Origin of the sequence: Methylococcus sp. S1M, assembly GCF_051295855.1 — a bacterium.
GTDB lineage: Bacteria > Pseudomonadota > Gammaproteobacteria > Methylococcales > Methylococcaceae > Methylococcus > Methylococcus capsulatus.
This window is the reverse complement of sequence record NZ_JBPDXO010000005.1, coordinates 113,881-170,633: the sequence shown is the minus strand read 5'-3', so window position 1 is coordinate 170,633 and position 56,753 is coordinate 113,881. Positions and strand designations below refer to the sequence as shown.

Sequence of the window (56,753 nt, the reverse complement as noted above, 5' to 3'; positions counted from 1 at the left end):
GGATTCAAGCCGATCGCCGCGGTCCTGATGCTGGTGTCCTTCATCTTCGTGGTCGCCGGGCTCACCACCCCGAATCCCACGGCGGTGTCCGGCGAAAGCGTGCTGAACGATGCCGAAGCCGCCAGGGGCATTCTCCGGATCACCCGCCATCCGTTCCTGTGGGGACTCTCCCTGTGGGCGCTGGTCCACGTGATCGCCAACGGCGACGTGGCCGCCCTGCTGCTGTTCGGTTCGCTGCTGGCGCTGTGCCTGTTCGGCACGCGCTCGATCGATGCCAAGCGCCGGCGGGCCTATGGCGACCGCTGGGAGCGCTTTGCCGCCGCCACTTCCAACGTTCCTTTCATGGCCATCAAGGAAGGGCGCAATCGGCTCGAACTCGGCGAGATCGGGTGGCAGCGGCTGGGCATCGCCATGGCCCTGTATCTCGCCATGCTCCACTTCCACACGAAGATTTTCGGCGTCTCACCGTTATTCTGAGCCGGCGGGCGAACACACGACGGGCCAGCCTGGCCTTGCCTGTGCGGTCCGGATCCACGTAATCTTGGTGCTCCGGCGGCCCCCGCCGGTCTGCTCGAACCCCTACCACAGCACGAGGTGTCATCATGGATGCCTGCTCTCTCACAGCGAAACAATGCACCCCCTGCCAGGGCGGCATTCCCCCGTTGACCGCGGAGGAAGCCGAAAAACTCCTCGTCCATGTGCCCCGGTGGGAGCTCAAGGACGCCGCGACCAAGCTGAAAAGGACGTTCCGATTCGAGAATTTCATGGAAGCGCTGGACTTCGCCCGGAAGGTCGGCGAGTTGTGCGAGGCGGAGGGGCATCACCCGGACATCGGGATCGGGTGGGGCTATTGCAGAGTGGAGTTCCAGACCCACAAGATCAATGGACTCCACGAGAACGACTTCATCATGGCCGCCAAGGTCGACGAGCTGGCGGCAGAAGCCTAGAGGGCCCGCTCCGGGCCGTGGCCGTCCCCGATTCACCCGAAATCAGGGGGGATCCGCCATGCATCTCCTCGTCACCGGGGGTACGGGCTTCATCGGCAGAAGCCTGTGCCGTCGCCTGTTGGAGCGCGGCCACCGGCTGACCGTTCTCAGCCGGCAGGCGCCCGACACGGTGCGACGCCTGTGCGGCGAGACGGTAATGCCGGTTGCCGCCATCGACTCGCTTTCCCCGCAGGCCGGCTTCGACGCCGTGGTCAACCTAGCCGGCGAACCCATCGCCGACAAACGCTGGACCGAAGCGCGCAAACGCCTGTTGTGGGAAAGCCGAGTCGGACTGACCACGGCACTGGTCGATTACATCGCACGGGCCGAGAGCAAGCCCCCGGTGCTGATCAGCGGCTCGGCGGTCGGTTATTACGGCAACCGGGGCGATACCCTGCTCGACGAGGAATCCGCGCACGGTGACGGCTTCGGCCACCGCCTGTGTGCGGCCTGGGAGGAGGCTGCCTCCCGGGCCGCCGGACATGGAGTCCGGGTCTGCATGCTGCGGACCGGGCTGGTCGTCGGCCGGAATGGCGGCTTTCTCCAGCGGATGCTGCCCCTGTTCAGGCTGGGCCTCGGCGGCCGCATCGGGGACGGCCGCCAGTGGATGAGCTGGATCCACCTCGACGATCACATCGCCATCACCGAATACCTGATCGAGGGCGCACACCTGGAGGGCGCGTTCAACGCGACCGCACCCAATCCAGTCACCAACCGCGAGTTCACCGAATGCCTGGCGCGCCTCCTCAACCGGCCTGCGCCATTGCCGGTGCCGGCGTTCACGCTCCGGCTGGCCTTGGGCGAGACGGCGGAGCTGCTGCTCGGCGGACAGCGGGTAATACCGAAACGCCTGCAGCAGGAGCCGTTCCGTTTCCGCTACGAGCACCTCGAAAACGCGCTGCGCGACGCCCTCGGGCGTTAGGCCCCCATGCCGGCAGACCACTTCCGTCCCCGTCACCGAACATCGGGATGGACACCGCGGCACAGATGGCCCGCCCCTGGTCCGCCAATTCCCCGCAGGACAGAAGACCGGTGTGGGGCAGGGCGAGCCGGTCGGCCGAAACGGCGAACCCGCTCATGAAACCCTTCTCGAAGCCCGCCTGCTCGACCAGTCGGGCCGACATGGCGTCGTGGCAGCCGGGCATGACGCGGATGCCGGGACGGGGGCGAGTATCTGGCATGATTTGGCGGCGGGGAGGTCATCGTGCATCGGGCCTATGAGGAAAACTGAAGATAGCGCCGGGGGCCGAGCAGGGCGAGAGCGGTCCGTCATTATCCATAACCCTCTCCATGAACGGTGCTGAAAAAGGGCGCGAAGAAGGCGAACTGCTTTTCACCACCAGTGTTAAAGTGCAGAGGGAGATTCCCTTTTGGTGTCCACGGCGCTGCCACTCGCCTTCGACACGTCAGCGTTGCCATTAAGAATTTGGCCGAAAACAATTTCCCGAATCGCGTCTGCGGATCAAAGTCGACATTACCGGCGCTGTTGCACAAGGACGCCATGCCGCGCCAGCTGGGTCTCGTAGAGACGGACCAGTTCCGTGGGAATGGCCAGCATGCCATGCAATCCAGATCAGTCTATCTCGGTGTGAAGGGATAATAGACAGAAGGATAGACCAAGCAATTCAAGGCGTGTGTTGTCACACGGCAGGCAGCATGATAAAAATTTCAGGAAGCTATACGGAAACGATTCAATCAATTGTTATGTACTCGAACGGAGGTTAGCTTGAACACCAGCAGACTAAGTGAACTGCGCCAACTCGTCGATGAGGTTATGTACGCATCTACGAAAAATGAAGCGCAGCACCCGTTAAGGCGCTTGGAGTTCATCGCATCTGAATTGACGGGAATAATTGACCCTTATTTATCTGGGAAGCTTAAGGAAATAATCGCGTATGCGAAGGAAGCTTCTGGGCGTGACAGCAACAAACATCATTGGATTTCCTGCGTGAAAAATTGCTGGTATACGTTTGAAAATGGTGTAAAGCGTGGCCAGTGAGGAAGAAATGGCAATGAACACCAAGAATGCACATAACCAGTCGCTCCAGTCGACGTCAAAAAGGCTAGCGCCTTTTTGACGCTCCTGAGCTTCGCGTTAACCATCACGACAGCACTTCCCCGAACGTGACCAAGACAACCATGCGCCTGTTGAATTTTGAGCGTTTACAGGCCCGTGGCGCCAGCGCAATGACGGTCATCAAACTGAACTTTTGGCGTCGGGAATCTCCGTGGGCTAACTCAAGAAATCGAGCCATTGGAAGAAACCGAAGTCGGCGTCGCCCAGCCAGAAGAAACGCCCGACCCGCCCGATGCCGTACGGAAGGTGATCCAGAAACTGCCGGAACACCGCGCAGGACTCGCACTGGCTGTTTGTTGTAGCCGTAGACCAGAAGGATCACGCGATGCGCACCGCGCAGCCAGCCCGCCGGCCGTTCGGCGACCCTGACCACCGGTCCGCCGACGGACCGAAAGCTCGCCGTCCGCCGCGATCATCGCGGCCGGTTCCGCAGGCTTTCCATGGCCGCGACCAGATCGCGCGCCACCGGTGCGATGAAACCGCCTAGCACCGCTACGGTCAGGGCATAGGCGAAGTGCGCGCCGGTCCAGAACTCCCTGCCGCCGTAGACCGTCAACGCAGCCATGATGATGACCGTGGTCACTAATTGCCGACAGCCATTGCAGGATGGCGCGCCAGCGCCCGGCCCGTTCTTGAACCGCGACGTGATATGTTCAGGCCGCCGGCTTGAATGGATTACGCCCGCCTTCACGGGGCGTGAAGCAGGGAATCAGAATGACACGATGACATCGGCCGACAGCAGGATCTGGGAAGTCGCGTTGCCATCGTCGAAGGGACGGGTGCCGTCGGACCAGTCGTAGCGCAGGTTGGGCCGCGCGGTCAGCCAGGGAAGCGGCGACCATTTCACGCCGGCGGTCACGGCATAGTAGCTGCCGGGACCCAGTCCCATCGTCGGTGCCCGTGCCGGCGACAGCACGCGGACGCCGTCGTCGTCGCGGAACCATTCGCCGCGCAGACCGAGTGACAGATCGTCCGCCAGATCGTAGGAGAGGTACTGGACCAGGCCATACCAACTCGAAGTTTGGCCGTCCCCGCTGATCCAGCCGTGATCGTGCTGGAGGATGGCGTGCAGCCGCAGGGTGAGGTCGTGCTGCGCAACCAGGCTATAGAAGCCCAGCTCGCCGCGGGGCACGGTGGTCACGGTGCCGTTCGAGCCGTTGATCGACAGGGAGGTCTCGCCGGAATCGCTGGTCCAGGTACCGCCGCCGACGAAGGCCCAGTTCTCCAGACTGTGGTCGAATACGCCGTCCCAACCGGCGAACTGGCTGCCGGTCACTGTAGCCGCATCCAGCAGCAGGTTGTCGGTGGGCTGGTAGCTGAAACGGATACCGGTGTGGGTGAAGGGCTCCCCGTACTGCATGGCGTAGGAATGGGAATAGAAGAAGTTTTCCGGCGCCATGACGGATTCCACGCCGACCACGGTGTAGAAATGACCCAGCTTGACCGCGAGGCCGCGCCCCACCGGCACCAGCGCCTCCAGATAGGCCTGGGGCACCGCCAGGCTGTAGCGGTTGTTGTCGCTGATCTGCCGGTCCCAGCTTCCCTGAGGATCGCCGAAGGCCTGGCTGAACCAGGCGTCGGTGCCGTACAGCAGGTCCAGCCTGCCACCCAGGTCGAAGCTTTCTCCCTGGCGGTCGACCGCGCGTTCGAGGTAAAGATAGACCTGATTCGGCTGAAACTCGTCCGACCGATCGGAGAAGGTCACCGGACCGTTGTAACCGGAGCCGGGTTCATCGAAATTGTGGGTGAGGCCGGCATCGATCCAGCCCCCCAAGGTGAGCCGCAGGCTTTGCATCCAATCGGCGCCGTTCGGATTCATGCCATCCGGCAGCATTTCGAACACCCCGCGCGCTTGTTCCAGGCCAGCTCCGGACACCGGTGCCATACCGCTGGCGACCCATAACAGGGCGGCTCCGGCGAGGATCGGTCCCCGCATCCGTAAGGAAAAGAGATTCACCATGGTGCATCGAGCTCGATGGCCGTCCGGTTGCTTCACGGTTCAACAATCCGAAACGCCCAAGCATGACGCGTACCATGATTCAACTAATTGAAAAACTGTCAGTTCCGTGAATTCCGACGCGGCGTTGATGCAGATCGCGCAATCATGGTGCATAGTTACCGCACGAACGCACGCTTATGGTGCTCAATCTTGCACCGCAGCGGAGCCGGTGCCTCAATAACGTGATCGAAAGCCGGACGGCCGGGCCGGTGAAGGGGGAGAAGATGAAATTTCCAGTCGCCATGATGAGAGTCTTGGCCCTGTCAGGCCTGACTTGGCCCGTGCTGGCCGCACCCGAAGGTCCGAACGCCGCGGACACCGCCTGGATACTCACCTCGACGGGACTGGTGCTGTTCATGACGATGCCGGGTCTCGCCCTGCTCTATGCGGGACTGGTACGGACCAAGAACGTGTTGTCCGTCATGGTGCAGATTTTCACCGCGACTTCACTGGTCTCGGTGCTCTGGGTGATCGCCGGCTATACCCTGGCACTGACCGACGGCGGCGAACTGCAGGCCTGGATCGGCGGCGGCAAACGCCTGTTCCTGCTGGGACTGAAAGCCGACTCGCTGAACGGCAACCTGCCGGAGGTGGTGTACTGCATGTACCACCTGACCTTCGCGATCTTTGCCCCTGCCCTGATGATCGGCGCCATCGTGGAACGCATGAAGTTTTCGGTCACGCTCTGGTTCACCGGGATCTGGACCCTGCTGGTCTATGTGCCGGTCTGCCATTGGGTGTGGGGGGAAGGCTGGCTGGCGCGGATCGGCGCCATCGATTTCGCCGGCGGCGTGGTCGTGCATACCACCGCCGGCGTGTCCGCCCTGGTAGGCGCCTGGATGCTGGGGCCGCGCCGGGGCTATCCGCGCACCCTCCTGCCACCCCACAACCTGACCCTGACCGCGATCGGCGCCGGAATCCTGGCGGTGGGCTGGCATGGTTTCAGCGCCGGCAGCGCTCTGATGGCGACCGGCGCAGCGGGCATGGCCATGCTGACCACCCACATCGGCGCCTCGGTTGGCGCGCTGGTGTGGATGGCGGTGGAGTGGCGGAGTTTCGGCAAACCGACCCTGCTCGGCGCCCTGACCGGCATGATCGCCGGCCTGGGCGTGATCTCGCCGGCGGCCGGGTTCGTCGGACCGCTTGGCGCCATCGCCATGGGCACGGCGGCCGGCGTGATCTGCTTCGGCGCCATTCACTGGATCAAGCGCTCGCTGCAAATCGACGACACCTTGGACGTCTTTCCGGTGCACGGCGTCGGCGGCATGATCGGCACCGTGCTGACCGCGCCCTTCGCCGCCGAGGCGCTGGGCGGCGCCGGCATCACCACGGGTCTGACGATCGGCCAGCAAACCCTGACCCAGATTCTCGCGGTAGGCTCGGTTGCCGCCTGGAGCGGGCTCATCAGCTGGCTGTTGCTGAAGATTCTGGACCGCACCATCGGCCTGCGGGTGACCCCCGACCAGGAAACCGAAGGACTGGACGTCGCCCTGCACAACAGCAAGGCTTATCACTTCTGACGGCCCGACCGGAAAGCCCATGAGCAGGATTCTGATCGTCCTTTTCTGGCTGGCACTGATGCCCTTGCCTGCGGCCGTCGGGGACGAAGCCGCAGACATCGCCAAGGTCGAAGCCGCCACCTGCGCGGGAGCCACCGTCGGCCAACGCCTCCAGGAGGAAATCCAGAGCCACAGCCGACGCGACCTGGGCTGGCGGGTGTTCGTCGAGGACGACCATCGTGACCTGGAGCGCAGTCTGCGGATCTCCAAGGCGATGGAGGCACGCTACCGGTGGCGGATCGACGCGGCCGGGAAGATCGAGCCGGTCTCCGACGCCGCCCGGCAGCTCTGCGCTCCACGCTGAGCCCGGCGCGGTGGAGCCGTTCAGTTACCGTCGGAGACGGCTAGGGGATGTAGCCGGGTCCATCCCCGCGGCACGGGGTTGCGCTGGAAGAATCCGGCGTCCGTCGTGAGTACCCGGCGCGGACGCTCGCTGAAGACGCCGCTGACGTCGCACAGAGGAACGATCCGGTCTTCTCCGCCGACCAGGCCGCGCGCCACGACGACCCCCGCCGACACGCCGCCCCTGGCGATGATGTCATGTGGGCGGAATCCCCGGATCATGCTGCCGTCCTTCAGCATTACTTGAGCCGAAAATCCCTGGTTGATCAAGCGGATCAATGTATCGATATGGTTCATGCCTTGCCGTCCTGAAATCCCGTGTTTGCCTTCCGACTTCCGTCGCTCCCTGGAGCTCCCGATTTTACCGGGCTTCGGGGCGGCGTTTTTTCGAGGGGTTTTCCGTATGGGCTTGTGCGCCTTCTGCAGGAGCGACTGCCAGCAACCCAGGTACCCACCGTTCAGCGCGCGGCCTCGGCGAGGGATGTGGCGACCCTTGGAAAATTTTTGGGCACCTTGGAGGTCTCCGTCTAAAGGCACCAGTATGACACCAGTAGGGTGGCTTTCGCGGCTGAAGGCGCCAAATCGTCTGCATTCCATCCCTGCGGAAAACCCGCCGGCGCCAATATTGCGCTCCGCCCGGTCAGTTCACTGTTTCCGGCATCGCTCACCACAGCGAGCCCGTCGCGGCCCCAAAAGCATTGCCCCGTATAACCCAGCTCCATAGTATGATTAACCCCATCCCCCAACAGCGTTCGCATAGCGGTGAACGAATTCATGGAGCCCCTGGATCGGATTTCCGCCGAAACCCTCGGACATTACGAACGCAACGCCGAGGCGTTCTTCGAGGGCACGCGCGATCACGACGTCAGCCAGAACATCGCCGCCCTGCTCTCCCACATCCGGACCGAGCCACCGTTCACCGTGCTGGATTTCGGCTGCGGACCGGGGCGCGACCTGAAGGCATTCACCGAACTGGGGCACCGGGCCGTCGGGCTGGACGGCGCCTTCCGTTTCGTCGAGATGGCGAGGGATTACAGCGGTTGTGAAGTCTGGCACCAGGATTTCCTCAAACTCGACCTGCCGGAGGAGCATTTCGACGGCATTTTCGCCAACGCGACCCTTTTCCACGTGCCGAGCCGCGAACTGCCGAGGGTTCTCGGCGAGCTGCGCGCCGCGCTCAAACCCGAAGGCGTGCTGTTCGCCTCGAATCCAAGGGGCCGGAACGAGGAAGGCTGGAATCGCGGACGCTACGGCGTCTATCACGATCTCGACACCTGGCGCCGGTTCCTGACATCGGCCGGGTTCCTGGAGCTGGAACACTACTACCGGCCCGCCGGCCTGCCGCGCGACCAGCAGCCTTGGCTGGCCAGCGTGTGGCGCCGCACCGGAGGTTGATCCGATGCAAAAAGATGGCTTTCTGGTGTCCGCTTACGGCGTCCGTATGCCCGGCATCGTCTACGGCACGGCCTGGAAAAAGGACCGTACCGCGGCCCTGGTGGAACAGGCCGTCTCGCTCGGATTCCGCGGCATCGACACCGCCTGCCAGCCCAAGCATTACGACGAACCGGGTGTCGGCGCCGGCCTCGCAGCGTGCATGAATGCCGGCCTGGAACGGGCCGACCTCTACCTCCAGAGCAAGTTCACCCCGGTCGACGGCCAGGACCCCGAACGGATGCCCTACGATCCGAAGGCGAGCCTGGCCGAGCAAGTCGCCCGGTCCTTCGAAAGCTCGCTGAAGAATCTCCGCACCTCCTATCTCGATTGTCTGATCCTGCATTCGCCGTTGTCGAAGGAAAAGGACACGCTGGACGTCTGGCGGGCGATGGAAACGGTCTTCGACGGCGGCGGCGCCCGGCAACTGGGGATCAGCAACTGCTACCGGCCCGAACTGCTGGAACGCCTGTACCGCTGGAGCCGGGTCAAGCCGGCCGTGGTGCAGAACCGCTTCTATGCGGAGACCCGCTACGACCGCGAGATCCGGGAGTTCTGCCGGCAGAACCGGATCGTCTATCAGAGCTTCTGGACCCTGACCGCCAACCCTTCGATCCTGGCCCATGCCACGCTGCGGGCTCTGGCGGCGACTCACGGCCGCACGCCAGCGCAGGTGTTCTTCCGCTATCTCACCCAGATTGGCGTCGTCCCCTTGACCGGAACGGCATCGGAAGCCCACATGCGGGAAGACCTGGCGATCTTCGAATTCGAGCTGACGCCGGATCAGTGCGCCGCGGTCTCCGGCCTGCTGAGGACCTGACGCCCCCAAGGGCTGCCATTTCAGGCACTCGATGAAAGCCACCGTTGGATGATCGAGGAAATCCGACCGGAAAGCCTCGCCCGCCGAAGACAGCCTGGGAGCATGCCAGCGGATTTCCCGGAATCCGGCGGCACGGAACGCGGCCTCATGGGCCAGCACGTCGAGATAGTAGTTCTCTATCTCAAGCGGACCGTCTTCCAGGAAAAAAGTCCAGGTCAGCGGCATGCCCTGGCAGATTTCTCCCGCCACTCGGGTGTCCAAGCCGTAGCGGCGGCAGGAGGGAAGCGCCGAAAAGTCCATGGCCGGATTCGAATTGACCGTCACGAAGCACCCCCCCGGCCTGAGGCAGGCCGATATGCCGGCGCACATGGCTTCCAGCTCGTGCTGGTCCGCCGCGTAGTTCAAGAAGTAAGCCGCCACCGCCAGATCGAATTCGGAAGGCAGGGACAGGTTCTTGCCGTCTCCCACGCGGTAGTCGATGCCCAAAGGCTGCTCCGCCTCCTGCTCACGGGCGAGTTCGACCATGCGCTCCGACAGGTCGAGGCCCAGCACTCGAGCTGCGCCTTGGGCCCGCAGCCTCCGGGTGTAGAAAGCCTCCCCGCAGGCGACGTCCACGACCGCTTGGCCGGAAAGGTTTCCGATCAGGTCCAGCAGCGTGAAGGTTTCGATGCAATTCCGCCAAGGCTGCAGCTTGGCCCGCTTGTATCGTTCGGCGATGGAATCGTAGTCGGTACGCATGATGGGGTTTTCTCCATGCCGATTGTCTTGGTCCGCGAGAATCAGAATTCCGTCGCGGTTATTCATGCCAGCCGAGATTTCAGGACAGGGGGCCGCTACCCCCCGCTTCCGGGACTGTGCGTTCGAGCTGTGCGAACTTTGGGAGGCCAGCTCGTCGTGGTTGACCCGCCCACTTCCATCCACGGGTACCACGCCAGCGTCGGGCTGCCGGCCGACATTGTCCTGATCTGGAGCACGCCGTTCGCCGACGGGTTGGTGGCCGAGGAGGATCGCCCGGTTACTCGCCTGGTCTCAGGTCTAGAGTGCTGCGCGCGGAATCTCTAGATTCCGATGCTCCAGGCGGTTGAGGATAGCGGCGCGACGCTGCTGATCCGGGACTCGAAGAAGTCGGACGCGCACATCTCCGCGCCGACCTGGCCTGGGATGACATCGAGCGCCGGAACGAAGAACTGATGCCAGCGCTGCTCACTGGCGGTCACATACGGATTGGGATAGTGCTTTGCTTTGTACGTAACTGGGCTGTACGGCCGAACCCGGCAAGAGGAACATGGACATCGTTGTAACATCTTTCGTCTTGAAGCTGGTTTCTTGCCGGTTGACTTTCCCCGCCGACGTAGCAGTTACGCTGTAGACTTTGCACGCGGTTCCTGTTGCTTGACAGCCTTCCTCTGTGATGCGTATCAAGTCGTCGAAACTCGGCCGAAACACCAGCTTGCGACCGGAAAGTTCATACTTCCCGTGAGCGACTGCGTCAGGCATCGTTGGGATACTTGATGAATAGGTGCCGTCTCCGTTGATATGTATATTTGATACTGATTGGTCACGGTTCGTTGTTTTCACTACCGAGCCATTATGACTGATTTTCGACGTTATTTTCATATTTACAGTGCAAAGCCAATTGCCTTCGACACCCGCGTAAACAGGCACATTGGCGATGGTCAATAACGCGGCACATATGAGGCGGGAATTCATATAACGCTCCGTGGTCATTGTTATGCAAGAACAGCTCCGCGGTGGTACACGCCGAGTTTCCTAAGGTACGTGGGCCTAACATACCCACAGCGATTACTCGTGCTAAGTCGGGAGTCCACGATTTTGGGCGCCAAATGCAACCGGAACTGCGACTCCTCGGGCGGTCAATTCCTCCGCGATAAGATAGTTACTCATGCCCGTATCGCGAATTCGCAACATCTCCGTCCGCACTTCCGCAGCTTCTTGGAGCCTCTCCGCTCTATCGTGTTCATGGGTTTATCGCAGTTCCTTCTCAGCACGTTCCTGAGCGGCTGCGTAGTCAGCGCGGGTTTTATCTCCCAGCACTGAGTAAAAATCAGCCTCTGTACGTTTATCCCATACCGAACACCGGTGGAGAAGTCACGGCCGGCGGGAACATCAAGGGAGTCTGGGGTCGGTTCGTGATCCGGGATGAACCCCCGTATTCCTAGTTCGGCAAGTCGGTCTTGCAGGGCCATAAGTTAAATCAAGAGTGAAACAGAGGTTTGAACACTTGGCGGTCGTGTCACTTACATAGCCCGCACCATATCAACACTCCGAGAATGCGTCAACGGTATACGCCTGGTATGCATCGTGTAGGAAGCAGAGCATTGAAGCGACTCTTTGGGCAATAAGGATCAACAACCTGTCAATCAGATTCTAATATTCTCCTCTTCTCCGCTTCAAATTCTTGCTGGGTTAATGTTCCGTCGTCGAGAAGTTTTCTTAGCTTGGCCAGCCGTGTGTATTTATCCTCTGGCGACTGATCATTGCTTAGCCCTATTTGGCTTTCACCGGTTTGAGTTATTGCCTTGGCAATGCCACCCGAATACATCTCCTCCATTTTCTTCTTGAATGCCGCTGGTGCACCGTCCTGCGCAACGCCTTGTGGATACCAAAAGGCCGATCCCAGCTGATCGATACCTTCTATCCTTTTTTCGGCCAGAAGCTTTCCGCTCCTTCCGAACGCTTGCATATCAACATTATATTGGATCTCCGATCCAACATAGGTATCAGATTTCCACTCATACAGCGTGACAAGCAACGACTTATCTGGTTTTTCTGCCAATAGCGTGCTTAGTACTTGATCTCTGCTCAAAGAAGGTGGCAATCTCACAGGAGTCACATTTGCTCCGGAATGCTTTAGCGCATCAGCAAGAAGATTTGTCATTTCCTCTGCCAAGGCGCGCTTTGACTGAGTTCGCACATCAAATGGATTTCCAAACCCGCCTCGCTGCAAGCCTACAAAATCTTCGTCCTTATTTCCGTTTACAACGTAAGGACGCTGATCTTGAACCCCTACGGCAATCTTTTGAACTCCCGAAAATGCTAAAGACGGCTGGGCTTGCCGGTAATCCTGTTTGTTACCGAAGGCACAGCCAGCCAAAAATGTGCACGCGAGCATGCTTGTTTGATATAAACGCATAGACATGGCCAGATAACATGGTTCAACAATCAAGCAGCGAGCACTGCCACTTCTACACCCCCCAAACCGAATCCCCTTCCATTTCTTGCCGTCGATCAAACTCTGTTCATCTAGTAGAGAATCATGGGGTACGGAAGACGTTCTAAAGGGCGCCTCGAAAAACCGGGGTCATGTGACAATAGTACCCCTGAACAACCAGCCTGAGCCACCATGATCAAAGAGAGCCTATTCGCCGCCGAGGAACGTGAAGCCAGGCTGGACCGGCTGGGCGATGTGTTGCGAGAGATGGAGAGGCACATCGACTTCAAGGCGCAGGCCGGGGGACGCGCCGTTCGAGGCGGTGAACCGGCCAGTGGGCCGGCACGGCTACATCGCCCGTGGCGGGCAGATCGTGGACGCCGGCCTGGTCCCGGTTCCCCCCACGCGGGAAGCGCGGGAACTGATCAAGGAACAAGCCACGCCCGCCGAGCGGCGGCAGCGGGATGTGGACGCCAGCTGGACGCAGAAGCATGGCAAGTCCTACTGTCGGCTACAAGGCATCGGTCAGCGTGGACCGGCGCTACGAGGTGATCCGCAAGCTCAAGGTCAGCACCGCCGGCGAGAACGACACACTCCCCCTGGAGGACGTGCTGGACACCGCCAACACCGGGCGCGGCCTCTGCGGCGACAAGGGCGATGTCGATGGCGGGCGCGAGGCCCGGCTCAAGGCCCAGGGCTGGGGGTCCACATCCGGCACAAGGCGGCGAAGGACAGGCCCCTGTCCGCCTGCCAGGAGCGCCGTAACACCCGCATCGCCAGGGTCCGGGCCAGGGTCGGACACGTGTTCGCCGCCATCGACCAGATGGGCGGCAAACTGCTGCGCTGCGTCGGCCTGGACCGGGCCCGGTTCCTGCTCACGGGGAAAGCGGCGACCTACAACCTACGTCGCCTGTGCAGCCTCAAGGCGTGCGGAGTGGTGGCCTTCTGACGGACGGCGACCGTCCGGCAACGCCGGAAGGAGCGGTTCCGGGCGGGAAAAAGCCCTCCAGGCAGGGGCGACACTGGAAAAATCGCGGGACGACCGACTGATCACGTCGGATTGCTCGTTTGACCCGATTCATTCCCGGTTTTTCGAGGTGCCCGGAAGCGGCTGATCTGTTGCAGCGGCTCGAGTCGCTGTTTCCCGCAGATGCACGCCAATGCCCAACCCCACGCGCCAAATCACGCCAAAACACGCGGACGGGAAGAGTCTGGCGAGGACTTGCGGGCGCGCTTGGCTGCCAGGCACAGCGCGTCGTACTTGCGCATCTTGCGCTTTTCGATGAAGCCCAGGCGATGCAGGTCACGCGCCGTCTCATGGACGGCTTCGCGGATCCGGTCGTTGCGCTTCTTCATGGCCATCAAAGACGCCTACTTGGCCTGTGTCAGCCACCGAACTGGGCGCCGATTTCCTCGATGTCGCTTGCTGCGAGCGGGGTGATGACGAGCCGGGTCATTTGGTCCGGCGCTTCGCCTGATCCCGATACTTCGCCTCCAGTCGGTCAAAGACCTCTTCGGCCGGCTGCCCCGGACCACTGGATCGACCGGCCGTGATGGCCGCGCGCAGTTCTTCCAACTGCAAGGCGTGACGCTGGGCTTGCTCTTCCAGCAAGCGCAGGCCTGCGCGAACCACCTCGCTGGCGTTGTTGTAGCGACCGCAGGCGACCTGCTCCTTGATGAACGCCTCGAAATGGGGGCTGAGGGCGACACTCGTCGGCATGGGTTTGCATCCTAACGGTTAATAACTGTTATTGGATTCCTGCAGTCCCGTCTTGTCAAGCGAACGGCTGGACAGGCGGTCCGCTTCTCGCTTGCCGTTGAGCGTGTCGGCCACGGTCAGCAACGCCCGCTGCCAGCGTCGCCAGGCCGTGGTGCGGTCGCAGCCGAAGCGCGCGCAGATGTCGCGCCAGCGGCGGCGCTCGGCGCGCATCCACACCAGATGCCGTTCCTCTTCCTCCAGTCACTGCACCCAGCGCATGGCTTCGAGCATGCGCTCGACGGCCTCTGGCGCGGGCGGAAAGCGCCGGATCGGGGCCTCCGCCCCGAGCGTCTCCCACGGCATACGCCGGATCGCGGGCCAGGTGTTGAAGTAACCCTATACCCGCACGGGCGGCAGGCGATGGGCGGTGATGGCCGCTTCGTGGAAGAGCTCGGCCACCTGCTCGATGGTCCACTCAGCCATGGCGCACCTCCCGGGCTCCATCCAGTGATCCGTACAGCCGCTCGCCGATGCGGCGGATCAGCTCACGCTCCGTCTGATCACGTCGGATCGCTCGTTTGACCTGATTCATTCCCGATTTTTCAAGGTGCACTAGAGGGGGTGGACCGGAGCGGTGACTGGAACAATTCGCGGGGAAGTCACACAAGAGGCATCCCCTTGTATCCAGCCCCCACGAGGGGGGCTGGATTCTGAAGTCAGGATCCTAAACGAAACGGACGACGGATGTGGCACAAGACCATGGCTCGCCATCGCTACCTCAGCGTAGACCCGCCGTTTTACATTTCAAATGCACTAGTGCGCTTCTTCACTGAATTGAAATGAAAAATCCTGGTTAGTCAAGACTATATATCCCCTAACCTTGGCGCTATCAATAGTGAATCGACAGAAAAAATACCCGTTTCCACCATAATTGGTGGCGAGACGATATGTTCCCTGCCCCGGCTGTACGGCGGCAGTGCTGGTCTGAACGACCGTTCCGTCGTTAGATACCAATTCCGCAGTAACATTCTAGATTTTCTTGCTTAGATTCAGTACATCGCAGGAAACGCGCACCCCCGTAGGGCTCGTAGCAGCAGGTTGAGTCCTAACAGGCCCAGTGAAGATTTGTGTCGCCGCGGAAGCGTTACCCGTAACAGCGAACACCAAAGCGAGTAATATGATTGCTTTGCGCATGGGAATATCTCCTGTTCTTGGGCACTGGGAAAGGCATCCACGGGAAACCCGCATTGCCATCCCAAGAATGCGACCAACCCGTAGCTGACAGCCAATGAGCTTTGCCTTTCAATTGCCAAGCTAGTCAAAATCGACACCATTGACAAGAGCCGCCCCGAGAATTTGCAGGATCGCTCCGATTCGCCCACATCATGCCGGTGCCTCCGCCTCGCAATCAAAGTAGACTTCCGACCCGCTTTTCCTTCCGTCATCCCGACCAAAATCACCATGAGCGAATGCCGATACTATGAATCCGTGGCTGTCGACCGGCCGATGACGCCCCGACATCCGGGGAATCGCGACGGATGGCTCGAAACGATCGATGGCAGACCGCGCTTCGATTTTTCCTTGCCGGGTTTCAACGAAGACGATCCCGAGCGGACGCGGCTGGCTTCACACCCGCGGCGAGAAGGCCGTGGGACACATCTTCGTCCATCTGGCGATGATTCGGGGCCGACAGCCAAAAACCGAGCATGAGCGCCAGCCCGCCCCGCCTTTCACCCCTCGGCGACAGCGCCCTGCTGATCGTTTTCGGCGACCGGATCGATCCGGCGCTGAACCGGCGCGCCGTCGCCCTGTCCAACGCGCTGGCGGACCTGCCCGGCGTCACCGACCGGGTCCCGGCTTATGCCAGCCTGACACTGCATTACGATCCTGGCGTCTGGAGCCATGACGGACTGGTCGAAACCGTGATGCCGTACCTCGCGGACGAAGGCGGCACCGCCCTTGAAGACCGCCATCTCCTCATCCCGGTCTGCTACGGCGGTGAGCACGGGCCGGATCTGGACGAAGTGGCCCGCCATTGCGGGCTCGCCCCGGACGAGGTGATCGCCCGTCACAGCGGCGGCGAATACCTCGTGTATTTTCTCGGCTTCACGCCGGGATTCGCCTATCTTGGCGGCCTCGATCCGGACTTGGCGACGCCCCGCCGCGCCGCGCCGCGTTCCAGCGTGCCGGCGGGAGCGGTAGGGATCGCGGGGGAGCAGACCGGCATCTATCCGCAGACCAGTCCTGGCGGCTGGCGGCTCATCGGCCGCACCCCCCTGCGCCTGTTCGATCCGCTGCGCGAGCCGCCTTGCCTCTTGGCGCCGGGCGACCGGCTACGCTTCGTGCCGATCGGTCCGGACGAATTCGAGTCGCGCCTCAGAGGGGAGGCGTTGTGATCCGGGTCGAACATCCCGGCCTCCTGAGCACACTGCAGGACCTGGGCCGGCCGGGCTGCCAGCATCTGGGCGTGACGCCGGGTGGAGCCATGGACGGCTACTCCGCCGCGATCGCCAACGCGCTGGTGGGCAATCCGCCGGCAGCCGCGGTGCTGGAAATGACGCTCCAGGGCCCCCGGCTGAGCTTCGAGCGCGGCGCATGGGTATCCCTCACCGGCGCCGATCTCTCGGCGGAACTGGATGGCAGGCCGCTCGCCTGCTGGCGGCCCGTGTGGCTGCCCGCCGGCTCGCGGCTCGGCTTCGGCCGGCCTCGCCTGGGCTGCCGCGCCTACCTGGCGGTGGCCGGCGGTTTCGAAGTCACGGCCGTGCTGGGCAGCCGTAGCACCGACCTGCGGGCGGGGTTCGGCGGGCTGGGGGGACGGCCGCTGGGCAAGGGCGATATCATCGAGGCGGGCGAAAGCACCCTCGCCCTGCCGGACAACCCCTCACGCCCTTGCGTACCGGCTTGGTCCGCGGCGTGGAACAGGGCGCTGCCACTGGAATGCCCGGCGCGGCTGCGCCTGATTCCAGGGCCGGACTGGCAGGACCTGCCCGACGAAGACCGGCGCGCGCTCGAAACGGACGCCTTCCGGGTCGGCCAGGCATCCGACCGGATGGGCTTGCGCCTGGAAGGGCCGCCGCTGCATCCGGCCTCCGCAGCCGAACGGCTCTCGGCCGGCGTCACCTTCGGCACGCTGCAACTGCCGCCGGACGGCCAGCCCATCCTGCTGGGGGTGGACCGCCAGACCACCGGCGGCTATCCGGTGCTGGGCACGGTGGCGAGCGTCGACCATCCGCGGCTCGCGCAGTTGAGACCGGGAGAGACCGTCCGTTTCGAACCGATTCCGGTGGAACGCGCGCAGACGCTGTATCGAATCCGCGCACTCCAGCTCCGCCGGCTGCGCACCGGCCTAGGCCTGCGCTGGCCATTGAACAGCCCCTCCTCGTGAGAATTCGCATGGCACGAACCATCGACCTCAACGCCGATCTCGGCGAAAGCTTCGGCCCCTGGCGCATGGGCCAGGACGAAACCCTGCTGGAACTGGTCACCTCGGCCAACATCGCCTGTGGCTTCCATGCCGGCGATCCGGACGTCATGGCGGAAACGGTGCGCCTCGCGGTGAACCGCGGTGTCGCCCTGGGCGCCCACCCGTCGCTGCCGGACCGCCAGGGCTTCGGACGCCGTCCCATGACATTGCGGCCGGACGAAATCCGCAACCTGGTGCTCTACCAGATCGGCGCGCTGGCCGGTTTCGCCAGGGCCGCCGGCGGGCGGCTGGTCCACGTCAAGCCGCACGGCGCGCTGTACGGCCAGGCCGCGTCCGATGCAGCCATGGCCGAAGCGATCGCCGCCGCGGTCCGGGCTTTCGACGCGAACCTCATCCTGGTGGGGCCCGCCGGATCGCAGCTGGTCCGGGCCGGACAGGCGGCGGGCCTGGCGGTCGCGCGCGAGGGCTTCGCCGACCGCCGCTACGAGCCGGACGGCACGCTGACGCCGCGCGGCCGGCCGGAGGCGCTGATCGAGGAGCCGGCCGAAGCCGTCGCCCAGGCCCTGGGCATGGTGGAGCGCGGCGAAGTGACCGCCCGCGACGGGACGGTCATTCCGATGCCCGTGGACACCCTCTGCCTGCATGGCGACGGTCCGGACGCCGCAGCCTTCGCCCGGCGCCTGCGCATGGAACTGGCGGCAAGGGGCATCGCAGTGGCGGCCTTGGGCGGCTGGCTCTCCGGTGCGGCATAAGGGGACCCAAAACTCCATTACTAAAGGCTGGCCAGGGCGTTACACTAGCGATCCTCCTCAACTCAGCCCGCAATCCACCGACGCTCACGCAAAGTGTAATGCGTCAGAATCGTAAGCTTCGCTGAAGGAAACCTATGGAGCCGTCCGGGAGACGCCAAAGGTTTGCCCCAAACTGCCTGTCCATCGACCTCGAAGTCGGCATTCGCGACGGTCGCATCCACCATTTCGCTGCGGTACGCGGCGATACAGACGCGGCATTCGTCTCCAGGCAAGGCTATGCGGAGAAGGACTTAGGAAAGCTCGACGACTTCGCCGCCGGTACCGCATTCCTGCTGGGGCATAACCTGATCGCCTTCGATCTGCCGCATCTTGTTGCGGCCAAACCCGACCTGTACATACTCAAACTGCCGGCGGTCGATACGCTGCGGCTGAATCCCCTCGCCTTCCCCCGCAACCCCTACCACCATCTCGTCAAGCACTACCAGGACGGCCAACTGAAACGGGGACGGCTCAACGACCCGGAGTTGGACGCTCGCCTCGCGCTGGACCTGTTCCGCGACCAATACGCGGAACTGCGCGCACTGAACGACTCGGCTCCGGATCTGATCCTGGCCTGGCATTGGCTGACCACCGTGGAAAGTACCATGTCCGGCCTCGATTCGTTTTTCACCAGCCTCCGCGCCAGACTGCGGCCATCCGACACCGAAGCTCGCTCCGCTATCCAACGGCTGCTGCACAATCAATCCTGCTTGCACCAGGCCGACGACATTCTGGCCAGCGCGGCGGAACACGGCTGGGCACTGGCCTACGCACTGGCCTGGCTTTCGGTAGCCGGCGGTAATTCCGTGATGCCACCCTGGGTGCGTCACCAATTCCCCGAAGCGAGCGTCCTGATACGGAGACTGAGGGACACCCCTTGCAGCGATCCGGCCTGTCCCTGGTGCAGCGAACGGCACAACGCCCGGAAAGAACTCCAGCGGTGGTTCGGCCTGCCCGACTTCCGCCCCGAACCCCGCGGCGAAGACGGCCGTTCGTTGCAACAGTCCATAGTCGAAGCCGCCATGCGCGGGGAGCACGTGCTGGGCATTTTGCCGACCGGGACCGGAAAATCCCTCTGTTACCAGATTCCAGCCTTGTCCCGCTACGAGAAGACGGGGGCGCTCACCGTAGTGATCTCGCCTCTGGTCGCCTTGATGGCCGATCAGATCAACGGCTTGGCCAACCGCGGCATCCACTGCTGCGCCGCGATCAACGGCCTGCTGTCGATGCCGGAACGCTCGGATGCGCTGGACCGGGTCCGGCTGGGCGATATCGGCATTCTCGTCATTTCGCCTGAACAGTTACGCAACCGCGCCGTGCGCAAGGTGCTGGCACAACGGGAGATCGGCGCCTGGGTGCTGGACGAAGCGCACTGCCTGTCCAAATGGGGACATGACTTCCGGCCAGATTACCGCTACGTCGGACGTTTCATCCGGGACAGTGCCGGCGACGCGACGATACCGCCGGTGCTATGCCTCACCGCGACGGCCAAGCCCGATGTGGTGGCCGACATCGTTGGACACTTCAGCGCCAGATTGGGCATCGGCCTTCGGGTATTCGACGGCGGCTCGCAGCGGAGCAACCTGGATTTTGTCGTAGTGCAGACCACGCCGGCGGAAAAATTCGCCGACATCCACCGGATATTGATGTCCGATCTGCCGCCGGATGTCCCCGGAGGCGCCATCGTCTATTGCGCCACCCGCCGCAAGACGGAGGAAGTGGCCGCGTTTCTCCGCGCCACAGGGATCGCCGCGGCGCATTTCCACGCCCATCTGCCACCGGAAACGAAGAAAAACGTGCAGGAAAATTTCATCCGGGGCGAATTGCGGGTGATCGCCGCCACCAATGCCTTCGGCATGGGCATCGACAAACCGGATGTACGCGTCGTGATCCATGCCGACATTCCCGGCTCGCTGGAAAACTATCTGCAGGAGGCCGGCCGCGCTGGCCGCGACCGGGAGGCGGCGCGCTGTGTATTGCTCTATACCCAGGAGGACGTCGAACGCCAATTCGGCATGTCCGCCCATTCGCGGCTCAGCCTGAAGGAGATACGAGCTGTCCTGAAAGCACTCAGGCGCCTGGACCGCAGAAAGCGGCTGGACGGTGAGGTAGTCGCCACGCCTGGGGAAATTCTAGCCGAGGAGTCCGAAGGCGATTTCGGACGGGACTCGGCCACCGACGACACACGGGTACGCACCGCCGTCGCCTGGCTGGAAGAAGCCGTGCTGCTGAGCCGGGAAGAAAATCGCTGTCAGGTGTTTCCCTCTTCGCTTCGCGTCGGCTCGGTGGACGAGGCGCGCCAAAAGCTCGCCAAGCAGCCGATGCACGAAGAATACCGCCGCCAACTATTGAATCTGATCGCCGCCCTCATCGGCGCGGATCCCGACGAAGGGGTCTCCACCGACGAACTGATGGGCCTGTTGGGCCTCAACCCGGAACGGATCCGCAACGCGCTTTACGACCTCGAACGCCTAGGTCTTGCCAGTAACGACACGGTGCTCACCGCGTTCGTCCACAGCGGCGTGGAGCGCGCGTCGATGAAGCGCTTCGAAGAAGCCGTAGCGCTGGAAACCGCGTTGATCGCGGAACTCAGACTGGCCGCGCCCGATCTCGACAAAGACGAGTCCTCGATGCTCCATCTGCGCATCGCCGCACAGCGCTTGAAAGACGCCGGCCATCCTGGCGCTCTGCCGGAAAAGCTCCAGCGGCTGTTGTCCGGCCTGGCCGCCGACGGACGCGCAGAAGACAGCGGAACCGGCAGCCTTCGGCTGCGCCGCATCGACAGCGAGTCGGTGAACGTCACGCTGCAACGGCGATGGTCCGCACTGGAAAAGACCGCCCGGCTAAGGCGCATTGCAGCCCAGCGTCTCCTGGAACACCTGCTGGCCTGTCTTCCACCCGGCACCCGAGGCACCGACCTGCTGGCGGAAACCACACTGGGCAAGCTCACCGCGGCCATGGAAGGCGACCTGATGCTGAAAGCGGAAATGAAGAACCCCCCCAAGCTGCTGCAAACGGCCCTGCTCTGGCTTCATGACCAGGACGTGATCCGGCTCAACAAAGGCTTCACGGTATTCCGGGCTGCCATGACGATTCGCCTGGCGCCGGACAAGCGCGGTTTCGCAAAAGCGGATTTCGAGCCGCTCAAGCTCCATTACGACGAGCAGGTGCTGCAAATCCACGTGATGGCGGAATACGCCCAACGCGGCCTGAAAGCCGTCGCCGAGGCTCTGCGGATGGCGATGGACTATTTCCGGCTGGACCGCGATGCTTTCCTGCGCCAGTGGCTGCCGGGCCGAGAGAAAGAGCTGTCGCGCCAGACTACGCCGGAATCCTGGCGAAACATCGTCGAGTCGCTGCAAAACCCGGCACAGCAAAGGATCGTCGCCGACGACCGCGAACAGACCAATGTCCTGGTGCTTGCCGGCCCCGGCTCGGGCAAGACCCGAGTGCTGGTGCACCGCATCGCCTACCTGATCCGGGTACGGCGGGAGAACCCCCGCGGCATTCTGGCCCTGGCGTACAACCGCCATGCCGCCGCAGAAATCCGCAAGCGCCTGGCCGGCTTGATCGGCGACGATGCACGCGGAATCACGGTGCTGACCTGCCACGCGCTCGCCATGCGCTTGGCAGGCGTGAGCTTCGCCGAACGCTGGGAAAAAACCGGGGACGAGGTCTTCCAGGAAGTCCTGCGTCAAGCCATCGCCCTGCTGAAAGGCGAAGGACTGCCGCCGGAAGAAGCCGACGAGCAGCGCGACCGCCTGCTCGCAGGCTACCGCTGGATTCTGGTGGACGAATACCAGGACATCGGACCGGACCAGTACGAACTGATCTCCGCTCTGGCCGGGCGCACCCTGCAGGACGAAGACAGCCGGCTCAACCTGCTCGCGGTCGGGGACGACGACCAGAACATCTACGCCTTCAACGGCGCCTCGGTCGAATTCATCCGCCGCTTCGAAGCGGATTACGCCGCCAAACCGGCCTATCTGACCGAAAACTACCGATCCACGTCCCGCATCATCGAAGCCGCCAACCGGCTCATCGGCGATGCTCCCGACCGAATGAAACAGGCGCACCCCATCACCATCGACCGGGCGCGCAAAAAAGCGGCGCCCGGCGGCGATTGGGAAGCCATCGACCCCGTCGGCCAGGGCCGCGTCCAGATCCTTCCAGCCGGCGTCGACGAGCGGACCCAGGCGGTCACCGTCATGCGCGAATTCGAGCGCCTGGCGAGCCTCGTTCCGAACTGGGACTGGACGCGATGCGCGGTAATCGCCCGCAAATGGGACCTGCTCGAACCGGTGCGGAGCTATTGCGAGCTGGCAAAGATTCCGGTCCAGATGGCCGGCGAGGAAACCGTGCCGTTCCGATATCTGCGTGAGACTCGAACCCTGTTGGCGTGGCTGAAAGACACCAAACTTGTCGACGCTGCCAAGATCCTGTCGTGGCTCGACGAGCGCCCCGCCGGACCATGGTGGAATGCCTTGCGCCAGGCCGCCGAGGAGTATGCGGTCGAAACCGGCGGCGCCGAACTGCCGAGCGCACATTTCGAAGAGTGGCTCGCTGAGTGGGGCCGGGAGATACGCCGCCGCCCTTCAGGATTGATGCTGCTCACCGCTCATCGCGCCAAGGGGCTGGAATTCGACCATGTCGCCGTACTCGACGGCGGCTGGAAAGCCGGCGCCAAGGAAGACCGGCACAGTCCCCGCCGCCTCTATTACGTGGCGATGACCCGGGCACGGAAGACCTTGACGCTGACGCGTATCGAGCCCAACTCTCCGCTGCTCGATTCGCTGGCCGGAATCCCAGACGTTCTGCATCGTCCACCGACAGAACATATGCAGCTCCCGCCAGAGCTTTCCCGCCGCTACCGGAAACTCACGCTGAAAGACGTGCACCTCGGCTTCGCCGGACGGTACCCCGAAACCGATCCGATACACCAGGCGATCGCCGCGCTCGAAGCCGGCGATCCGCTCTGGCTGAAAAGGAAAAACGATGTCTGGGAGTTAAACGATGCCGGCGGAAATACCGTCGGACGCTTGGCACGGGCCTTTGATCCCCCCAAAGGCATGATCTGCATCCAAGCCCGAGCCGCCGCGATCATCATCCGGCGGCGAGACGAAACCGAGGCCGACTATCTGTCTAGAGTCTGTTGCGATGCCTGGGAAGTGGTGATTCCCGAACTGGTGTTCGAACCGGCGGGAAAGGGGCGGACATGAGACCTGTTAACAGTGCCAGTATCCACACCGTTATCCATCGGAGACCGTCAGGGCACACCGCATTTTGACCGAGGTCACCGCCAGCATCTCGGAACTGAAAGAAGAGCCCGATGAAGACGGTAGCCGCTGGCGAAGGCTTTCCTGTCGCCATTCTCAACCGCAACGAACCAGCGTTCTACTGCGTTCCGGCAAAAGCCTACGAAGCCCTGACAAGCAGGCTGGAAGACTTGGAACCGAACACACTCGCCGACACCCGCCTGGCCGACGGACAGGCTCAACCAAGGTTTCGCTGGACGAGCCATGAGCTGGCTTTCCATCCCGATGCGCTGACCGAATGGAACAAACTGGATCAAGCCGTCCGCTCCCAGTTCAAAAAAGCTGGTTGAACGCTTGGCCAATCCACACGTCCCGGCGACACAACTGTCCGGACGGAACGACCGGTACGAGATCGAGCCGCGGCCGGCGGGCTACCGCGTGGCGCGCGAAGTTCGGGATTCCGAGCCGCGCTTTCTGGTCGTGGCCGCGGACAAAGGAGAGCGCAACGCCGTCGGCCTGACCGCATCAAGCCGCGAATGCAGCCGGGTGCGCTTCCATCCCGGCCTTCCACTCCAGCCATTCGCTGACGACGATCAAGGTCCACAGCGCCCGGGCGTGATCGGCGCCGCGGCGCTCGTGCTCGCGCAGCAGCTCCAGGGCGGCGGCGCGGTTTATGCCGAGTTCTTCCAGACGCGGGCTGGAAATCCTGGCTTCGGCCCAGTCGTGCAGGGGGCCGCGCAGCCAGGCGCTGAGCGGCACGGACAGGCCGCGCTTCTTGCGGTAGACGATGTCCTTCGGCAGATAGCGCAGCGCCACACGCTTCAGGAACACCTTGGTTTCCAGTCCTTGCACCCGTTCGCGCTCGGGCAGGGTGGCGGCGAATTCGATCACGTCCTTGTCCAGGAACGGCGCCCGCAGCTCCAGCGCGGAGCGCATGCTGGCGCGGTCGGCCTTGGTCAGCAGGCCCTCGGCCAGGGAGGTTTCCAGATCGTGCTGCTGCAGCCGGTCGAGCATGGTTTCCTGGGGGCCGGCGACGCGCGGTGTCTCGGGCGGCGTCACGCCCAGCCGCCGCAGCAAGGCGGGCGGAATGCTGGACGTCCACAGGACATGGCGCGCCAGGAAATCCAGTTCGTCCCCCTGGACGAAGCGCTTGAGCAGGAACGAGACCGTCACCTTCTTGTCGCTCACCGGCCAGGCTTCCACCGCCTTGCGGATCAACGCCCGCATCCCTGCGGGCAGGCGGCTGTAGCGCTCGGCCAGGCGGGCGCCGAAATAGGTGGGATAGCCGCCGAACAGCTCGTCGGCGCCCTCCCCCACCAGGGCCACCCGCACCTCGTCGGAGGCTCGCCGGGCCAGGAGAGCGGTGGGCACCCAGGCGGGATCGGCCAGCGGCTCGCCGGACTGGCGCACCAGATCGGCGAGGGTCTCGGGAAAATCTTCGGGCCGTACCCAGATCGGGGTGTAGTCGACCCCCAAGGACTCCGCCACCCGCTCGGCGAAGACGCCTTCGTCGTAGGAGCTTTCGCTGAAGCGCAGGCCGAAGGCCTTGAGTTTGCGGTCCGGATGGACGCTGCGCATCACCGCCGTGACCAGGGAGGAATCGACCCCGCCGCTCAAGAACGCGCCGAAATCGACCTCGACCTCGCTTTGGCGGCGCACCGCCTCGCGGAACAAGGCATCGAATTCGTCCGCCGGATTCTTGCGCGCCGGACCGCGGGTGAAATTCAGGCGCCAGTAGCGGCTGCGTTCGACACCCTTGACGTCGATGGCGATCCGCTCGCCCGGTAGCACTTTCCGCATGCCGGCGAAGGGACTGGCGGGCGCTTCGAAATAGCCGGCCTTGAGAAAGGCCTGTACAGCCGCCTCGTCGGCCGGATACGGCTCGGGGCTTCCGGCTACCAGCGCGGCCGCCTGGGAAGCGAAGCTGATTCGGCCGTCGCGGCAAGCGTAGAACAGCGGACGCTCGCCGGCCCGGTCGCGGGCGAGCAGCAGGCGCCCCCGGCGCGGATCCCAGACGGCGAGGGCGAAGGCGCCGACCAGCCGCTCGACGAAGCCATCGCCCAGCTCCAGGTAGAGTCCAGGGATCACGGCCACGTCGGTGGCGTGCTCGACGGCCCTGCCGCGCTCCGCCAGCCAGCCGCGCAGTTCGGCATGGTTGTCGATCTCGCCGTTGCAGACCATCATCACACCGGTCTCGGCATCCACCATCGGCTGCCTGCCGTCGTGGCAGCCGCGGATCGCCAGCCGGGCCATGCCGAACACCGCCGAACCGTCGCCGGCCACACCGGAGTCGTCGGGGCCGCGGTGGGCCAGCGCCTTGACCATGGTTTCCACACTGCGCCGCAGCGCGCTCGTGTCGGCCGCGCCCTCCAATTGCACCAGTCCGCTGATCCCGCACATGTCAAAGCCCTTCCTTCTGGGGAGGCGCCAGCAACGCCCCCCAATAGCCGAACCCCAGTTCGATCTGGCTGGCACCGTACTTTTCCGCGATCGTATCGAGCTGCTCCACGTCGTCCCCCCGCGCCATCAGAAAGACCGGGTGATCACGACCGGCCAGCCAGGCGTCCCGCTGCGCCAGCGGCACCACCCGCTCCGGCCAGGGCCCGCCGCGCTGGAGGCTGAACAGCACGTAGTTGCTGGTGAACTCCCGCCCTTCGTCGCTGATGACGGTGATCAGACGCTTGAGATAAAACGGCAGCCCGTTGGGCAGGCAATCCAGGCAGGCGATTTCCACCCCGGCGGGCAGCTCCGGCATGTGTTCCGCCAGCCGTCGCCCCGAGCGGCTGTCGGCGTAGTCCGCGAGCAGATCGAAGTTCAGCGTGATCAAGAGCGCCGGAAAGCTGAGAAAGGCGGCGAATGCCACCTTGACGTTGCACCGCCGCCAGGCGAAGGCGGTCAGTGCGGTCACCACACCCAGCGACACGACCATCGCCAGCAAACCCGGCTGCAGAAATTCCGCCGTCTTACGCTTCAGCCCCAGCACCCGCTCCAGCCACAGGGCGTCGGATGCAGCGGTGGCGAGGACGACGGCCACCGGCGCGGCGAGAGCGAACAGCGCGACGGTACCGCGCCGCACGATGGCGGCGGCCCGCCCCGCCCCGTTGGACCAGGCGAGGGCGAAAACACGGGCGGCGAGCACGCCGAGGGCGATGACGGCGGTCAGGATGTAGCCGGGCAGCTTGGATTGCGACACGGAGAAGAATGCGACCACCACGACGGCCCAGACGATGAACAGCCGGTCCGGCCGCGACCAGCGCCGCCGGGCCCGCCAGGCCGCCACGATCGATTCTGGCAGCAGCAGGCTCCAGGCGAAGAAGCAGCTCGCGATGATGACGGCGTAGAAATAGAACGGCTGGGTGCGGCGGAATTCGGTGGTGGTGAAGCGCGACACCGACTCCTTCATGATTCCGTAATAGGGGAAATCCGGGCATTGCAGCGTCACCCCGACGAACCAGGGCAGCACCACCGCCAGGAAGATCAGCCAGTTCTGCCAGGCGAAGCAGCGCCGCAAGGCGCCTTCGCGCCCGTCGAGCTTGCCGAATGCCGCGACGACGAGGCTGGGCACGATGAAGCCGACCGGCCCTTTCACCAGGGTCGCGAATCCCGCCGCCAGGGCGCCGAGCCGGTACCAGCGCTCCCGCTGCCTGCCCTCGTGTTCTTCGGCCAGATAGCAGGCGAAGATGGCGGAGCAGACGAAAAATGCCAGGGTCATGTCGAAGATGACGATGCGGGCGAAAGCCCAGTACAAGGGCGTCGCCACCACCACCAGCACCGCCAGACTGGCCGTGCGCATGTCGTAGACCCTGCGGCAGAACAGGAACAGCACCGTCAGCAGCGACAGCGCGAACAGCGCCGAAGACAGGCGGGCCACCGCCTCGGATTCGCCGAACAGCGCGAACGACAGGGCCACCGTCTTGAAATAGAAGGCAGGCTTGTCCAGGTAGGTCAGGCCATCATAGGTCGGCACCAGCCAGGCGCCGCTCTCGCGCATCTCCCGCGCGACCTCGGCATTGCGCCCCTCGTCCGGGCTCAGCAGCGGCGCATCGCCCAGATGCACGAACAACAGGAATGCGGCGAAAAGAAAGGCGAACGCCGGCAGCCAGCGCTCCAGGCTCCATGCCGGGGCGCCGGCAGTCGTGACAGGGATGGACATACGTTGGAAGGGTTACTCGATCGCTGATGGGAAATGAAGAGCGCGCGGCTCGGACCCCGAAGACGGACCGGCCGGGGCATCGGAACAGTGAGGACGCACCCCGACGAGGGGAGGTCCTTCAGGATTTGGGCGCGGAGATCGCGGCATCGTCCTTTTCCGGGCAAGGCCATTGGTCGGCGCCGAACCGGAACAGCACCTCGATGGCCGCATCCCTCCCGTATCCCGGATGCGCCTCCAGCCAGGCGAGGAACAGCCGGACGACCGCCTCACGGGATGGCTCCGGTTTGGGCAGACAGACGAAGTGTCCGGCATCCGGCCCTCGACGCTCGGCCAAGTAATAGTCGTAGGCGCCCTGCAGGTAGCCGTAGCAGAACTGGAGAGCGGCGACATGAGCCGGATCGGCGGGCTGCGTCGCGCACAGATCCGCCAGGTCCTTCGCGTCACGGATTATAAAATCGTCCGCCGTCACCGCCCCCGCCGGCGTTCCGCCGATGTTCCCCGCCACGATGACCGCTGCCGCAATCGCCTTGATGTTCATATCGTTCCGCCCCTTCGAACGCAAGGATGCACCCGCCCCGGACCTTGCGAGACACGCACTTTCGCCGTGACATTCTAGCCGCAACGGCCGCAGAAAAAAGCGCCGGGCTCGGGAACGCGAATCATCACCCTGCCGTTCAAAGCTATTATGATAACCTCGAGATTGTCCCCCGCCCGCCGGGGAGATGCCACCCTTCAGGAGAATACATGAACATTCGAGGAACACTGCTGGGCGCCGTCCTGGCGATGACTGCCGCCTGCGCCGACCTGGACATCAAGGTGCATACCGACTACGACCCGGCCGCGGATTTTTCGAAATACAAGACCTATTCCTGGATCAAGACGCCGCAGACCGGCAATCCCCTGATGGAGGAAAGGATGGTCCAAACGGTGGACGCCCAGCTTTCCGCCAAAGGCTGGCGCAAGATAGCCGCCGGCCCCAGCGACGTGGCGCTGGGCGTGCAGGTAACGGCCCAGGAACAGGAACGGGTGGATACGTTCTACAGCGGCTGGGGTGGCTACGGCCACATGGGGATGGCGCAGTCCGAGGTGATCAAATACACCGTCGGCACGATCATCGTGGACATGTTCGACACCCGGACCAAACAGCCGATCTGGCGGGGCACCGCGACGGACACCGTCTCCGACGATCCGCAGAAGAACACCGCGCTGATGCAGGAAGCGATGGAAAAACTGTTCAGGGGTTTCCCGCCGAAACCGGCAGGATCCTGACGGCTTCCCGCTGTCAACCCGAAGGAAAAAGTCGTCCGTTCCGGACGAACCCCAAGAACCGGTTCCGCCCTAGGTCTCCTTCGAATCCCACGGCGCGGATACCGACAGGTGATCCGCCACTCCTTCCGCACGCCCCATGGACCCCGTTTTCTCCCGTCTGCTCGAAACCGCCAATTCCGTCATCCTCGGCAAGGAACAGCCCATCCGCCTGTGCATCTGCTGTCTGCTGGCACGCGGTCATCTGCTCATCGAGGACGTACCGGGAGTCGGCAAGACCACCCTGGCCCGCACCTTGGCGGCGCTGCTCGGACTGAAATACCAGCGCATCCAGTTCACCAGCGACCTGCTGCCGGCCGACGTGCTGGGCTCTTCGATCTACGACGCCACCACCCACGGCTTCCGTTTCCATCCCGGCCCGGTGTTCAACCCGATGGTGCTGGCGGACGAGATCAACCGCTCCACGCCCAGGGCGCAGAGCGCACTGCTGGAGGCCATGGAGGAACGGCAGGTGACGGTGGAAGGCGAGACCCGGCCGCTGCCCGAGCCGTTCTTCGTGATCGCCACCCAGAACCCGAACACCCAGATCGGGACCTTCCCTTTGCCGGAGTCCCAGCTGGACCGCTTCCTGATGCGGATCGAACTGGGCTATCCCGACCCCCGTGCCGAACGCGAGCTGCTGATGGGGGAGGAGCGCTATGCCCTGCTGCCGCAGCTGCCGGTCTGCCTGCCGGCAGAACGACTCCTGGCGCTGCAGAGTCGAGTCCGCGACGTTCATGCCTCGTCTGCCCTGCTGGACTACGTGCAGGCCTTGCTCCATTTCAGCCGGGAGTCGCCGCTTTACCAGAACGGACTGTCGCCCAGGGCGGGGCTGGCCCTGCTCCACGCCGCCAAGGCCTGGGCGCTGATGGACGGACGTGCGGCGGTGCTGCCCGAGGACATCCAGGCCGTCCTGCCACCCGTAGCCGGCCACCGGCTGAAACTCGCGTCGGGCGGAGGCGGCATGGCCGAGACCGTCGCCCCGCTGCTGCGGGACGTCGCCATTCCCTGAGGATGAGCGCGCGATGATTTCCGTGCCGATGGAGTGGAAGGAGCGCTTCGACCCCCGCCGCTTCTTCCGGGGCGAGAAAGCGGTGGACGGCCCGGTCCTCCTCACCCATCGCCGGGTGTTCATCGTCCCCAACCGGCGTGGATTCGGACTGGCCGTGCTGCTTGCGATACAGTTCCTGGCCGCCATCAATTACGGCAACAACCTGGCCTTCATCCTGACCTTCCTGCTGGCCGGCATCGCCATGCAGTCCACGCTTCATGCGTTCCGCAACCTGGCGGGGCTGAGCGTGCGCCGCGGCAAGGCGCCGCCGGTGTTCGCCGGGGAGCCGGCGCGTTTCGAGCTGCATCTGGACAATCCTTCCCGCATCCACCGCTTGGGTCTCACCGCCCGGCTGGCCGGCTCTGCAACGCCGGTCCGCTTCGACGTCGCGCCTGAAACCACGGCCACACTGATTCTCCATGCGGAAACCGAACAGCGCGGCTGGCTGTCCATGCCCACCGTGACCTTCGACACCTCCTTCCCGCTCGGCCTGTTCCGCGCTTGGTCGCCGATCAACCTGCGCCAAAGGGTACTGGTATACCCCCGTCCGGCGCCCCCCGGCATCAGACCGACCCCGATTCCCGAACCGGGTCTGGGTGTGCGACCCGACACCCGTGAGGAGGAGGATTTTCATGGCTTCTCGGCCTACCGGCCGGGCGACCCGCTGAAGCGCATCCACTGGAAGGGGGTGGCGAAGGGCCAGGGCGTGCACGTCAAACAGTACGCCGGCGGCGACACGGCGGAACTGTTGCTGGACTGGCAGTACACGCCCGGCGCCGACGTCGAGGCCCGGCTGTCCCGGCTGTGCCGCTGGGTACTGGACGCCGAGGCGGCGGGCACGCCCTACGGCCTGCGACTCCCCGGCGTCGCGATCCAGAAGGGCCGGGGTGAAGCCCATCGGGCCCGCTGCCTGGAAGCGCTGGCGTTGTTCGGCACATGACCCCTCCCTCCCTCCCACCCGAACTCCTCCGGCGCAATCTGCCGCTGCTGTGCGCAGCCCTGGCGCTGGTGGTGACGCCGCATTGGGCCGACCTGCCGCCCGCCTTCCCCGGTTTCGTCTGGCTGGCCTGTGGCTGGCGGCTGGCGGCGCTTTACCGCAAGGCGCCCCCGCCTTCGCGAATCGGCCTGTTCCTGCTGACCCTGGCGGGGGCGGGGCTGGTTTATCTGCACTTCCACAAGTTCTATGGACGGGAGGGCGGCACCGCCCTGTTCCTGGTAGGGCTGGGCCTCAAGCTGCTCGAAATGCGCAGCCTGCGTGACCTGTACCTGGTGGTCTACCTGGCGCTGTTCGTCGCCGTCACCGAATACCTGTTCTCCCAGAGCATCCCCATCGCCGCTCATACCTTGGGGGTCGTCACGCTGTTGATGAGCTGCCTGATCGGCTTGAACGGCGGGGAGAACCTCGGCCTGGCCGGCCGGCTGCGCCTCGGCGCAAAGATGGTGCTGCAGGCCGTTCCGGTGATGGTGGTGCTGTTCCTGTTCCTGCCCCGCATCGCCGGCCCTTTGTGGAAGCTGCCGGAGGACGAACCCGGCGGCACGACCGGACTGAGCGACTCGATGGAACCCGGTGCGATCAGCCGGCTCGGACTGTCGCGGGAAACCGCCTTCCGCGTCGACTTCGAGGGCGCCCCGCCGCCACCGCAGGAACGCTACTGGCGCGGCCCGGTGTTCTGGAAGTACGACGGCCGCCGCTGGACCGCCGGCTACGACCAACCGCTCCCGGCCCGGCGGCCGCCGCAAACGGCCGGGGCAAGCTACCGCTATGTCCTCACCCTGGAGCCGCAACGGCGACGCTGGGTGTTTGCGCTGGAGACGGCGGAGACCTTCCCGGCCGGACTGACGCGCGCCGAGGACGGCTTCCTCCTCGCCGCGGAACCGATCCGCGAACGCCGGCGCTACCTCCTGTCTTCGCGTCCGGCAGCGGCTTTCGACGCCTTGAGCGAGAGTGAACGCCGGCGCGCCTTGCAGCTTCCGGGCATGCCCGACGAACGGGTGCGGGCGCTGGTCGACGGCTGGCTGCTGGAGGATCCGTCCGCCGACGCCGTCGCGCAACGGGCCCTGCGCCATTTCCGCGAGCAACCGTTCATCTACTCCCTGCGTCCGCCGGCCATCGACGGGGACCCGATCGCCGGCTTTCTGTTCGAGACCCGCCGCGGCTTCTGCGAACACTATGCCGGCGCCTTCGTCTACCTGATGCGGGTCGCCGGAATTCCAGCCCGGGTCGTCACCGGCTACCAGGGCGGACACTGGAACCCCGTGGGACATTTCCTGGAAGTTTCTCAGGCCGACGCCCACGCTTGGGCGGAGATCTGGATCGACGGCAACGGCTGGACACGCATCGATCCCACTGCCGCGGTGGCACCGGAGCGTATCGAACGGGAGCTGGCATTCGAGGCCGACGCCGACGGTGCGGTGGTGTTCGCCAGCCCGGTGGCGGAAGCGCTGGGACAGCGGCTGTCCAGCCTGCGCGGCCTGATCCGTGATGCGGGCCTGCTGTGGGACGCGGTCGACCACGCCTGGGTGCAGTGGGTGCTGGCCTATGGTCCGGAGAACCAGGGCCGGTTTCTGGAGCGCTTGGGGGTCGTCGACTGGAACCGGCTGGTCTATTGGCTGACCGGTCTGCTCGGACTCCTCGCGCTGATCTCCTTCATCCTGCTGTGGCCGCGCTGCCGGCCCGTCGCCGATCCGGCCCTGCGGATCTATCTGCGGGTCGCCGGAAAGCTCGAACGCCAGGGACTCGTCCGCGCGCCCGCCGAAGGCATGCGCGATTTCGCGGCCCGGGTCGCCCGCAGCCGGCCCGATCTGGCCGAATCCTTCGGCCGGTTCACGGCGCTGTTCCTGGCCATCCGCTACGGCGGCACAATTCAACCAGCCGCGCTCGAACGCCTGAAGGCGCTGGCGCGGGAAATCCCGTCACGTCAGCGCGGCGGCCACCAGCACCGCGGCCTCGGCAATCTCGATGGCGGCCCCGAGGGTGTCGCCGGTGCAGCCACCGAGGCGCCGCAGCATCATGGCCCGCAGCAGCCAGGCGGCCGTCGCGGCCCCGACTAGCGGCCAGGGCCCGAGTGCCACCAGCGTCGTCGCCGCCGCGAACAGCACGGCGACGACGGCCGGCCACCGCGGCAGATGCTCCGCCAGAGGGCTGCCCAGCCCGCCTTTGCGCACATAGGGGGTGGTGATGAGCAGCGCCGGAACCAGCCCGCGCGCAGCCAGCGGGGCGATGAGCAACGGCAGCCCGCCGGAAAGCTCGGCGACGGCACCGAATTTCACTAAAAGCAGCAGTACGACGGTGGCGACGGCGATCGGTCCGGAGCGGGGATCCTTCATGATCGTCAGGCTACGCTCCGCATCGCCGTGGCCGCCCACCCAGGCGTCGGCGCTGTCGGCGAGGCCGTCGATGTGCAGCCCGCCGGTGACGAGTACCCAGACCAGCAACACCAAGGCCGAGGCCAGGGCAGGACCAGCATCCTGCAACAGTAGCCGGGCGGCCAGCAGGACCGCGCCGATCAAAAGGCCCACGGCGGGATAGCACACGACCGAAAGGCCCAGGGCGCGCGGGGAGAATTCCACGGCGCGCGGCACCGGCAGACGGGTCAGGAACTGCACCGCCAGCCAGAAAGGCGAGAGCTTCAAAACCGGCCTCCGTGGAACACCAGCCGCGGCGGAGCCTCGCCGTCGCGGACGATGCGGCTCAGACAGGCGGGGGGGACGTCGATCCCGAACAGCCGACTCGCCGGGAACTCCAGCACGCGGCGCAGGATGGCGCGGAGAGTGCCGGCGTGGGTCACCACCAGCCAGTGCCGCTCGCCGGGCAGGCCCAGCAATTCCTCCCAGGCTGCGGCCACGCGACGTTCGAAGTCCGGATAATGCTCGCCGCCCGGCGCGGGATTGCGGTCAGGCCGGCGCTGAAAATCCAGCAACTGCTGGCCGTGACGGTCGTACAATTCCGACCACGGCCGCCCTTCCCATTCACCGAAGCCCAGTTCGCTGAAGCGTTCGTCGACCCAGGGCTCCAGGCCGAGGCGTCCGGCCAGTTCGCCGGCGAATTCGGCGCAGCGCCGGAGTGGCGATGTGGCGATGCCGGTCCAGGGCAGCCGCTCCGGCAGCATCACCCGCAACTGCGACCAGCCCCGGGCATTGAGGGGGACGTCGCATCCCCGGCCCAAGCACAGGCCGCCATCGACCTCCCCGTGCCGCAGCAGATCGACGATGACACGGCTCATCCGCCCGACACCCCCGCCTCGGCGAAAGTCGCCATCTCGTTATGCAAGGCACAGGCCGCCCGCAACAGGGGCACGACCACCGCCGCCCCACTACCTTCGCCCAGCCGCATGCCCAGATCGATCAACGGTTCCGCGCCCAGCGCCTCCAGCACCAAGCGATGGCCCGGCTCGGCCGAGCGGTGGGCATAGAGGAACCACTCCGCGCAGACCGGGTGCATGCGGACCGCCAGCAAGGCTGCGACCGTGGTGATGAAACCGTCCACCAGCACCGGAAGGGAGGCTGCGGCAGCGGCGAGATAGGCGCCGGTCAGCGCGGCGATCTCGAATCCCCCCAGGTGGCGGAGGATTTCCGCAGGATCGCGCAGTGCTTCCCCGTGCACCCGCAGGGCCGTTTCGATCACCTCGCATTTGTGGCGGATGCCGGCGCCGTCGAGCCCGGTGCCGGGGCCGGCCAGCCGTTCCGGGCCGACGCCGAGCAGAGCGCAGGCCAAAGCCGCGGCGGAGGTGGTGTTGGCGATTCCCATTTCGCCGCCAATGAAAAGCAGCGCGCCGTAGCGCTTTGCGCGCGAAACCGCTTCCGCGCCGGCCGCCAGCGCCCGGTCGCGCTGAGCTTCCGACATCGCAGGCTGGCGGGTGAAATTGGCTGTGCCATTGCCGGCGCGGGCGTCGACGAGGCCGGGGCTTGCGAGCGGCCCGGCCACGCCGGCGTCGACGACCTCCAGCACCGCGCCGATCTGCCGCGCCAGGACGCTGATGGCGGCGCCTCCTGCCGTGAACACACGGCACATCTCCCGCGTGACCGATTGAGGAAACGCGGAAACGCCTTCCTCGGCGACCCCATGGTCGCCGGCGAACACGCTGATCCAGATCCGCTCCAGCGACGGCCGCCCGTTCCCCTGCATGGCGGCCAGGCGCGCGGCCAGATTTTCCAGCCGGCCCAGCGATCCCGGCGGTTTGGTGAGTTCGGTCTGGCGCCGCAATGCCTGGCGAAAAATGTCGCCGCTGGGCGAAAGGATGTCCGGGAGTTTCCAGCTCATGGCGCCCCCTTCAACACCTGGGGCAGACCGGCCGCGACCCATACCACCCGGTCACAGAGCGAGGCGAGATCCTGATGCAGCCAGCCGGCCTCGTCGACGAAACGGCGCGCCAGCGGATTGACGGGCACGATGCCCTGGCCGACTTCATTGCTCACGAGGCAGACCGGACCCGACAGAGCCGGCAGCACCCGCAGCAGCGCCTGCCTTTCCCGCCGGAACACCTCCTCGCCTTCGGCCAGCAGATTGCTCAGCCAGAGGGTCAGGCAGTCCACCAGCACGAACCGGCCGGGGCCGGCGTTCTCCTCCAAGCTGGCGGCCAACGCCAGCGGCTCTTCCACGGTCAGCCAGGACTTAGGGCGCCTCGCCCGGTGGCCGCCGATGCGCGCCGCCATTTCGGCATCGCCCGCCGCGGCGGTCGCGACATACACGACCTCCAGCCCCGACAGCCCGGCGCGCTGCTCGGCGTGGCGGCTCTTCCCCGAGCGCGCGCCTCCTAGGATCAATTCCTTCATGCGTTCGTTCTTTCCCGATCACGGCGGCCACACCCGCCGCATGACCCATTGTAAGCGCTCCGCACACTGGCGGACGATGCTCAGATGGACCGGGAATTTTCGAACCAGCGCGCGAAATCGTCCGCAGCAAGCGGCTCCGACAGCTGGTAGCCCTGGTATTCACCGCAACCGCAGCGTTTGATGCACTCCAATTCCTCCGGGGTTTCCACGCCTTCGGCGATCACTTCCAGCCCCAGGCTCGTGCCCAGCGCGACGATCGCCTTGACGATGAGTTCATTGGCAGGGATCCGGTCAATTCCGCTGACGAAGGAACGGTCGATCTTGAGACGGTCGAGCGGAAAGGTCCTGAGATAGCTCAGGCTCGAATAGCCGGTGCCGAAATCGTCGATGGCGAGGCGGATGCCGGAATCGCGCAGCTCCCGCAGGATACCGACCGAGTTTTCCGCATCCGCCATCACCGTGCTCTCGGTCAGCTCCAGTTCCAAGTGGTCTGGGCGGATGCCGGTCTTTTGCACGATGGCCCGGACCTGGTCGCAAAAACTCCGGTTCCTGAACTGCAAGGGCGAGATGTTGACGGCCATGCGCAAGGGCGGTAACCCCTGGGAAAGCCAGCGGACCTGCTGGGCACAGGCCGTCTCGAGTGACCACAGGCCAAGGGGCAGAATCAGGCCGGTTTCCTCCGCCACCGGGATGAATTTCAACGGCGGTACGACACCCAGCGTCGGGTTGATCCAGCGCAGCAACGTCTCGGCCCCGACGAGACGGTCGTCCGCCGTCGCCATCTGGGGCTGGAAATAACAGTGGAACTCACCCTTTTCCAGCGCCGCATTCAGATAGGATTCGAGCGTGACGCGCTCGACCACCGTCGAGTTCATTTCCTCCGTGAACAGTGCGAGCTGGTTACGCCCTTCGCGCTTGGCATGGTACATGGCCGCGTCGGCCTTGCGCATCAGTCCTTCGACCGTCGTATCGTGTTCAGGGAACAGGACGACGCCGATGCTGGCCGACGCCGTGATCTCATGATCCTGGATCAAGAACGGCCGTTCCAGGCTCTGCACCAGCTTGGCTGCCACTGCCAGCGCTTCGTCCGGCCCCTGCACCGGTTCCAGCAGCACCGTGAATTCATCGCCGCCGAGGCGCGCCACGGTATCCACTTTGCGCACGCAGGCGGCGAAACGGCCGGCTACCCCTTGCAGCAACTGGTCTCCCGCTGCATGCCCGAGGGTGTCGTTGATCAGCTTGAAACGGTCGAGGTCGATGAACAGCAGGGCGATCCGGTAACCGCCGCGCTGCCCACGCAAACAGGCGCGCTTGAGCCGGTCGTTCAGCAGCAGGCGGTTGGGCAGGCCGGTGAGCGGGTCGTAATGCGCCAGATGATAAAGATGGTTCTGCTTACGGTTGGCAACCTCCTCGAACAGGTCGTGCCCGCTGCCGATGCCCAGATACAGACCGCCCTCGGTCACGATGAAACCGCTGACCATGTGCCGCATTCCGGCGTCGATGATGATCCGGGAGAGATCGTCGATGCTGGAATCGGCATCGACGATGATCGGCCTGGGGTCCATGAACGCAGCTATGGAGTGCTTGTGGTAGAGGTCCCGGCTGTACGGGTGGAGGAACTGTTCCACCAGGGAATAACGGTCGATCAGACCCACCGGCCGCATCGCGTCGTCGACCACCGCGGCGGCGGTCAGGGTGGGATCGTGCAGAAACCGGTCGAGGATGGCGATGCAGGGGGAATCACGATGATAAGGCGGGAAGCGCCGGGCGAGCACCCGCACTCGCGCATCGGCGGGGAAACGGGCGGCATCGAAATCGGGATGGGCGTGACGTTTTTCTGCCTCGTTGGTGCGGACGTCCGACATCGCGGGGCGCTCCCAGCTTCGATTCACTCGGGAAGCCCAACATAACGGCCGACCGTTACCGAAATGTGAAAGACCAGACCGAACCCGGTCAGGCGCGCTCGCTAGGGCCGGCGTTCAGTTCGACGTATTTCCGGTAGAGCGTATCGTGGTCCTCCCGGTAATCGGGATCGGGGTGGATACACTCCACCGGACACACTTCGACGCACTGCGGCCGTTCGAAGTGGCCCACACACTCAGTACAGCGGGCGGGGTCGATCACATAGATGTCTTCCCCCTGGGAGATGGCCCCGTTGGGGCACTCCGGCTCGCAAACGTCACAGTTGATGCATTCGTCGGTGATGATCAGCGCCATTTCGCTTCCAAGGTCGATGACCGCCAGGCTCAGCCCTTCCGGTAGAGCGTGCGGATTTCGGGCTTGCCGCATTCCGCGGCATGCCGGTTGAGATGTTCCGTGACCTGTATCAGGTGGGCGTTCAGGGCGATGATGTCTTCCAGCAGCATGCGCGCGGCCTTGTGATCGAACAGTGTCAGCACATCGTGGTTCCGTTCCATGCTGTGGCTGAGCATCCGGCACAACTCGCCGGACAGGCGATGGCGCTTGGACGAGAGTTCGTTGAACGTCTCCAGGCTGGCGTAATAGCGGCCAAGCGCTTCATAATCCGGTTCCATCAACACACCCTCCACGCTTCGGGTGTCGTGATTGTAGGGCCACAGGCACGGCGGCTGTCAACGTACACCACTCTTGCCGTGGCGGGAAACCCGGTGCATAGTGTGGTTTCCTGGCGTTGCATCCGTCACGGTACGACGGGAGACGGTCACATCCGGACCCGACATCGCCGCGATGTCACGCCCGCCAGGCACCTTGCAAGTGACCCCGATCAGGAACCCGCCTAAGGAGCAGGAATACATGCGCACGATCGCTAGCGATACCGGCATCGGCAGGCTGAAACACGTCGCTCTGTCCACCTTTCTCGCGATTGCCGGGACCGGCCCCGCAAATGCGGCGCCACACCCTCTGCCCTGCTCGGATGAAATCGCCAGATACTGCAAGAACCTCGGCCTCGGCGGCGGCCGCGTGCAGAACTGTCTCAGGGAGCATGACGCGCAGCTCTCGCCGGCCTGCCGCGCCGGCTTGGAATCCGCTCTCGCCAGACACCGGGAAATACAGGCCGCCTGCGGGGCCGACGTCGAGCGCCTGTGCAAGGATGTCCGGCCGGGTAAGGGCCGGCTGGCAGCCTGCCTGAAAGAACATCACCGGGAGGTGTCCTCCCTCTGCAAAGACACCCTGGCTGCCGCCCGCAAGGCCGGGAGCCGGACTGGACCCACCCGCCGAACCCAAGGAATCCACCCATGACCATGGAGTTCTCGACACAATCGCGCCGTGCCGGCGTCCGGGGTTTTCTGCATTGCATGGGCCTGGCCTCCCTGCTCGCGCTGGGCGCCGCCTCCAACGCTCAGGCCTGGGAAGAATGGGAAGACGAAGCGGACAACCCCATCCAGGCGCAGTGCTACCGGGTGGAACGCTGGGGCGACGGCTACAATCTGGAGCAGGTCGGGAGCGTCACCGTGCACAGCAACCAGCAGGCCGCGCTCATCTGCAACAACGTGGAATACGCCTGCAGGGGACGCTGCATCGCCTGCGCCCACGATTACGACTACTACGAAGACATCTGCGTCGACATGTCCGGACGACAGTTCGTCAAACCGTGATCCCGTCGGGCACCGGATCGAAACCCGCAGTGGCCGCTTCCGCCGGGCCGAGCAAAGCCGGCGCTTCCCGCGACGCTCCCGTCCGCCAGCGCGGGGATTGAAACCGTGCCGGCCGACTGGCTCGCCCGTCCTCGGTTCGTATCCGCATTCTCCATCGTCGTCTTCCTCCTGCTCGCGGCATTCGGCGAGTATGTCGTCCGAATCGAGGCGGAGCGGCTGCGGGTGATCGCCCAAAACCAGGTGCTCGCCGAGGCTTCGACGATACGGGCAAGGCTGGAAGGGGAACTGTACTCCACGCTCTATCTCGCCAACGGCCTGAGCAGCTACGTATCGGCCCACAAGGCCCTCGATCCGGCAGCGGTCAAGATCATCCTGAGCACCGTCTTCGGTTACGGGCGGCATTTGCGCAACATCGTGCTGGCGCCGGACAACGAAGTCCGTTTCACCTATCCGCTCAAGGGCAATGAAAAAGTGATCGGCTTCCGCTACCAGGACAACGCCGAGCAATGGCGGGCGGTCAAACGGGCCATGGAAACCCGCACCACCGTGCTCAGCGGCCCGGTGGACCTGGCACAGGGCGGGCGCGGCCTCATCAGCCGAACCCCGGTGTTTCTGCCTGACGGCGAGTACTGGGGAATCGTCGCCCTGGTGATCAATATCGACTCGTTGTTCGCCACGATCAACAAGGACCGCCGTCCCGCCAGGATCACCTGGGCCTTGCGCAGCAACGACGAGACCGGGGAGAAAGGCCGGATCCTCCTCGGCGACGCCTGGCTGTTCGACCATGACCATGTGAATCTGTCGATCGCCATCCCCGGCGGTTCCTGGGAACTCGCGGCAACTCCCGCCGAAGGCTGGCGGCCCCCGGGGAAACGCCTGCTCGTCCTGCGCATCGCCACTCTGGCTCTGTCGGGTCTGATCGCCGCCCTGGTCTTCCTGGTGCTATTCGAGCGCATCCGCATCCAGCATCTGGCCTTGCACGATTCCCTCACCGACCTGCCCAACCGGCGCCTCCTCGACGACCGGCTCGAACGGGCCATCGCCCAGGCCCGGCGCAACCGTGACGGTTTTGCGCTACTCTACGTCGATCTCGACGACTTCAAACCCATCAACGACCGTTTCGGTCATCGGGCCGGCGAACACGTGCTCGTGGAAATCGCCCGGCGGCTCCGCGGTGCGCTGCGCCGCGCCGATACCGTCGCCCGTGTCGGAGGCGATGAATTCATGCTGATCCTTCCCGGCGCCCGGGGCCGCCATGGGGCGATGACCGTCGTGCAAAAGCTCGCCGGCATCATCTGCCAACCGATCGGCTATAAAGGTCAGTACCTCAACGTCAGTGCCTCGATCGGCGTCTCGACCTATCCCGAGAACGGCGTGACCGCCGACGCCTTGATCAGCCACGCCGACGGCTCCATGTACAGATTCAAGCAGCATCGGAAATCGCCCACCGACATCAACGGCAATCAGCGATCAGGGGCGGTCTCGTCCGAAGTTAGCTGAAATCCGGCTCAGCCGGCCATTCGACTTCCGCCATCCTTTTACAGCGCTGAAATCTCCCGGTCATTTGTCAGAATGACAATCCTATAGCGACGCCCCCGGGTTACCGTTCTCTATGGCAAGACTCGACGCTCACACATCCCGCCGGCTCCCCGCACCCGGCGGGAATGAATCTCGGAAAACCCTCCGTTCGCTGCTCCCGCACTGGGCGGCCGCCGGCATCGGGCTGGGAGCCATCGTGCTCGGCGCTTCAGGCCATGCGGATACGAGCGGCGCCTACTATGAGAGTTTCGGAGATTTCCTGCGACAAACCAAGTTCCACGGCAACCTCCGCAGCTACTATTTTTCCCGCACCTATACGGGCGAAGCGACGAACCAATACGCGTACTCCTTGGGGGGCTATGCCGGTCTGCTCACCGCGCCGCTTTATCATTTTCAGGCCGGCCTGACGCTGGGAGCCGGCAAACAGCCTCGGTCTCAACCCGGCCAATCCGGCCGGGGTCGATACAACCCTGCCGGGCGGCACCGTCTGGGTACTGACCGAAGCGTTCCTGCAATACAGACACGAGTATTTGACCTTGCGCGGGCCGGACCAGATTCTGGACACGCCTTGGATAAACCCGTCCGATTCGCGCATAAAACCGTCGGCATACCGCGCTTTCTATGGTGAACTCACGCCGTTCGCCGATCATGCCCCGCTGAAGGGTTTGAGTTTCGTTGGCCTGCGTGTGTTCGAATTCAACGGGCGAGCGGAAGGATCGTTCTCTCCGACCAATCTTTATTTTCCAGGACACGCCGGGGGCTCACCGGTCTCGGCGTTGTACGGTAAGAGCACCCCGGGCGCTTTGGCATTCGGGCTGAAATACGGTAGCCCGGGAAAACCGCTGACGGCCCAGCTCTGGTATAACAAATTCATCGATTTCTCCCAGCTCCTATGGTTTGACGGCTCCTTTGTCCACAAAACCGGCACCGGCTTCGATCCACTCTTCGGTTTTCAGTTCGGGAGCCAGTGGAGCGACGGGAACAACCTGCTGGCACAGGTGGGACGGGGCGCAGCCGGAAATATTCAAATCTACGGCTTACTGGCAGGCATCGATACCCCCCATGTGCGCCTGACCGCATCTTACAATGGCATTACCAGGCAAAACGGGGCCTTCGGCAACGGTGCACTGCTTTCGCCATACACGACCGGCTATGCAACCGACTATCTATACACCACGCAGATGATAGGCGGCATGATCGAAACGCAATCCCCGGGGAGCGCATTCAAGGTGGCGGCGACCTCATATCTCATGGACAAGCAGATCAAGGTCCTGGTGTCTTATGGCGGCTATTACATCGCGCCCACCAGCACCTTCACCTCCAATCCCTATGAAACCGATGTCGACGTAACCTACAGCTTTCCAAAATCATCGGGCCTGGACGGATTGTCCATCCGAAACCGGTTCGGCTGGCAGAATGGCAACATCCAAAGGCAGGATTTCTTTTATAACCGTCTCCAGATCCAATACCAGTTCTGACAGAGGTCGCTGCAATGTTCCCTGAAAAGAGTCGCGGTCCGATTGCCTGTCTCCTGAGCGCCGGCTTTGGAGTCATCGGATGCACCGAACCCTCCCCAAAACCCGCCGCCAGCGAGTACCCCGCGGCCCTGCCCACCACAGCGGCCGGGGATGACACCGCCAGAATCCTTTCCGCTGGCACTGGAAAGTCCGCGCCGAAACCGGCCCTCATCCGTGCGCGGGACTTCGAAGGAACGGTCAAGGCCATTCACCCAGCCATCCGCCAAGTGGTATTCCTGCTCGCCGATGGAAAGCGGGTCACCGTAACGGTCAGCCCCCGGGCGGGCAGCCTCGCTGACCTGCGTGTCGGCGATCTCGTCACGTTTGAACTGGCCGAGACGGTGGAAATCGTGAGAAACGACGATCATCATCCGGAAACTGGAGAAATCGTCATGCATCCCGTGCCTGGCAGCATGCAAGAACGCGAGTATTTCAATCCTTACTACCACCGGGACGGCGTGTCCGCCGCCAAGCGTCACGAATCTCACTGGAGCGGAATCATCGAGATTCCCTCCTGGGTGGTCTCCTACGATTCCCAATCGCGCCTAATCACCCTCAAAAGCCGTGAGGGCCGGGTATTCAGCGTACGCGTGGCTCCGGAAGCCGGAAAGCCTGACGAATATGCACCCGGAGAAGCCGTCGTCGCCCGCTTCAAGGAAGTAGAGGACGTTACCGTGATCAGGCCACGCTGATGCAGGCGCGGTCGATCCCGGTCAGAACATGAACACAGGTGGACCCACCATGAAACCGCTCCATATGCTTTTTTCCCTGCTCGGTTTATCCGCATGTGCGATGGATACTTTTACGACGGGGGTACCGGTTGACGAGCTGGAAAAAGTAAGTGGGGAAAAGCCTGCGCACCATGCTCGAAACGTCGATGGCGTCGACATATGGACCACGGGCGCGCCCGATAGGAAATACAAGATACTGGGGATGATCCATGACGTCCGGCGGAACGTCCCCTGGCGAACGCGGACCTATCTCAGCGACCTGGCTCAGGCCACGAAAAAAGCCGGGGGCGACGCCGCCATCATCATCATCGCCGACAGCAAGCTAGTCTACAAAATGGGGATGGGGTGCGACGCCTCGGTGGAAACCACCGAAAAATGCATACATGCCCAGGGAGCATCGCTCAGCGGCGCCGCCCCCGGCGAGGAGGCCACCATTTACAGCGAGAACATCGAATCGACGTCGGTCCCCCTCGAATACAAGGACTCGAGGGTCCTAGTCATCAAATATCTGGACACGAAATAGGCCGGGAGGAAAGGCACCGCATCCCGGGCCATCACGAACCTTCCAGCTTCCCCCAGATGCCGGATGGCGGCTTCCGCGCCGGACGCGAACGGCCGAACTCCGGCCGGTACGACGTCGGCCCGGCGGCGGTTTCCGTAACGACGAACCCCTGCTTCTCCAGCGCATCCAGCCGGATCCCCGCCTCCTCCTCCGGCATTTCGAACCGCTCGGCGACTTCGCGGGCGGAAGCCGAGCCCTGGCGCACCAGCCATTGGAGAACCCGGCGCTCGGCGGGCGACAGCGCGAGCAGGTCGCCGGCCCTGAAACCGGGGGATGAAGGACTCTCCGACACCATCTCGGATTCCTCTCTGCGAAACCGGCAGCGCCCGGTCAAGCGGCGTCGATCCGCTGTGCCGCCGCTTCCAGTACGGAAGTCACGGGGTGATCGGGATTCGCCAGGGCGAAGATGTCGCCGCTGCCCAGAATGGCGACGTCGCCCGAGAGGGGCAGGACACCGAGCACCGGCACATGGTAGGTCGACTCGACCCGCTGCTTCAACGCGCCGAAATCCTGTGGATTGATCGCCTTGTTGACCAGCATGAACGTCTGCTCCACCTCGAGCTGGCGCGCCAGTTCGACCGTGATCGCCGTGCCCTGGTAGTCCTGCTGGTCGGGACGCAGGATCAGCAGCAGGATGTCGGAAATGGCGATCGACAGCAGGGTTTCCTCGTTGACGCCGGGATGGGTGTCGATCAGCAGATGGGTGAGTTCCAGCCGCTCCATCAGTTCCTGGAATCCGCTGTTGAGGAGACCGACGTCGTAGCCGTCGCGCAGGATCCGGGTGATCTCTCCTGTGCGCATGCTGCCCGGTATCAGGTGCAGGGAGCCGGCATCCTTCAACCGACGCCCTTCCAGCACGCCGCTGACGTCATAGGCGGCCTCCTCGATCCGGCATTTTCCCCACAGGTAATCGTTCAACGCATAGCGGAATCGCTCCGGCGAAAGGTTGAACAGGACATGGATGCCCGGTGACTGGATGTCCGTGTCGACGATGCCGACGCGCTTGCCGAGGCGGGCCAGTAGCGCGGCGAGGTTCGCCGTCACGTTGGACTTGCCGGTGCCGCCGCGAAAGGAATGTACGGATATGATCTTTCCCACGACTGAAGTCCTCGAAGGTACGAACCGTTTGCGGCGGCCCGAGGCCGCCGCCGTCGAATGTCAAGGGTCATGCTCGGCGAAAGCCTGCGCCGAGGGTTCCGCGGCGCGTTTCCGCTCCTCTCGGATGCGCGTGGCCTTGGCTTTCAGATCGGCAAAGAATTCAGTGTCGGAGATTTGCCTGATCTTGGCCTGCGTGTCGGCCTCGTCGATGTTGACCCGAAGCTGCTCCAGCTGGGCCTCGAGCAGATCGTGACGGGCCCGCACTTCCTGGACCATGCGCAGGAAGACGTGGGCCAGTTCACCGAATTCGTTGCGCCACCGGGTGTCACGCTCGAGCTGGCGGACGTCGAGGTGCCGCGCGTCGAGTTCGTCTTTTTCCAATGCCGCCGCTACCTTACCCAAGGTGAGGATGGGGCGGATCATCCCGGCGGCCGTCCATGAACCGACGGCGACCGCCAGCACCAAGAGACCCAGCGACAGCCAGGCGGCCGAATGAATACCGGTGATGAGATTTTCGATCAAGTCGCTCTCCTCGATCACCACCGCCAGTCGCCAGTCCAGGCCGAGACCGGCGAACTGCCGGTCGGTGAGGAGATGATCGGTATGCACGTAATTGTGCTGCTCGCCGCGCACGTATCTGAACGATTCGGCGTCCGGGACTGCGAGGAAACCGTAACGCTCGGCGATGTAGCCCGCCGTGGCGCGAATGATGGGATCGCTGCTTGCGGTTGCAAGCGGTAGCCGCCCCGCGGTCGGGCCCGGGAACGAGCCGCGCGAGCCGGCAATCAGATGGCCTTCGGCATCGAAGAGGAAAGCGATGGACGAATTCGGCAGATGGAGATTCTGGAGATAACGGCCGATACCGGCCAGATAGATGTCGGACGAGACCACCGCCCTGGGCCTGCCATGCCCATCATAGACAGGCTCGGCCACCGTCACGACCGGCGCCGACCCTTGCAGGAGCGGGCTGAAATGGATCGGCGAGACGACCAGGCCGCCCTTGGCCAGCGCATCCCGATAGTATGCCTCGGTACGGGGATCGTAGGCCGCCTCCTGCACCTCCAGCGGCATGCCCCCCTTCCCGTAATTCTCCAGCAGACGCCATTCGATGACGCCGCCCCGCCGGATATCCGACACTTTGACCACCTTCTTGCCATATTCCCTGCGGTCGAACCGGAGGTTCTGACCGGCGGAATTGGCAATGCTGAGATTCGCCCAGCGCGTCATCTGAGCCTGGGTCCACACACCGTTCGAGAGCTTCTTCACCAGCCGCGGCTCCAACAGATCGTCGAGCGGCAGATCCGGCCGGCCTCTGAGGCTGTCCGCGTAAACCTGGGTCAGATCGATGGGCTGTGACAGAAAACGGTAGAGCTGGTCGTCGATCATATTCCCGATCAGTTCGAGGATTTCCTTGGCGGTGTCCTGCGCCTCCCGCATGTGACTGACATAGGCGATGGCCCCCGTCAACCCCACGGCGACGAATATCTGCAAGGCAAAAATCAAGGGGAATACGACCCGGATCGATGTCATTCACGCTCTTCCGGCAGCCACCGACGTGGGCTGGACAGGGTGCCTAGGCCGGCCCGGCGTGTCCCGAATGGCCGCCGAGAATGCCATCGACACCGGCGCGGCCGCGTTTGCGCCAGGGAATACCCAACAGGCCCTCATCGTCCCGCAGCGTGGTCCGCTCTATCTCCGGATCCCGGCGCTCGCCCGAATAAAGCGGCCGCATGCCGTTGAGACAGGCCAGAAGCGCCGCCCCGTTGTTGACGACGACCGCGCCGACCGTACTCAGATCGAAGAAGATCCCGCCGGCCACCACGGCGATGTTGGCGGCGGTGACCGCCACGATGTTCCGGTGCACCAGACGCATCGCCTCGCGGGCGGTCTCGATGCCGTAACACAGGCCCAGGAGGCCGTCGTCGAGCAGCACCACGTCCGCGGTCTCACGGGCGAGATCGGTGGCCTGCTGGAAGGAGACCGCCACGTCGGCGCGGCTCATGGCGGGTGCGTCGTTGACGCCGTCGCCCACATAGGCGACCGCGTCGTGCTTCCGGCGCAATCTGCGCAGCACCTCCACCTTGTGCTCGGGAGACGCCTCCGCGAAGGTGCAGCCCGGCCTGATGCCGAGCTGGTAGGCCACCGCATTCGCGGACTTGCTGGTGTCCCCGGTCAACAGGTAACACGCAATACCCATCCGCCTCAAGGTCTCGATGGTGACCGCGCTTTCCCGTCGCAGGGCGTTGCTGAAGAAAATCGCGCCCAGGACCTCGCGGTCGCGGACGACGTAGCGGATCGAGCGGTTGAGGATGACGCCGTCGTGCCGACGGTGATACCCGGCGTCCACCGGAATGCCGCGTGACGCCAAGAACTGGAACGTCCCCACGATGATTTCAGCCCCATCCACCCTGGCCAAGACGCCGGAATCGGAGTAGTCGAGCGGATCGCTGGCCGTCAGCGCGACCCCTCTCGTTTCGGCATGCGAGACCAGGGCGGCGCTGAACGGCAGCAGCACGTAGCGGCCCGCCGAAGCCGCCCAGTACAGCAGCTCGGCTTCAGAGACCGAAGACAGGGAGGTTTCCAGCGCCCCAACCTCCACGCCGCGCTCGGTCAGTGTCCCGGTCTTGTCGAATACCACGGCATCCACCTTGGCCAACCGCTCCAGCGCGTGTCCGCTGCGGATCAGAATCCGGTTCCGGGCGGCGTGATGGAGCGAGGCCAGCACCGGGACCGGCGCACTGATACCGATACCCTGGGCGAAATCCAATTGGAGCGGCGCCATGGCCCGGGAGAGGTTGGCGGTCGCCGCGAACACCAGCGCGCTGGCCCCGATCGCCGGGAGCACCGCCCGGTTGCCGATCTCTTCCATGTAATTGCCGATGCGGGTCTCCTTCCAGGACCGCTCCTCGATCGTTTCGGCCAGCTGCGCCATCCGCGTTTCCGCCCCCAGCCGGCGCATCTCCACTACCAAACACCCCTGGGTCAGGAGGGAGGCCGCATAGACTTCGTCCGAAACTCCGCGCGGCACCAGCCTGGCCCCTCCCAGCAGATCGTGCCCGTCGATCAGCCCGTCACCGCCCACCACGACGCCATCGCCAGGCACCCGGTCGCCGGATCCCAGGATCACCTGGTCACCCGCCCGCAAATCCTTCGCCAGAACCAGGCGCCGGCGTCCCTTACGCTCGATCCAGTACTGCCGGTTGGGAACCCTGTCGGGCTTGCGCCGCTCGCCGGTGATGGCGGTCAGATCTCTCAGGACACGGGCGGTCTCGGTGAGACAGATGGCCAGGGCGGGCGCCAACGCCTCGCCCGTCGCGCCATGAACCAGGACCCAGAGCGAATCGAGGAGGTCGGCGTTGGGACGTCCGGTCCTTTTCAGATTGGCGAGGGTACGCTTCCACAAGGGAAAAGCGGCGCGCGCGAGGACGATGCCGACGACGGCGGGGGCGAACGGCCATTCCAGGGGCGTGGCAACCACCGATATGCCCAGAGCCAGGACCGGATATTTGAACCGCTCGCCGTAATCGATCGTGGGCTGCACCGCCGCGGTCTCGTCCCCCGCGGCGGCCGTTCCGCCCTGGCACCGGGGAGGCACGCTCAGACACCCGCCAGCAGATCCGCCTTGTCCGTCCGCTCCCAGGGCAGGGCGGTGAAAGAAGCCCCGAAATGGCCATAGGCCGGCAGCCTGCGGTAGAAGCTGCCCCTGTATTCGGCGGGGAGCCGCCGCAGATTGAAATCGCGGACGATGGCGCCGAGCCGGAAGTCGAAGTGCTTCTCCAGTCTCTGTTTGATGACGTCCTCACCCACGAGGCCAGTACCGAAAGTCGACACCTGCACGCTCACCGGACGGGCCTGGCCGATGGTGTAACTGAGCTGCACCTCGCACTCCTCGGCCAACCCCGCCGCGACTACGTTCTTGGCCGCATGGCGGGCGGCGTAGGCGGCCACCCGGTCGATCCGCAACGGCCCCTTGCCGCTCAAGGCCGAACCGGCATGGCGGGCATAGCCGCCGTAGGTGTCGCTCGCACTCTTGCGCCCGGTCATCCCGGAGTGCGCCGCGGGCCCGCTGCGGTGCAGCATACCGCGCGGGTTGACGAAGATTTCGGTGTGCTCGTCGGGCATCAATGCCTCACCTTCGAAGGCGGGCGCGATCACCCATTGGCCGAGATCGCGGCGCAGTTCCTCCAGCCCCAGATCCGGCACGCCATGGGTGCCGGCGATCAGCGTGATGCTATGGATGCGCGCAGGTCTGCCCTGCTCGAATTCGACCCCGACCTGAGTCGTGCAGTCCGGCGAAAGATAGGGGACCTCACCGCGCCGCCTGGCGCCGGTCAACTGGTGGGCCAGCCGGCGGGCCAGCACGATGGGCAGCGGCAGCAGCTCCGGTGTATGGCTGCAGGCGAAGCCGAACTGGGTGATCTGGTTCTTCACGGTGAGCTGATCGAGTTCCTTGTCGGTCATTTCCGCTTCGTCGCGCTCGCTGCGACCTTCGAGCGACTGCACGATGAAGCTGGTCACCACGGTCGATTCCGGCGCGGAGAACTCCGCCGGATGGTAGCCGATGTCCTCGATGGTGCGCCGCGCCAGATCGGGGATGTCCACCACTGCGGTCGATGCGAAACGCGCCGCCAGGAAGACGACGCTCTTCGACAGGGCGCACTCGGTCACGACCCGGGCGTAAGGATCCTGCTGCAGGAACCGGTCGACCACGGCGTCGCTGATGATGTCGCAGACACAGTCTGGATGGCCCTCGGTGACGGCCTCGGACGTGAAGAGGAATGTCTTTTTCATGCGCGGTTCTCGCTTTCGGGTTCCCTGGAAGGAAGCAGTTTGATGGCTTCGTTGGCCACGAACGGCAGCACCGACCCGGCCGCGATCGCCGCCCAGTCCGCCGGGCCGATCGGCGTCAGCCGCAACAGGCCACGCAGCGGCGGGAAAACGGCCGCGAAGGCCTGCAGCGCCACGGTCGCGGCGACTCCGGACACCAGCACCGGGTTGCCCGCCCTTTTTTCCAGCACCGTCGTCCGCTCGGAACGGCAACTGATCGCATGGAACATCTGGCCCACGGTCAGTGCCATGAAAGCATGGGTGGAAGCCGCAGGCCCCAGACCGTAGCGGGCCAGGCCGTAACCGTACACGCCGAGCGTGCCGGCCGAGATCACCAGCGACTGACGCAGCAGCCGCAGCAAGTCCTCGCGCCGGAATATCTTTTCGTTCGGAGCGCGCGGCTTTTCCTTGAGCACGTCGCTTTCCGGCGGTTCCAGGGACAGGCCGACGGCCGGCAAGATGTCCGTGACGAGGTTGATCCACAGGAGCTGCATCGGATTCAGGGCTTCGCCGGCGCCGATCGCGGTCGCGACCAACATGATCTCGATCTCGGCGAGGTTGCCGCTGAGCAGGTAAGCCAGACTCTTGCGGATGTTGCGGTAGATCGTCCGGCCCTGCTGCACCGCGATGATCATGGTGTGCAGATTGTCGTCCTCCAGCACCACGTCGGCCACCGAGCGCGCCACGTCACTGCCGTTGCCGAGGGCTACACCGACGTCCGCCGCCTTCAGTGCGGGACCGTCGTTGATGCCGTCGCCGGTCATGGCGACCACCCGGCCGTTGGCCTGCAAGGCCTGGACGATGCGCAGCTTCTGCGCCGGCGCCACCCGCGCGAACACCGTGGTGTCGCGCACGATGCCCTTCAACACGTCCGGGTCGAGCTCGTCGAGATTGGTCGAATCGACGATTTCCAGCGGCTTGTCGTCGTTGAGATTGAGCCGTGAACCGAAGGCGAAAGCGGTGGCGCTCTGATCGCCGGTGATCATCACGGTGTCGATACCGGCATCGTGGAACTGGGCCATCAGTTCCGCCATGCCCGGCCGCATGGTGTCCTCCATGCCCACCATGCCCAGCCAGACGAGCTTTTCGGAAACCGCCGCGGTCGAGGTGTCCCGGCAATGGCCATAGGCCACGCCCAGCACCCGCAGCGCCTGGCCGGCCATGAGTTCGTTCTGCTCCACGATGGCCGCCCGTGTGTCGTCGTCGAGCGGCACCGGCACCCCGCCGCCTTCCATGCGCCGGTCGCACAGCGCCAGCACATGCGTGGGACTGCCCTTGACCGCGATCAGGTGCTCCTCACCGCCGGTGTCATGGACGGTCAGCATGTAGGGCCGTCCTTCGGCCCGGTGCACGGTCTTGATCAGCGGCAGGCTCCGGCGCAGGGCCGCGACGTCTTCGCCGGCATGCATCGCCATCTCCACCAGCGCCATTTCGGTCGGCGATCCCTCCAGGCCCGAGCGGCCGGACGCATCCGCCGAGAGCGGTTCTGCATCCACCCGCTGGGAGCCGGGCGGGACGGACCGGTCTGGATCGCCGTTGAGCTGCACTTCGCTGCACAGGCACACCACCTGCATCAGGCGCCGCAGATCTTCGGCCCCGGCGGGCCGGATCGTCCGGCCATTCGAGCGGAATTCCCCGGTAGCGGACAAACCGATGTCCAACTCCGGCGTCCTGAGACTGACGACCCGCATGCAGTTCTCGGTCAACGTGCCGGTCTTGTCCAGACATAGCGTCTGCACCGAGCCCAGACTCTCCACGGAAGGCAGCTGGCGGATCAGGACGTGGCGCTTCTTCATTTCCCGAATGCCGAGCGCCAACGTGGAAGTCGCCACCGTCGGCAGGCCTTCAGGAACGGCAGCCACCGCCAGCGAAATCGCCGTCTTCAACATCTGCAGCGCAGGAGCGCCGCGGAGGACACCCAGTCCGAACACGAACGCGCAGATGCCGCTGGAGGCCAACGCCAGCTGCTTGCCCATTTCGTCGAGCTGGCGCTGCAGAGGCGTCTCCGGCGTTTTCACCTCGCCCACGAGCGACTGGATCAGGCCGATCTCGGTATGGCGGCCGGTCGCCACGACGATCGCCCGGCCGCTCCCTCCGGTCACGATGGTACCCATGTGCAGCATGTTCTTGCGATCGCCCAAGGGCGTGTCCTTGGTGCCGACGAAAGTGTGACGCTTGTCCACCGGCAGACTCTCCCCCGTCAGCGCCGATTCGTCGACGGTCAGCCGGTTGCTGGCCAGCAGGCGCGCGTCCGCCGCGATGTAGGAGCCGGGCGAAAGCACCAGGATGTCGCCCGGCACCACCTCTTCCAGGGGAACCGACCGCTTGACACCGTCGCGCATGACGAGGGCGTGAGTCGGGCCGATCTTGCCCAGGGCGTCGATCGTCTTCTGCGCCTGGGCTTCGGTGAAGTAGCCGATCACGGCATTGATCAGCACCACGCCGACGATCACCACGGCATCGGCCATGCCGCCGGTGGCGATGGAAACGGCGGCGGAAAGCCCGAGCAGGGCGACCGGCGGGCTGGCGAACTGCCCCAGGAACATCGCCACCGCCGAACGTGGCTTGATCTCGGTCAGCACATTGCGTCCGTACCGGGCCAGCCTTTCCGCGACCACGGCGGCGCCGAGGCCGTCCCGGTTGGCGGACAGGCGGGACAGCACCTCCTCGGCGTCCAAGGCGTGCCAGCTCTCCTTGTTTCTGACCGTGTCAGCGATAACCGCGGCCAGTTTAGGGCGAGGAGCGGCGGCGGGGCGCCCGTTCCTGCGGTGGTCCGGCCGGGCCGGGCCCTTTCCCGATACCGGCCTGGAGGCGACGGCGCCGACGAAAGGCGCGCCATGATCGAGCACGCAGCGTTCCAGCGCCGCAAGCACCGCGTCCAAAGGACATTGCGGATCGAACACCACCAGGGCGTTGCCAGTGACCGGATTGGCGCTGACCATGCGCAGCGCCCCGGCTTGCGCCGGGAGGGCCTCGAGCGCCCGCTGCAGGCCGTCGCAGCGGTACAGTCCCGACACCTTGACGCGCAGCCGGTCGGGAGCGGGCATCCGCAGCACGCTGACCCGCCCACCCCGGGGAGGCCGGAAGCCCGCGATCATATCGGCCGCACGGAGATTCTTTTCCATCGTGTTCATTTCCACACCGGGGTCCTGGCGGTCATCACATATGCGGCCGACCGGCCTGCCGCGACGCGGGCAGGCGGAGGCGGGTCTTCGATCGGCGAAGGGCAGGAAAGACGGCAGCGTCCAATGCCCGAAAAGATTAAGAGCGGTTCTTTACACTTTCGTGACTCGCGGGAAACCGCGGCCGGCCGCGCCGACAGGGGGTTGGCGCGGCGCATCCGGCCCAGGCACAATGCCCCGTCCGCGAACTTGACCCGACCGGAGCCTGCCATGAATCCCTCCATCATAGTACGGCTGCTGGCGGTATCCACCCTGACCGGCGCGTCCCTCCTCCCTGCCGGCCGCGTGTGCGCCGCGCCCGATGCCGCCGCCCCTGCCATCGCCGTCAAGATCATCGCAATGAACGACTTCCACGGCAACCTGCGTCCGCCGGCAGACTTCCCGTCGAACGGCGTGCCGACCGTCGCCGGCGGCGTCGCTCGCCTGGCAGCCCGTATCCGCGAGCTGCGGGCCGCCAACCCCGATAACGTCCTGGTCTCGGCGGGCGACCTGATCGGCGCCAGCCCGCTCATTTCCGCCCATTTCCAGGACGAACCCACCATCGAGGCCATGAACCTGCTCGGCCTGGACTTCAATGCGGTGGGCAACCACGAATTCGACGAGGGACGCGAAGAACTTCTGCGCATGCAGCGGGGAGGATGCCACCCCCGGCTGGAAAGAGCAGGCCGGTCGTGCCGCGAAAAAGGACTCAGCCCGATGATCCGCTCGAAAGTCGGCCGGAAATTCAAAGGCGCCAGCTTCCGCTTCCTGGCCGCCAACGTCTTCGACCGGAAAAGCGGCGGGACACTGTTCCCGGCCTATGGCATCAAGCAGTTCCACGGCCGGAAAATCGGCTTCATCGGCCTGACCCTGAAAACCACGCCGAACCTGGTCAAGCCGGGCGGCGTCAAGGACCTCGAATTCCGCGACGAAGTGGAGACCGTCAATGCCCTGGTTCCCGTATTACGCTCCCAGGCGATCGAAGCCATCGTCGTGCTGATCCATGAAGGTGGCCACCCCGGCGGCGGGTCCGACGGCTGTCCCGGTCTCTCCGGGCCGATCGCCGGCATCGTGCGCCGGCTCGACCCGGAAGTCGACCTGGTGATCAGCGGCCATACCCACGAGACCTATGCCTGCCGCCTGCCCAACGCCGCCGGCGAACCGGTGCTCGTCACCAGCGCCCACGATTACGGGCGCCTGGTCAGCGACATCGACCTGGTGCTGGACGCGAACACCGGCGAGGTCACTTCGGCGGTGGCACGCAATCTGGTAGTGAGCCGCGACGTCCAGCCGGAGCCGCTGCTCACCCGGCTGGTCGAAGACTATGGCCGGCTGTCCCGGCCGGTCGAGGAACGGATCATCGGCCGCATCACCGCGACCTTCAGCCGGACGCCCGACGATGCGGGCGAATCGGCCCTGGGGGACCTCATCGCCGACGCCCAGCTGGAAGCGACGCGCAGCCGCCGACACGGCGGCGCCGCCATCGCCTTCATGAACAGCGGCGGCATGCGGGCGGATTTATCCCATGCCCCGGAAAGGAATGGATGGGTGAGGTACCGTGAAGCCTTCGACATCCAGCCCTTCGGCGGCACCCTGGTCACGATGACCCTGACGGGCGCCCAGATCGAGCAGCTCCTGGAGCAGCAGTTCCCGGGCTGCCCGAATGGCCAGCCGGCCAACCGGATTCTGCAGGTCTCCGGCGGTTTCGAGTATACGTGGAACGCCGGCGGCGAGGCCTGCGACAAGGTCGATCCCGCTTCCATCCGGCTCGGCGGCAAACCGGTCGCCGCCGGCAGGACTTACCGGATCGCCACCAACGACTTCCTCGCCGACGGCGGCGACGGCTTCACCGTATTCACCCAGGGCACGGACCGCAGGGCCGCCATGCCGGAACTGTCGGCGCTGGAGCGCTATCTCGGCCGGCACTCGCCGCTGACGCCGGGGACGCTCCGCCGGATCATCCGCCGGCCCTGAGCGGCCGGCCAATCAATCGATGCCGTACTTCTGGATACGGTAGTTGAGCTGATCGCGGGTGAGGCCGAGCAGCCGGGCGGCCCGGGTCCGGTTACCCTGGGTCCGCTGCAGCGCCTGGCGGATGAAGTCGATTTCCATCCGCTCCAGCTCGAACCCCTCATCCGGGAGCGTGAACAATGGCCTGGCCTGTGGCGGGGCGCGCAGGGCTTCCTCGGGGAGATCCTGCTCCTCGATCACCCGGCCAGGCATCAGGATGGCGAGGCGTTCACAGAGGTTCCGCAATTCCCGGATGTTCCCGGGCCAGGGATAAGCAATCAGACGCCGCACCGCCCCCCGAGCGAACACCGCCGGCGGAATGGCATGGGTTTGCGCGAAATGACGCATGAAGTGGTGGAGCAGCAGTTCCACGTCGCCGCCGCGTTCGCGCAGGGGAGGGATTTCGAGCGGGACCACACTCAACCGGTAATAGAGGTCGCGGCGGAATTCACCGGTGTCGATCTTGTCGGCCAGGTTGGCATTGGTCGCCGCGATGATGCGCACGTCCACCCGCTGCGGAGCCCGGGCGCCGACCGGCTGGATTTCCCCGGAATCAAGGAACCTCAGAAGCTTGGCCTGCACCGGCAGAGGCAGCGAATTGATCTCGTCCAGGAACAGGGTGCCGCCATCGGCGGTCTCGAGCCGGCCGGGGAAATCCGAAACCGCCCCCGTGAAAGCTCCGCGACGATGGCCAAACAGCTCGGATTCCGCGACCGAAGCCGGGAGCGCCGCGCAGTTGAGCGTGACGAAAGGCCGGTCGGCGCGCAGGCTGTGGCCCTGGAGTGCCCGGGCCAGGAGTTCCTTGCCGGTACCGGTTTCGCCCACGATGAGGACGGTCACATCGGTCGCAGCCACCAGCCGCGCGCTGCGGATGAGCGCCTCGAAACCGGGCGACCGGCCGATGAGCACTTCGAACATGGACGCTTTTCCTTTTGTTTTCTCCCGCCGACGATCAAGCCCGTCTCGACCGCGCTCGCCGCGCACTTCGAAGCATCAGGCGTGCCATGCGTGGGAATCCGTCTTTCATCCTGGACGTCTCATCGTCTCGCGTGCTCGGGCAGTGACACCCTGCCGCGATCCCGACCAACTGAGTGATTAACCTCACCAGTTGAGTCATTTCACACACCCAGGGCGCGGCCTGGCCGCCGGAAACGCCGGAATTACGCCGCCCAGCCTTTGGCCTGCATATTGCGTCCATAAGGACCGGATAATATTTTCCGATCATTCCCTGCATGAGGAACCGATGACCTTCCGCAAGCTGCTGACTTCGATGACGGCCGCCGGCTTCGCCGCTACCGCTGGCAACGCCCTGGCCGGCGACATCTATCCGAGCTACGGCATCCAATATGCCGCCAAGCTGATCTTCGACAAGAAGGACACCAAGACCGGCGCGGCCGCAGCCTCCCTGCACTCCGGACAGGCCTTCGACACGCCGAACGACGACGGCAACGCGACGATGATCCCGCAGACCAAGTCGATGGCCTGGTGCGATCCGGCCGTCACCCCCGCCGGCTACGAGCACAATGGCTGCTACGGCTGGGGTATGAACGCCAACTGGTATCTGATCGACCTGAGCAAGCTCAAGGGCCAGGGGCTGAACGCCGTCTGGGTCACCGTCAGCGTCGAACGCTACGCCGGCAGTGATCCCACGAACAACGACATGATCCCGGCCCTCACCGTCTACCGCGGCAACCAGACACTGGGACCGCAGATGCACTGGTTTCCGAGCGAACTCCAGGGGATGCCGGAATTCTGGGGCTGGCTGCTGCAGCGTGACACCTTCATCAAGGGCGATCAGTTCAGCTACAACAGCGCCTACGCGACCCCCGCGCAGAATTTCGCCTCGGTCATGGGGAAGTTCAAGCTCAAGGGCGGCACCCAGGATTATCTGACGGTC

Annotated in this window: 49 protein-coding genes and 4 pseudogenes (2 of these 53 only partly in view); 26 read left to right on the top strand and 27 right to left on the bottom strand. The window is 64.6% G+C overall.

What is annotated here, in order from left to right; all coding sequences use genetic code 11:
• The 3 genes from ACSHWJ_RS10740 to ACSHWJ_RS10730 form a co-directional block, all read left to right on the top strand.
• Positions 1 to 477, top strand: partial view of an NnrU family protein gene (locus tag ACSHWJ_RS10740; RefSeq protein ID WP_432539777.1) — the 3' portion only. The gene continues 204 nt to the left of window position 1, outside the view; 477 of the gene's 681 nt are visible here — the last part of the coding sequence; its start codon lies beyond the left edge, outside the window; its stop codon occupies positions 475 to 477.
• 125 nt (positions 478 to 602) lie between these two features.
• Positions 603 to 947 carry a 4a-hydroxytetrahydrobiopterin dehydratase gene (locus ACSHWJ_RS10735; RefSeq protein ID WP_010959847.1) on the top strand — a complete coding sequence of 115 codons (345 nt, stop codon included), beginning with the start codon at positions 603 to 605 and terminating at the stop codon, positions 945 to 947.
• 58 nt (positions 948 to 1,005) lie between these two features.
• A complete protein-coding gene (locus tag ACSHWJ_RS10730) occupies positions 1,006 to 1,908 on the top strand; it encodes a TIGR01777 family oxidoreductase (RefSeq protein WP_432539776.1) in 903 nt (300 codons plus the stop codon).
• A gap of 34 nt (positions 1,909 to 1,942) precedes the next feature.
• Here ACSHWJ_RS10730 and ACSHWJ_RS10725 read toward each other — a convergent pair.
• Positions 1,943 to 2,131, bottom strand: a pseudogene (locus ACSHWJ_RS10725) (carboxyvinyl-carboxyphosphonate phosphorylmutase); the annotation flags it as partial.
• 581 nt (positions 2,132 to 2,712) lie between these two features.
• Here ACSHWJ_RS10725 and ACSHWJ_RS10720 point away from each other — a divergent pair.
• Complete coding sequence (locus ACSHWJ_RS10720; RefSeq protein ID WP_154656607.1) at positions 2,713 to 2,985, top strand: hypothetical protein; 273 nt, start codon at positions 2,713 to 2,715, stop codon at positions 2,983 to 2,985.
• Between the two features lie 490 nt (positions 2,986 to 3,475).
• Here ACSHWJ_RS10720 and ACSHWJ_RS10715 read toward each other — a convergent pair whose 3' ends face one another.
• Positions 3,476 to 3,628: a hypothetical protein gene (locus tag ACSHWJ_RS10715; RefSeq protein ID WP_154656608.1), complete on the bottom strand. Its 153-nt coding sequence runs from the start codon at positions 3,626 to 3,628 to the stop codon at positions 3,476 to 3,478.
• A 144-nt stretch (positions 3,629 to 3,772) separates the two neighbouring features.
• The gene (locus tag ACSHWJ_RS10710; protein WP_218797268.1) at positions 3,773 to 5,023 is read right to left on the bottom strand and encodes a porin; all 1,251 of its coding nucleotides are present in this window, start codon (positions 5,021 to 5,023) and stop codon (positions 3,773 to 3,775) included.
• Positions 5,024 to 5,286: 263 nt separating this feature from the next.
• Here ACSHWJ_RS10710 and ACSHWJ_RS10705 point away from each other — a divergent pair, with 263 nt between their 5' ends.
• On the top strand, positions 5,287 to 6,582 hold the full coding sequence (locus ACSHWJ_RS10705; protein ID WP_050998162.1) for an ammonium transporter: 1,296 nt from the start codon (positions 5,287 to 5,289) through the stop codon (positions 6,580 to 6,582).
• 19 nt (positions 6,583 to 6,601) lie between these two features.
• The gene (locus ACSHWJ_RS10700) at positions 6,602 to 6,925 is read left to right on the top strand and encodes a hypothetical protein (protein ID WP_010959842.1); all 324 of its coding nucleotides are present in this window, start codon (positions 6,602 to 6,604) and stop codon (positions 6,923 to 6,925) included.
• A 20-nt stretch (positions 6,926 to 6,945) separates the two neighbouring features.
• Here ACSHWJ_RS10700 and ACSHWJ_RS10695 read toward each other — a convergent pair whose 3' ends face one another.
• Positions 6,946 to 7,260: a hypothetical protein gene (locus tag ACSHWJ_RS10695; RefSeq protein WP_010959841.1), complete on the bottom strand. Its 315-nt coding sequence runs from the start codon at positions 7,258 to 7,260 to the stop codon at positions 6,946 to 6,948.
• Positions 7,261 to 7,737: 477 nt separating this feature from the next.
• Between ACSHWJ_RS10695 and ACSHWJ_RS10690 the strand changes: the two genes are divergently transcribed.
• A complete protein-coding gene (locus tag ACSHWJ_RS10690) occupies positions 7,738 to 8,358 on the top strand; it encodes a class I SAM-dependent methyltransferase (protein ID WP_036245771.1) in 621 nt (206 codons plus the stop codon).
• 4 nt (positions 8,359 to 8,362) lie between these two features.
• Positions 8,363 to 9,214, top strand: a complete 852-nt coding sequence (locus ACSHWJ_RS10685; RefSeq protein ID WP_218797267.1) for an aldo/keto reductase family protein — start codon at positions 8,363 to 8,365, stop codon at positions 9,212 to 9,214.
• A 366-nt stretch (positions 9,215 to 9,580) separates the two neighbouring features.
• Here ACSHWJ_RS10685 and ACSHWJ_RS10680 read toward each other — a convergent pair.
• The 3 genes and pseudogenes from ACSHWJ_RS10680 to ACSHWJ_RS10670 all read right to left on the bottom strand — a co-directional run.
• A pseudogene (locus tag ACSHWJ_RS10680) lies at positions 9,581 to 9,952 on the bottom strand (class I SAM-dependent methyltransferase); the annotation flags it as partial.
• A gap of 465 nt (positions 9,953 to 10,417) precedes the next feature.
• A complete protein-coding gene (locus tag ACSHWJ_RS10675) occupies positions 10,418 to 10,924 on the bottom strand; it encodes a hypothetical protein (RefSeq protein ID WP_218797266.1) in 507 nt (168 codons plus the stop codon).
• 667 nt (positions 10,925 to 11,591) lie between these two features.
• Positions 11,592 to 12,467: an SHOCT domain-containing protein gene (locus ACSHWJ_RS10670; protein WP_218797265.1), complete on the bottom strand. Its 876-nt coding sequence runs from the start codon at positions 12,465 to 12,467 to the stop codon at positions 11,592 to 11,594.
• A gap of 241 nt (positions 12,468 to 12,708) precedes the next feature.
• Here ACSHWJ_RS10670 and ACSHWJ_RS10665 point away from each other — a divergent pair, with 241 nt between their 5' ends.
• Positions 12,709 to 13,335, top strand: coding sequence for a transposase (locus tag ACSHWJ_RS10665; RefSeq protein ID WP_256996396.1), 627 nt, complete (start codon positions 12,709 to 12,711; stop codon positions 13,333 to 13,335).
• A gap of 233 nt (positions 13,336 to 13,568) precedes the next feature.
• On the opposite strand, the gene ACSHWJ_RS10660 is transcribed toward ACSHWJ_RS10665, so the two are convergent.
• The 3 genes and pseudogenes from ACSHWJ_RS10660 to ACSHWJ_RS10650 all read right to left on the bottom strand — a co-directional run.
• The gene (locus tag ACSHWJ_RS10660) at positions 13,569 to 13,748 is read right to left on the bottom strand and encodes a hypothetical protein (RefSeq protein WP_218798549.1); all 180 of its coding nucleotides are present in this window, start codon (positions 13,746 to 13,748) and stop codon (positions 13,569 to 13,571) included.
• A gap of 91 nt (positions 13,749 to 13,839) precedes the next feature.
• On the bottom strand, positions 13,840 to 14,106 hold the full coding sequence (locus ACSHWJ_RS10655) for a type II toxin-antitoxin system ParD family antitoxin (protein WP_218797264.1): 267 nt from the start codon (positions 14,104 to 14,106) through the stop codon (positions 13,840 to 13,842).
• Between the two features lie 18 nt (positions 14,107 to 14,124).
• A pseudogene (locus ACSHWJ_RS10650) lies at positions 14,125 to 14,469 on the bottom strand (DUF6362 family protein); the annotation flags it as partial.
• A gap of 1,322 nt (positions 14,470 to 15,791) precedes the next feature.
• Between ACSHWJ_RS10650 and pxpB the strand changes: the two are divergent.
• The 5 genes from pxpB (at position 15,792) to ACSHWJ_RS10625 (ending at position 23,905) form a co-directional block, all read left to right on the top strand.
• Positions 15,792 to 16,481, top strand: a complete 690-nt coding sequence (gene pxpB, locus ACSHWJ_RS10645; RefSeq protein ID WP_218797262.1) for a 5-oxoprolinase subunit PxpB — start codon at positions 15,792 to 15,794, stop codon at positions 16,479 to 16,481.
• On the top strand, positions 16,478 to 17,470 hold the full coding sequence (locus ACSHWJ_RS10640) for a biotin-dependent carboxyltransferase family protein (RefSeq protein WP_432539775.1): 993 nt from the start codon (positions 16,478 to 16,480) through the stop codon (positions 17,468 to 17,470). Before pxpB ends, ACSHWJ_RS10640 begins: the two co-directional genes overlap by 4 nt.
• An 8-nt stretch (positions 17,471 to 17,478) precedes the next feature.
• Positions 17,479 to 18,261 carry a LamB/YcsF family protein gene (locus ACSHWJ_RS10635; RefSeq protein ID WP_218797260.1) on the top strand — a complete coding sequence of 261 codons (783 nt, stop codon included), beginning with the start codon at positions 17,479 to 17,481 and terminating at the stop codon, positions 18,259 to 18,261.
• Positions 18,262 to 18,395: 134 nt separating this feature from the next.
• Positions 18,396 to 23,519, top strand: coding sequence for a RecQ family ATP-dependent DNA helicase (locus tag ACSHWJ_RS10630; protein ID WP_432539774.1), 5,124 nt, complete (start codon positions 18,396 to 18,398; stop codon positions 23,517 to 23,519).
• 110 nt (positions 23,520 to 23,629) lie between these two features.
• Positions 23,630 to 23,905 (top strand): hypothetical protein, encoded by a 276-nt coding sequence (locus ACSHWJ_RS10625; protein ID WP_432539773.1) that lies wholly within the window; start codon positions 23,630 to 23,632, stop codon positions 23,903 to 23,905.
• A 175-nt stretch (positions 23,906 to 24,080) separates the two neighbouring features.
• On the opposite strand, the gene asnB is transcribed toward ACSHWJ_RS10625, so the two are convergent.
• The 3 genes from asnB to ACSHWJ_RS10610 form a co-directional block, all read right to left on the bottom strand.
• Positions 24,081 to 25,955, bottom strand: a complete 1,875-nt coding sequence (gene asnB / locus ACSHWJ_RS10620) for an asparagine synthase (glutamine-hydrolyzing) (RefSeq protein WP_432539772.1) — start codon at positions 25,953 to 25,955, stop codon at positions 24,081 to 24,083.
• Between the two features lies 1 nt (position 25,956).
• The gene (locus ACSHWJ_RS10615; protein ID WP_017364942.1) at positions 25,957 to 27,708 is read right to left on the bottom strand and encodes an ArnT family glycosyltransferase; all 1,752 of its coding nucleotides are present in this window, start codon (positions 27,706 to 27,708) and stop codon (positions 25,957 to 25,959) included.
• 118 nt (positions 27,709 to 27,826) lie between these two features.
• Entirely contained in the window at positions 27,827 to 28,246 is a 420-nt protein-coding gene (locus tag ACSHWJ_RS10610) for a Rap1a/Tai family immunity protein (protein WP_282213569.1), read from the bottom strand.
• 206 nt (positions 28,247 to 28,452) lie between these two features.
• Between ACSHWJ_RS10610 and ACSHWJ_RS10605 the strand changes: the two genes are divergently transcribed.
• From ACSHWJ_RS10605 to ACSHWJ_RS10590, 4 genes are all read left to right on the top strand, one after another.
• Entirely contained in the window at positions 28,453 to 28,977 is a 525-nt protein-coding gene (locus tag ACSHWJ_RS10605; RefSeq protein WP_010959828.1) for a DUF4136 domain-containing protein, read from the top strand.
• Positions 28,978 to 29,113: 136 nt separating this feature from the next.
• Positions 29,114 to 30,025, top strand: coding sequence for an AAA family ATPase (locus tag ACSHWJ_RS10600; protein WP_010959827.1), 912 nt, complete (start codon positions 29,114 to 29,116; stop codon positions 30,023 to 30,025).
• A 13-nt stretch (positions 30,026 to 30,038) separates the two neighbouring features.
• Positions 30,039 to 31,004, top strand: coding sequence for a DUF58 domain-containing protein (locus tag ACSHWJ_RS10595; RefSeq protein ID WP_010959826.1), 966 nt, complete (start codon positions 30,039 to 30,041; stop codon positions 31,002 to 31,004).
• Positions 31,001 to 33,115 (top strand): transglutaminase TgpA family protein, encoded by a 2,115-nt coding sequence (locus ACSHWJ_RS10590; protein WP_432539771.1) that lies wholly within the window; start codon positions 31,001 to 31,003, stop codon positions 33,113 to 33,115. The genes ACSHWJ_RS10595 and ACSHWJ_RS10590 overlap by 4 nt, the downstream gene beginning before the upstream one ends.
• On the opposite strand, the pseudogene ACSHWJ_RS10585 reads toward ACSHWJ_RS10590, so the two are convergent.
• The 7 genes and pseudogenes from ACSHWJ_RS10585 to ACSHWJ_RS10555 all read right to left on the bottom strand — a co-directional run.
• Positions 33,044 to 33,634, bottom strand: a pseudogene (locus ACSHWJ_RS10585) (adenosylcobinamide-GDP ribazoletransferase); the annotation flags it as partial. The gene ACSHWJ_RS10590 and the pseudogene ACSHWJ_RS10585 overlap by 72 nt on opposite strands.
• A gap of 59 nt (positions 33,635 to 33,693) precedes the next feature.
• Positions 33,694 to 34,287, bottom strand: coding sequence for an alpha-ribazole phosphatase family protein (gene cobC, locus ACSHWJ_RS10580; protein WP_432539770.1), 594 nt, complete (start codon positions 34,285 to 34,287; stop codon positions 33,694 to 33,696).
• The gene (gene cobT / locus ACSHWJ_RS10575) at positions 34,284 to 35,324 is read right to left on the bottom strand and encodes a nicotinate-nucleotide--dimethylbenzimidazole phosphoribosyltransferase (protein ID WP_432539769.1); all 1,041 of its coding nucleotides are present in this window, start codon (positions 35,322 to 35,324) and stop codon (positions 34,284 to 34,286) included. Before cobT ends, cobC begins: the two co-directional genes overlap by 4 nt.
• Complete coding sequence (gene cobU, locus ACSHWJ_RS10570) at positions 35,321 to 35,836, bottom strand: bifunctional adenosylcobinamide kinase/adenosylcobinamide-phosphate guanylyltransferase (protein WP_198324025.1); 516 nt, start codon at positions 35,834 to 35,836, stop codon at positions 35,321 to 35,323. Before cobU ends, cobT begins: the two co-directional genes overlap by 4 nt.
• Positions 35,837 to 35,916: 80 nt before the next feature.
• Complete coding sequence (locus ACSHWJ_RS10565) at positions 35,917 to 37,728, bottom strand: putative bifunctional diguanylate cyclase/phosphodiesterase (protein WP_435928728.1); 1,812 nt, start codon at positions 37,726 to 37,728, stop codon at positions 35,917 to 35,919.
• Between the two features lie 61 nt (positions 37,729 to 37,789).
• Positions 37,790 to 38,053, bottom strand: coding sequence for a YfhL family 4Fe-4S dicluster ferredoxin (locus ACSHWJ_RS10560; protein ID WP_010959819.1), 264 nt, complete (start codon positions 38,051 to 38,053; stop codon positions 37,790 to 37,792).
• A gap of 29 nt (positions 38,054 to 38,082) precedes the next feature.
• Positions 38,083 to 38,370, bottom strand: coding sequence for a hypothetical protein (locus ACSHWJ_RS10555; RefSeq protein WP_010959818.1), 288 nt, complete (start codon positions 38,368 to 38,370; stop codon positions 38,083 to 38,085).
• Positions 38,371 to 38,608: 238 nt separating this feature from the next.
• On the opposite strand from ACSHWJ_RS10555, the gene ACSHWJ_RS10550 reads away from it, so the two are divergent.
• From ACSHWJ_RS10550 to ACSHWJ_RS10525, 6 genes are all read left to right on the top strand, one after another.
• Complete coding sequence (locus ACSHWJ_RS10550; RefSeq protein WP_010959817.1) at positions 38,609 to 39,055, top strand: cysteine rich repeat-containing protein; 447 nt, start codon at positions 38,609 to 38,611, stop codon at positions 39,053 to 39,055.
• The gene (locus ACSHWJ_RS10545; protein WP_017364287.1) at positions 39,052 to 39,411 is read left to right on the top strand and encodes a hypothetical protein; all 360 of its coding nucleotides are present in this window, start codon (positions 39,052 to 39,054) and stop codon (positions 39,409 to 39,411) included. Before ACSHWJ_RS10550 ends, ACSHWJ_RS10545 begins: the two co-directional genes overlap by 4 nt.
• Positions 39,412 to 39,516: 105 nt before the next feature.
• Positions 39,517 to 40,911, top strand: a complete 1,395-nt coding sequence (locus ACSHWJ_RS10540; RefSeq protein ID WP_432539767.1) for a diguanylate cyclase domain-containing protein — start codon at positions 39,517 to 39,519, stop codon at positions 40,909 to 40,911.
• A 575-nt stretch (positions 40,912 to 41,486) separates the two neighbouring features.
• The gene (locus ACSHWJ_RS10535) at positions 41,487 to 42,428 is read left to right on the top strand and encodes a hypothetical protein (protein WP_218797251.1); all 942 of its coding nucleotides are present in this window, start codon (positions 41,487 to 41,489) and stop codon (positions 42,426 to 42,428) included.
• A 14-nt stretch (positions 42,429 to 42,442) separates the two neighbouring features.
• The gene (locus tag ACSHWJ_RS10530; RefSeq protein ID WP_218797250.1) at positions 42,443 to 43,159 is read left to right on the top strand and encodes a hypothetical protein; all 717 of its coding nucleotides are present in this window, start codon (positions 42,443 to 42,445) and stop codon (positions 43,157 to 43,159) included.
• A gap of 241 nt (positions 43,160 to 43,400) precedes the next feature.
• Positions 43,401 to 43,721, top strand: a complete 321-nt coding sequence (locus tag ACSHWJ_RS10525) for a hypothetical protein (protein WP_249385123.1) — start codon at positions 43,401 to 43,403, stop codon at positions 43,719 to 43,721.
• Positions 43,722 to 43,752: 31 nt separating this feature from the next.
• Here the strand turns inward: ACSHWJ_RS10525 and ACSHWJ_RS10520 are convergent, their stop codons facing one another.
• From ACSHWJ_RS10520 to ACSHWJ_RS10495, 6 genes are read right to left on the bottom strand one after another with little or no spacing between them, the layout of a single operon-like run.
• A complete protein-coding gene (locus tag ACSHWJ_RS10520; protein WP_218797248.1) occupies positions 43,753 to 44,055 on the bottom strand; it encodes a helix-turn-helix domain-containing protein in 303 nt (100 codons plus the stop codon).
• A gap of 35 nt (positions 44,056 to 44,090) precedes the next feature.
• Positions 44,091 to 44,858, bottom strand: coding sequence for a MinD/ParA family ATP-binding protein (locus ACSHWJ_RS10515; protein ID WP_218797247.1), 768 nt, complete (start codon positions 44,856 to 44,858; stop codon positions 44,091 to 44,093).
• 60 nt (positions 44,859 to 44,918) lie between these two features.
• On the bottom strand, positions 44,919 to 46,388 hold the full coding sequence (locus ACSHWJ_RS10510; RefSeq protein ID WP_432539766.1) for a cache domain-containing protein: 1,470 nt from the start codon (positions 46,386 to 46,388) through the stop codon (positions 44,919 to 44,921).
• A 43-nt stretch (positions 46,389 to 46,431) separates the two neighbouring features.
• The gene (locus ACSHWJ_RS10505; protein WP_010959810.1) at positions 46,432 to 48,453 is read right to left on the bottom strand and encodes a heavy metal translocating P-type ATPase; all 2,022 of its coding nucleotides are present in this window, start codon (positions 48,451 to 48,453) and stop codon (positions 46,432 to 46,434) included.
• Between the two features lie 2 nt (positions 48,454 to 48,455).
• Entirely contained in the window at positions 48,456 to 49,649 is a 1,194-nt protein-coding gene (metK, locus tag ACSHWJ_RS10500) for a methionine adenosyltransferase (RefSeq protein ID WP_010959809.1), read from the bottom strand.
• Positions 49,646 to 52,810, bottom strand: coding sequence for a cation-translocating P-type ATPase (locus ACSHWJ_RS10495; protein ID WP_432539765.1), 3,165 nt, complete (start codon positions 52,808 to 52,810; stop codon positions 49,646 to 49,648). The genes metK and ACSHWJ_RS10495 overlap by 4 nt, the downstream gene beginning before the upstream one ends.
• Before the next feature lie 267 nt (positions 52,811 to 53,077).
• On the opposite strand from ACSHWJ_RS10495, the gene ACSHWJ_RS10490 reads away from it, so the two are divergent.
• Positions 53,078 to 54,820, top strand: a complete 1,743-nt coding sequence (locus tag ACSHWJ_RS10490; protein WP_010959807.1) for a bifunctional metallophosphatase/5'-nucleotidase — start codon at positions 53,078 to 53,080, stop codon at positions 54,818 to 54,820.
• A gap of 12 nt (positions 54,821 to 54,832) precedes the next feature.
• On the opposite strand, the gene ACSHWJ_RS10485 is transcribed toward ACSHWJ_RS10490, so the two are convergent.
• Complete coding sequence (locus tag ACSHWJ_RS10485; protein WP_218797244.1) at positions 54,833 to 55,774, bottom strand: sigma-54 interaction domain-containing protein; 942 nt, start codon at positions 55,772 to 55,774, stop codon at positions 54,833 to 54,835.
• Positions 55,775 to 56,099: 325 nt separating this feature from the next.
• On the opposite strand from ACSHWJ_RS10485, the gene ACSHWJ_RS10480 reads away from it, so the two are divergent.
• Positions 56,100 to 56,753 carry the 5' portion of a hypothetical protein gene (locus ACSHWJ_RS10480; RefSeq protein WP_218797243.1) on the top strand. Its footprint extends 93 nt past the window's final position, so the window shows 654 of its 747 coding nt (coding positions 1-654); its start codon is at positions 56,100 to 56,102; its stop codon lies beyond the right edge, outside the window.

What these genes read in the sequence shown, in the direction of transcription:
- ACSHWJ_RS10710 (WP_218797268.1), bottom strand. Translation starts at nt 5,023, where the DNA reads ATGGTGAATCTCTTTTCCTTACGGATGCGGGGACCGATCCTCGCCGGA.
- pxpB (WP_218797262.1), top strand. Translation starts at nt 15,792, where the DNA reads ATGAGCGCCAGCCCGCCCCGCCTTTCACCCCTCGGCGACAGCGCCCTG.
- ACSHWJ_RS10630 (WP_432539774.1), top strand. Translation starts at nt 18,396, where the DNA reads ATGGAGCCGTCCGGGAGACGCCAAAGGTTTGCCCCAAACTGCCTGTCC.
- ACSHWJ_RS10735 (WP_010959847.1), top strand. Translation starts at nt 603, where the DNA reads ATGGATGCCTGCTCTCTCACAGCGAAACAATGCACCCCCTGCCAGGGC.
- cobU (WP_198324025.1), bottom strand. Translation starts at nt 35,836, where the DNA reads ATGAAGGAATTGATCCTAGGAGGCGCGCGCTCGGGGAAGAGCCGCCAC.
- metK (WP_010959809.1), bottom strand. Translation starts at nt 49,649, where the DNA reads ATGAAAAAGACATTCCTCTTCACGTCCGAGGCCGTCACCGAGGGCCAT.
- cobT (WP_432539769.1), bottom strand. Translation starts at nt 35,324, where the DNA reads ATGAGCTGGAAACTCCCGGACATCCTTTCGCCCAGCGGCGACATTTTT.
- ACSHWJ_RS10705 (WP_050998162.1), top strand. Translation starts at nt 5,287, where the DNA reads ATGAAATTTCCAGTCGCCATGATGAGAGTCTTGGCCCTGTCAGGCCTG.
- asnB (WP_432539772.1), bottom strand. Translation starts at nt 25,955, where the DNA reads ATGTGCGGGATCAGCGGACTGGTGCAATTGGAGGGCGCGGCCGACACG.
- ACSHWJ_RS10590 (WP_432539771.1), top strand. Translation starts at nt 31,001, where the DNA reads ATGACCCCTCCCTCCCTCCCACCCGAACTCCTCCGGCGCAATCTGCCG.
- ACSHWJ_RS10525 (WP_249385123.1), top strand. Translation starts at nt 43,401, where the DNA reads ATGATCCATGACGTCCGGCGGAACGTCCCCTGGCGAACGCGGACCTAT.
- ACSHWJ_RS10700 (WP_010959842.1), top strand. Translation starts at nt 6,602, where the DNA reads ATGAGCAGGATTCTGATCGTCCTTTTCTGGCTGGCACTGATGCCCTTG.
- ACSHWJ_RS10495 (WP_432539765.1), bottom strand. Translation starts at nt 52,810, where the DNA reads ATGGAAAAGAATCTCCGTGCGGCCGATATGATCGCGGGCTTCCGGCCT.
- ACSHWJ_RS10550 (WP_010959817.1), top strand. Translation starts at nt 38,609, where the DNA reads ATGCGCACGATCGCTAGCGATACCGGCATCGGCAGGCTGAAACACGTC.
- ACSHWJ_RS10560 (WP_010959819.1), bottom strand. Translation starts at nt 38,053, where the DNA reads ATGGCGCTGATCATCACCGACGAATGCATCAACTGTGACGTTTGCGAG.
- ACSHWJ_RS10615 (WP_017364942.1), bottom strand. Translation starts at nt 27,708, where the DNA reads ATGTCCATCCCTGTCACGACTGCCGGCGCCCCGGCATGGAGCCTGGAG.
- ACSHWJ_RS10610 (WP_282213569.1), bottom strand. Translation starts at nt 28,246, where the DNA reads ATGAACATCAAGGCGATTGCGGCAGCGGTCATCGTGGCGGGGAACATC.
- ACSHWJ_RS10690 (WP_036245771.1), top strand. Translation starts at nt 7,738, where the DNA reads ATGGAGCCCCTGGATCGGATTTCCGCCGAAACCCTCGGACATTACGAA.
- ACSHWJ_RS10605 (WP_010959828.1), top strand. Translation starts at nt 28,453, where the DNA reads ATGAACATTCGAGGAACACTGCTGGGCGCCGTCCTGGCGATGACTGCC.
- ACSHWJ_RS10595 (WP_010959826.1), top strand. Translation starts at nt 30,039, where the DNA reads ATGATTTCCGTGCCGATGGAGTGGAAGGAGCGCTTCGACCCCCGCCGC.
- ACSHWJ_RS10485 (WP_218797244.1), bottom strand. Translation starts at nt 55,774, where the DNA reads ATGTTCGAAGTGCTCATCGGCCGGTCGCCCGGTTTCGAGGCGCTCATC.
- ACSHWJ_RS10675 (WP_218797266.1), bottom strand. Translation starts at nt 10,924, where the DNA reads ATGAATTCCCGCCTCATATGTGCCGCGTTATTGACCATCGCCAATGTG.
- ACSHWJ_RS10695 (WP_010959841.1), bottom strand. Translation starts at nt 7,260, where the DNA reads ATGAACCATATCGATACATTGATCCGCTTGATCAACCAGGGATTTTCG.
- ACSHWJ_RS10600 (WP_010959827.1), top strand. Translation starts at nt 29,114, where the DNA reads ATGGACCCCGTTTTCTCCCGTCTGCTCGAAACCGCCAATTCCGTCATC.
- ACSHWJ_RS10545 (WP_017364287.1), top strand. Translation starts at nt 39,052, where the DNA reads ATGACCATGGAGTTCTCGACACAATCGCGCCGTGCCGGCGTCCGGGGT.
- ACSHWJ_RS10655 (WP_218797264.1), bottom strand. Translation starts at nt 14,106, where the DNA reads ATGCCGACGAGTGTCGCCCTCAGCCCCCATTTCGAGGCGTTCATCAAG.
- ACSHWJ_RS10510 (WP_432539766.1), bottom strand. Translation starts at nt 46,388, where the DNA reads ATGACATCGATCCGGGTCGTATTCCCCTTGATTTTTGCCTTGCAGATA.
- ACSHWJ_RS10520 (WP_218797248.1), bottom strand. Translation starts at nt 44,055, where the DNA reads ATGGTGTCGGAGAGTCCTTCATCCCCCGGTTTCAGGGCCGGCGACCTG.
- ACSHWJ_RS10660 (WP_218798549.1), bottom strand. Translation starts at nt 13,748, where the DNA reads ATGGCCATGAAGAAGCGCAACGACCGGATCCGCGAAGCCGTCCATGAG.
- ACSHWJ_RS10715 (WP_154656608.1), bottom strand. Translation starts at nt 3,628, where the DNA reads ATGGCTGCGTTGACGGTCTACGGCGGCAGGGAGTTCTGGACCGGCGCG.
- cobC (WP_432539770.1), bottom strand. Translation starts at nt 34,287, where the DNA reads ATGAGCCGTGTCATCGTCGATCTGCTGCGGCACGGGGAGGTCGATGGC.
- ACSHWJ_RS10685 (WP_218797267.1), top strand. Translation starts at nt 8,363, where the DNA reads ATGCAAAAAGATGGCTTTCTGGTGTCCGCTTACGGCGTCCGTATGCCC.
- ACSHWJ_RS10555 (WP_010959818.1), bottom strand. Translation starts at nt 38,370, where the DNA reads ATGGAACCGGATTATGAAGCGCTTGGCCGCTATTACGCCAGCCTGGAG.
- ACSHWJ_RS10730 (WP_432539776.1), top strand. Translation starts at nt 1,006, where the DNA reads ATGCATCTCCTCGTCACCGGGGGTACGGGCTTCATCGGCAGAAGCCTG.
- ACSHWJ_RS10530 (WP_218797250.1), top strand. Translation starts at nt 42,443, where the DNA reads ATGTTCCCTGAAAAGAGTCGCGGTCCGATTGCCTGTCTCCTGAGCGCC.
- ACSHWJ_RS10625 (WP_432539773.1), top strand. Translation starts at nt 23,630, where the DNA reads ATGAAGACGGTAGCCGCTGGCGAAGGCTTTCCTGTCGCCATTCTCAAC.
- ACSHWJ_RS10635 (WP_218797260.1), top strand. Translation starts at nt 17,479, where the DNA reads ATGGCACGAACCATCGACCTCAACGCCGATCTCGGCGAAAGCTTCGGC.
- ACSHWJ_RS10490 (WP_010959807.1), top strand. Translation starts at nt 53,078, where the DNA reads ATGAATCCCTCCATCATAGTACGGCTGCTGGCGGTATCCACCCTGACC.